The organism is Kosakonia sp. AG348 (genome assembly GCF_003337365.1).
Taxonomy (GTDB): Bacteria; Pseudomonadota; Gammaproteobacteria; order Enterobacterales; family Enterobacteriaceae; genus Kosakonia.
In genome coordinates this window covers 401367-458462 of record NZ_QPJR01000002.1, presented here as the reverse complement: position 1 = coordinate 458462, position 57096 = coordinate 401367, and the positions used below count along the sequence as shown (strand labels likewise).

The following is a 57096-nucleotide window of genomic DNA, read 5'->3' as shown; positions in this document are numbered from 1 at the left end:
TATTTTCCTGGTTTATATTTTCGTAGAACAACGGTGGGATGAGTGATGCTTAAGCGTTTCTTTGTAACGGGTACAGACACTTCTGTCGGGAAGACAGTGGCGTCCCGCGCGCTACTCCAGGCGCTGGCAGCCAGTGGTAAAACGGTGGCGGGTTACAAGCCTGTTGCCAAAGGGAGCAAAGAGACGCCGGAAGGGCTGCGCAATAAAGACGCGCTGGTGCTGCAAAGCGTTTCGTCACTGGAGCTGCCTTACCAGGCGGTCAACCCCATCGCATTAAGCGAAGAAGAGAGCAGCGTTGCGCACAGTTGCCCCATCAATTACACCCTGTTATCGAATGGCCTGGCTGATCTCTGCGATCGCGTCGATCACGTGGTTGTGGAAGGCACCGGCGGCTGGCGTAGCTTAATGAATGACTTACGCCCGCTTTCGGAGTGGGTGGTGCAGGAGCAGATGGCGGTGGTTATGGTGGTGGGTATTCAGGAAGGGTGTCTTAACCACGCCTTGCTGACCGCGCAGGCCATCGCCAGCGACGGCTTACCGCTGATTGGCTGGGTGGCGAACCGCATCAATCCGGGGCTTGCGCACTATGCCGAAATTATCAATGTGCTGAGCAAAAAACTGCCCGCGCCGCTGGTCGGTGAATTGCCGTATCTGCCACGCCCGGAACAGCGTGATCTGGCGCAATACATTAATCTGCAAATGGCGACCGGCATGTTAGTTGCCGACCGTATTCTGGCCTGACGCGGGCCGTTCGCTCATAGCCCGCTGTTCCTGTTTCTCCGCTTATACTCTTTATTGCATTTGATGCAAAAGTAGACAATTTAAGCGGGGAATCTTATGAGTACATCCCTTTTACAGTAAAACTCCGTCGGTCACGGTGCTGGATAACCGTGGTCTGGCGGTGCGTGGCATCGTTTATCACCGTCATCCGGAAACGCCGGACACCACCGACGAGCGCATCATCCGCCATCAGTTTGACGCGCGCGGTTTACCGTCACAGAGTGTCGACCCGCGTCTGTATGCCGCCGGGCGGGCGAATTTCAGTTATCTCACCGACCTGGACGGTGCGCCGCTGCGTACGCAGAGTGCCGATGCCGGAACCACGGTTGCCCTGAATGACGCCTCCGGGCGGGCGTTTTTGCAGGTCAGCAATATTGGCTCAGGGAATGATCGCAGCGCCGCGGTGACCCGCACCTTCCAGTATGAAGCGGCAAACCTATCGGGGCGACTGCTCGGCATTACCGGGCAGGGAAAAGTCACTGAACGATTTATCTGGAGTGGGAATTCAGTGGATGAACAGAGCCACAACCTTGCCGGTCAGCTTGTCAGCCACTATTTAGCGAAACAGCGGTTTTTGCGCCATCGGAATAAGCAACTGCGATTGCCACTCCGCGAGCGCAAGCCGCGCAAGTTGCCCCAGTGCGGTGAAAAACGGGTGATTTATCTGTCGGGACTGGAACTGCGCAGCAGCGCGGAAACTCTCCAGGTGATAACCGTCGGCGTTGCCGGTCGCGCACAGGTACGGGTGCTGCACTGGGAAAGCGGCCTGTACACCGGTTTCGCCAATAATCAGATTCGTTACAGCTACGACAACCTCACCGGCAGCGGCAGTCTGGAAATGGATGCAAGTGGCGAGCTTATCAGCCAGGAGGAGTATTACCCGTTCGGCGGTACTGCGTTATTTGCCGCGCGCAGCCAGCTGGAGGTGGATTACAAAACGATTCGTTATTCCGGCAAGAAGCAGGACGCAACCGGGCTGTATTACTACGGCTACCGCTATTACCAGCCGTGGACGGGCAGATGGCTTTCCGCAGATCCGACAGGCACGGTGGACGGGCTGAATCTGTTCAGGATTGTACAGAATAACCCAGTGACAATGCACGATCCCGACGGAATGGCACCAGCAAATGCCTGAGCGTTGGATACAGCGACGCGTCTTCATGAAGAGCTCGGGCACTACGAAGCTGCACGGTTATTCCTGATTACGACTGGATCATATTCGGGGTCAGGGTCATATGAAAACATTACTAACATCGCGGTGTATTAATCAATGGGGAGCAGGTCACGGGCTTTATAACGCGCCCCTGCACAACTGAATCATATCAGAATGGATGTATTATTTATGCCTCATTGTTGATATATATTCCAAAAAGGATTTAGTAATGTGAAAGATATAAGCCATATGGTAGATAGATATTTTTTACTCTGGGTGCTATAACAGAAAATGATATCACTTATAAGACAGCGCTTGATATTATTGCTGTCTCTACACATGAAGTGGCTCAGTTTATTTTTTGGGAGAACCTGTCGATGCATATCGCCATTCCATATTTTTTGAATAGTTTGAATAATTCAAAGCTATTTTTCAATACTCGGCCTTCTGAATAATTTTCCAGGATTACCAATGCCGGGAGTTATTTTTTTCAGTCAACCGCAATAAGGAATATTATATGTCTGAGTGATCATTAAAGTACCCCGTCATACATGTCCATAGCCTTTTGGGTTTCGATAAAATTGCCGAAGTATATCCTTTTTTCACGGCATCGAAAAAGTGTTCGGAAGGTCGAAGCAAATGTATATTCAGCGACGCTGTCAGCAATTAATAGTAATGAACTCCGCGGTGAGCAATTGTTGGAGTTTATACAGCAGGTGTTTACAGAAACTGGCACTGGAAAAAGTAAACCTGATTAATCACAACCAGGGCCCGTTGGCTTGCCACTATGTTGCGGCTACTCATCCGGAGCTTAATGCCTCGGTAACTTCCGTTAATGGTGTCAATGATGGTTCTGAATTTGCCAACCTTATGCGGCTGGCGCTAAATCCAGGACATCTACCTGAAACGGTTGCAGATGCGGTAATAACAGCATTTGGAAAGCTATTATCGTATATTTTTTCATAACGATTCTTTATCAAAGAAAAAATTAGAATGGGAAAGTGAATATGTTGAACTATGATTGGACCACAAACCTATCCCCATTAAATGGGGTGCCCATGTACAATTATCCAACGTCTCGGGATCTTCCTGATGAATTTCACCCCAGAAATTCATACACTGATAAGCTTTTGTCTCTTGTCAAACAATTGAAAGAGAATTTTACTCAATCACATTTGAGCATGCTCATCTCTCCTACCAAAGAGCAACTGGCAGATGTCGAGAAAATGGGGGAGTTGCATGCGAAGTACCTGATGAATTTATTCTGTAAAGATAGTCTTTTTTCAGAAGATGAATACTACCGTATGATTGAAAAGGTAAGATCATATTGTGATGTGGTCACCGATACAGACCTGGAAAAGTATGATTCTCAATATAAAACGATAGATCGCCCACTCGTTTCTGAATACTTGTATGATGATGACTTTTTTGCCTACTGGCGAGTTGCAGGTAATAACCCACTGGCAATCAAAGGTGTGGTTGAAATTCCAGGTAAATTTCCGATAACAGATGAAATTTATCAGAAGGTTATGGGCGATGATGATACGCTGACTGATGCGCTGTCGGAAAAAAGAATTTATATGATTGATTATGAGACTCTGGATGGTGCCACCGCCGAAGATGGGGTGGAAAAACCAGAAAGTGATAGCTCATCAAAATCAGTTATCGGATATTCATACATGGCGATTGCGATGTTTGCGGTACAAAAAGGTACGGGGAAACTTAAAACTGTGGCTATCCAATGTGGACAATCATCTTCAGATGATAATCCATTATTTAGTCCGAGTGATAATGATACGTACCGCTGGGGCTGGCAGATGGCGAAAATGGTCGTTCACGCGGCTGATAAGGCTGAACACCAGTTGTGCCATCATTTGGGTGTAACACACCTTGTGTCCGAAGCTTTCGCTCTTGCAACTATAAGAAACTTCACAACAGATCATCCAGTTTATCGTTTACTTATTTCTCATATTGAAGGAACAAACAGGATTAACCATAATGCCATTCTGGCTCTTCTGGGGCCCCAGAAATTCGTCGACAACTTAATCGCCGCCGAACTGGGAACGTTGGCAAATAAGACAATTGAAATGCGTTTGTCCTTCGATTTTTATGAAAATTTTCTCCCAAGAGATTTAGAAAATAGAAATGTGTCTGACACAACAGCCTTTCCTGATTATCCCTATCGTGATGATGGATTATTGCTCTGGAATGCTATTCGAAATTGGGTTGGAAAATACATTTCATTGATATATCCTGGCGACCTTCAGCTAAACAGTGATAATGAGCTTCAGTCATGGATGCAGGATATCGTAGATAATGGTAAAATAAAGGGATTCCGGGTTGTTTCAACCAGAGATGATCTTTCTGATGTGTTGACGATGATAATTTTTACAGCTTCAGTTCAACATGCAGCATTAAACTTCCCACAAAAATCTCATATGATGTATGCTCCGGCAATGGTTGGCTCTCTGACAGAGAAAAAGCCAGTCAACCTTGCCGGTAATACAAAGGCTCACTGGATTTCCATGCTACCAGGTACCGTCCGTGCAGCGGCAAAAATACAGATATACACACTACTTGCTGGTGTTTATAACGGGTACCTTGGTGAGTATGTGGATAAAAATGGCAATGAGATATTTAATCAATCTGATGATGAGTTTATCTATTCCGCATTGGTAGAATTCAGGGATGAATTGAGTGCTATTTCAGCTAAGATTAAATCCAGAAACGAAAAAAGATATCATCCTTACGAGACGTTAATTCCTGCCAATATTCCTGCAAGCGTTAATATCTAATAGGGCGTATGGCCTATGAATTTTCATAGGTCAGAACAACAGATAATGCGAGAGCGTATGGTAAAGCTATCAACAGTATGTCGTTAATATTAATGAATGGAGTGGTCTATTTTGGGGGGCTCCAAATATATAAGCGCACCCGTTTTTGTTCCAGGTGCTTTTTGAGATTTCCGGCGTTTCAATCATCAGCCGGTACTCTTCCAAGGTAAGGTTATTCAGGAATTAAGGGGTGCGCTCGCTGTTATATTCTGCCAGCGCCCTGTAATTTCCCGTGCTTCATTCAGCGTTCAGAATAAATAAAAATCCAGGCGACTGACAAGTTCCAGCGTGGACTGCAAATCAACCAGGCGGGCACTGATGTTGATCAGCGTTTCTTCAGCATCTCTGTTCCGGGCTGAAGGCCCGAACGACCTCTCTGTTTAACTGATGCATTTTCGCTCTTGCTGCCTCTCAGTCGCGCCATGCGCTTTCAACGCCGGTTTAATAGCGTCCAGATTATGATCCACCGCAGCACGCAAGTTACTCGAGTCCAGTTCGATTTGCGCTGGTGTATTACGTCGCCGTAAGTTTCACTGAGCTTCTAGTGAACCCCTTTGGGAATGACTATTGCGGAATCCTGATCAGTCAGTGCAAGGATCTCATTATCGTCCAGCAGTGGATAGTTAGCTCTCAAATAAACGTCAACAGCCGCCCTCGATGGCATATGGCCAGCTTCATATTTACCCTGACGCCGCTATACAGCTCCACCTCCAGAAATTCAACTGGCTGTTTGCTCAGGTAGATATAAATCGGCGGAATATCCGGCACCGGCAGGATTAGAATGTAATCCGCAAAATGCTTCTCATCGGGTGTCGGGCTGGTCGTAGCCGTAATACCCATATTATCCGGTAGCGGATCCACAATCACCGGGTTTGGCAGCACTGGCTGCACCTGATTACTGGTGTTCGACGGCGTATTTACCCCCGTATTATCCGGTGTCCAGATGATGGTGATGTGGGCTTCGTGCAGTAACAAACATGCAGAGAGAAGGGGAGAATGATGAAAGAACGAGCGGAATCTGTTTCCGCTCACCTGTTACTGAACGCATGAGGACAAGTTGTGAAAGATGTGCGCTTATATCCTCTTACGACGCTTTGCGGAGTACATCACCTCGTCGCTCTCTTTAAGCATCTCCCCCAGCGACTGGTAACGACGCGCGTCACTATGCAACATTCCAAAGGAATAATTAATGTTGTACGGCTTACCCGATTTTTTGTTGTACTCATCCACACTTTTTCGGAGATTGTTCAAGAAAGCATCAGCATGAGCCTGCTGCGTAACGAGAACGGCGAATTCATCTCCACCAAGACGTCCTACGATATCTCCGGCACCAAGATGCTGGTGCAACAGCGCTGAGAATACTTTTAATACTTCATCACCTTCAGCGTGCCCCCAGAGATCGTTGATAGGTTTGAATCTATCCAGATCAAAAAAGATAAGGCTAAATGCTGCATTATCTTTAGCAAGGTTGCGGAATCGTTTTTCCCCCGTCCTGTAAAAGCCACGACGATTAGCGATACCTGTCAGGCTATCTGTCATGGCCATTCCAATCACCCTGAATTCATCTTCCAGAATAAAGGCTAAATCCTTGAGTGAGGCAATATCATCGTCGTTAAAGCCACGGGGGGTGGTATTGATCAGACAAAGCGTACCTGCTACCTGACCATCAGGCAGATGAACCGGGTAGCCTGCATAGAATCTGATGTAAGGCTCACCCGTCACCAGAGGGTTATCATGGAAGCGTTCATCATTAGCTGCGTCGTTAACAATAAAGGGGCCTTCCTGCAAAATGGCATGACCACAAAAGGAGATGTTACGGGGCGTTTCCTTAATACCCAGCCCCTCACATGCAAGCAACCATTGGCGCTCGCGATCAAGCAGGCTTATTAGTACGACAGGCACCTGGAAGACCTTTTTTGCAAGGCGAGTTAAACGATCAAAACGTTCATCGGCACCTGTATCAAGCAGGTCTGCCAGATGGAGAGACTTTAATCGTTCTTCTTCATTTTCGGGGATTCCTGGAAATTTCATACGCCCTCGCAGAGATATACTTGCTTTATGTCAGCTACGTTGACTGCATCCAGACTGGCTAAGCCTTCCACGTCATTAGAACAATATAGTTCAAACGATAATGGACAGCCTGCTTGCTACGCGGCGCACGACTTGTGATCCCGCCTGCTTTTCTCCTGTCGCAGCCTTTCTGCTCACAACTCCCTCTTTTAGTAGAAAGTTAAACATCACTGAATCGCTGACAAAACGTCGGGTAGGTGGGGATGGGGTGCATGTTTAACCCGTGGCGATTCAATGAGCGGTTGTCAGGGCATTTTGACTGTTGACCCTGACCCCGAATATGATCCAGTCGTAATCAGGAATAACCGGCTTCATGTTGGCTGCATATTCTGCCAACCGGCAGACTTCTCAGCGAATTCGGATGGCGTCATCCAGCCCAGTGCAGAATGGGAACGCCTCTGAAAATACATATAAATCAAATCCGACAAACTTTGCAGAGGCCGTCAACTATACTTTCGGTGACCCTTTTGGTTGCCTAACATCTAACGGAGTATTCCATGAGTCTTTCCCTTTACAGTAAAACCCCGTCGGTTACGGTGCTGGATAACCGTGGTCTGGCGGTGCGTGACATCACGTATCACCGCCATCCGGAAACACCGGACACCACCGATGAGCGCATTACCCGCCATCAGTTTGACGCGCGCGGTTTACCATCACAAAGTGCTGACCCGCGTTTGTATGCCGCCGGACTGGCGAATTTCAGTTATGTCCCCGACCTGAACGGCGCGCCGCTGCGCACGCAAAGTGCCGATGCCGGAACCACGATTGCCCTGAATGACGCCTCCGGGCGGGCGTTTTTGCAGGTCAGCAATATTGGTTCAGGGAATGACCGCACCGCCGCGGTGACCCGCACCTTCCAGTATGAAGATGCAGGCCTGCCGGGGCGGTTGCTCAGCATTACCGAGCAGGGAAAAGTCTCTGAACGATTTATCTGGAGTGGGAATTCAGTGGATGAACAGAGCCACAATCTTGCCAGCCAGCTTGTCAGCCACTACGACCCGGCAGGTTTGCTCTCAACGACCAGTATTTCCCTGAACGGTGTACCGCTTGCCGTCACCCGCCAGTTACTGCCGGACGATGCCGAAGCCGACTGGCAGGGCGCGGATGCTTCCGCGTGGAACGACCTGCTGGCGGGCGAAACTTACACCACGCTGAGTACGGTGGATGCCGCCGGGAATGTCCTGACCACCACCGATGCGAAAGGCAATATCCAGCGCGTGGCCTATGACGTGGCGGGGCTGCTGAAAGGCAGCTGGCTGACTGTGAGTGGCGGTTCCGAGCAGGTAATTGTGAAATCCCTGACCTGGTCCGCTGCCGGGCAGAAGCTGCGCGAGGAGCACGGCAACGGCGTGGTGACCACATATTCGTACGAAGCGGAAACCCAGCGGCTGGTCGGTATTAAAACGGAACGTATGACACCGGCAAAAGTGCTGCAGGACCTGCGCTACGAATACGACCCGGTGGGTAACGTGCTGGTGATTACTAATGATGCCGAAGAGTCGCGTTTCTGGCGCAATCAGGAAGTCGTTCCCGAGAATCACTACGCCTACGACAGCCTGTACCAGCTGGTCAGCGCCACCGGACGCGAAATGGCCAGTGCGGTACAGCAGAACAGCAACCTTCCGGCGTATTCCTCTTTTGATAACGCCACGTACACAAACTACTCCCGCATCTACACCTACGATAACGCCGGTAATCTGACGAAAATTCAGCACAGCGCGCCCGCATCCGGCAATAACTACACGACATCAGTTACAGTCAGCGACCGCAGTAACCGCGCAGTACTCAGCACACTCACCGAAAACCCGGCGGATGTGGAGGCGCTGTTCACCGCCGGCGGCCAGCAGAAAGAGCTTTTACCGGGGCAGAGCCTGCTGTGGACGGCGCGTCAGGAGCTGCAGCAGGTCACACCCGTCACCCGCGACGGCGCAGCCGACGACAGCGAACGTTACCGCTACGACGCCGCCAGCCAGCGCATCGTGAAAATCACCTCGCAGCTGACCGGCAACAGCACGCAGACCAGACGGGTGGTTTACCTGCCGGGTCTGGAACTGCGCAGCAGCGCCACAGAGGAGTTACAGGTGATAACCGTCGGCGTGGCCGGACGCGCGCAGGTGCGGGTGCTGCACTGGGAGAGCGGGCAGCCCGCCGGTATCAGCAACGACCAGATTCGTTACAGCTACGACAACCTGACCGGCAGCAGCAGCCTCGAAGTGGACGCCAGCGGCGAGCTTATCAGCCAGGAGGAGTATTACCCGTTTGGCGGTACGGCGCTGTTTGCCGCGCGCAGCCAGCTGGAGGCGGATTACAAAACAATTCGTTATTCCGGCAAGGAGCAGGACGCCACCGGGCTTTATTACTACGGTTACCGCTATTATCAGCCGTGGGCGGGACGTTGGTTGAGTGCGGATCCGGCGGGTGGCATTGACGGTCTAAATCTGTTCAGGATGGTCAGGAATAATCCAGTAACATTCCACGATGCGGATGGTCTGGAAACTAATGAAGATGAAATTATTATGCAGTTAATGCAGATGAAAATCAGCAAGTCCGATCCCAAAACGATTATGGATGCAATCAAGAGAATCAACCCGAAACAAAAAGATGCGCACATACTTGTTGCTCGATATATGAAAGGTACGGGCGCTAAAAATAATGCTGTTTCAAAATCCTCGTCCACTTCAACTGAGGGTGAATACGATGAATTAACAAGGATGGGAGCGTTATATTTATACTCAACCAATGCTGGGGCTTATTTTATAAATTCCGCTATCAAAAAAGAGCTTGGTGTGGATATAAATGTTCCTGATAGCAGTACCAGTCTACAAGAAGCTAAAGCTGAATTTAAACGTACCAACAAAGACTATACGTTTGCTCCGGGAGCTGATATGAGTAAAATTGCTAGATTGATTTCTCGTGGAAAAGCTGTCGAACTCATGAATGCGGCTGCCAATGCTGAAAAAAGGAGAGGTATCGCTACTTATTACCGGGGAACAAAGAGCGGTCCGCTTTTTGACAGAATCAAACCTGGGGAATTAGTGAAAACGAATTTCCTTATGTCCGTGACTGATTCAAAAAGAACAGCGAAAAATTTTGCGAGTGGTAAATATAGTACGAATGAAGGAGAGGAAAATGGAATAGTATACAGAATCATAGGGAGCCCTCGAGTCTTCCAGTATGGGTATGGCGATGAAGAGGAAGGTATATTTCCGGTAGGGACGAAATTCAAATTTACTGGAATTAGTGAAGGTTATTACGATTTTACTGAACAATCGGCAAAAGAAATTAAATCTTACAAAGGGACAACTTACCGACTCCTCCGGTAGTGATTAAGATTGTTGTGTTAAAAATATAAAGAGAATAAATGTGAGTCTAATGAAATTTATTGGGCTCACATCTCTGAAAAATTGGTTTCCTCACATTTGTTCCTAATGATGAATATTCGACATACAGTGTATTTTACTAGGCTTAAATGTTGAACGATGTAACCCAGTGAAATCTTGCGATAATAATGGCATTTCTCATCTACAATTGACCGAATGTGAAGTCCTGTATTCATATAAAAGCAACACTTCAAATTGTTCAATTGTCAAAGTTGAAGCATAAAGAATATTTTTGACCTGATAAATGGCGTGTGGTGGATAACCATTCACCATTTCTTAAAAGCGGAACGTCCAAAGACGTTCCGCTTTGCATTTTTAGCGAAACAGCGTTTTTAGCGCCACCGGAATAAGCAACTGCTCTTGCCACTGCGCCAGCGTTAATTGCGCCAGTTGCCCGAGTGCCATGAAAAAAGGGTGCTGCGCGTTATCACAGAACTCGGCAAGAAACCGCCCGCTCCACGGCAGCAGATGCCAGGCCAGTAATTGATCGCAGGCGTTGTTTTTGCCTTGTTCCACCAGCCACGCCGCCATCAGCAGCAAGGTGCCGAAGTGATCTTCCGGCTCGTTTTGCCCGCTATTGAACGCAATATTGTTGTCGCGCATCCACTGGCGCAGCGCCAGCGTTGAGTCGCCAAACAACACGCTCTCTTTATCCAGCCAGACCGAACCCCACGGCGGCGCGGGTAGCGCCCACGGGCCGATCAACAATCGTTGCCATGCCTCATTTAGCGGCTCGTCACATGGTTGCGCAAACGCCTCTGCCAGCGGAATAAGCGCCTCTTGTGGTAAAGGCCACTGTTCCAGCCACTCGCGACTGCGTAGCGCGGCGACGAGCGGCGCGGAGGGTTCGCTCTCCGGCGGATAGTAAAAAAGGGCGCCCAGCACGCGGGCGGTAAAAATAAAAGACTCGCGGGTTGCGTCCGTCATGCTTTCTCCTGAAAAGCGCGGGTTTCCCCGCGCATTGTGATTAACCCGCGACCGCAACGCCAACGGTCATATGCAGGCCGTAAAACAGACCACGGCCAATGATTTCACCGGCTACCACCAGCACAACGCCGACCAGCAAGCTGCTGGCTTTCGGCTGTCTGCGCATTACAAGCGGACAGATCCAGCAACCGAGACCGAGGGCGACCAGCAGTAAACGCACCACCTGCAACAGGCCGTAATCGGGCACCAGCGCGACCGCTTGCTGCACTGAGCTGTGGGTTTCGCCAAGCTGCATGCTCTGCAGCATAACCACGGCAACGCTTGCGATAAGTGCCGCAACGCTGATGGCGGCAAAACGCGGGGCCGGAAAACGCATACCCGCCAGCCGCAGCAGCAACGCCGCCAGCAGCGGCCCGCCCGTCAACATGGTGAGGAAAAATGCGGCGGTGGTGTAGCCGTTATGCCAGGTCGGCACGGTATCAATCTGGTAAACCCGCGTCATCGCCCAGACAAACAGCACCCCCAATACCATGCTGATAATCAGCCAGCCGCGCCCCAGTGCGGCTGGCAGTTTGCCAAGCCAGGCCAGCAGCCACCAGAGACCGCCGACGGCGAAAAACAGCGATCCGGCGGCGATTTCATTGCTCAGTGACGAGGCGCCAATGCGGTTTAGCGAGTTAAACGCGCGCAGCGGTAAACCGAGGTGCATCATTGAGGCGATAAAACCGATGCCCATCAACACCCAGAGCAAAAACTGGCTGCGGACAATCCGCACCTGGCCGCTATTGTCTTCTCTGACGTTCATCCACACGAAGCCAGTCACAATCAATCCGCCCACCACGCACTGACCGAGCACCGTAAACAGAACCAGCGGCCATTCATGCCATCCGTTTCCCATCTCACACCTCCTGCGGGTTTGCCAGATAGCCGGTGGTATCCCCCGTCGGACGGCTGTTGGCGTTTGGTTTGATGACAATATTGGGCTTCGTGAAGTGCGATGCCGGAAGCGGGGCGATAGCGGCCAGTTCGCCATGTTGCTTACGCAATTCGTCAATCGGGCCGAAATCGAGCGCGCGCAGCGGGCAGGATTCCACGCAGATGGGCTTTTTCCCTTCTGCAACGCGGTCATAACAGCCGTCGCATTTGGTCATATGACCTTTTGCCGCATTGTATTGCGGCGCGCCGTACGGGCAGGCCATATGGCAGTAGCGACAGCCGATGCAGACATCTTCGTCCACCACCACAAACCCGTCTTCCCGCTTATGCATTGCACCGCTCGGGCAGACTTTGGTACATGCCGGATCTTCACAATGGTTGCAGGAAATCGACAGATAATACGCAAAGACGTTTTGCTGCCAGACGCCGTTATCTTCCTGCCAGTTACCGCCCGCGTATTCATACACGCGGCGGAAACTGACATCCGGGGTTAAGTCTTTGTAATCTTTACAGGCCAGTTCGCAGGTTTTACAACCGGTGCACCGGGCAGAATCGATAAAAAATCCATACTGGGTTGTCATCGGCTACTCCTTAAACCTTTTGAATATCGACCAGATTGGTGTGCTGCGGGTTGCCTTTCGCCAGCGGCGAAGGCCGGTGCGTGGTCAGCGTGTTTACGCAGCCGCCGTGGTCAATGCGATCGCCGTCCATACTGGCCTGATGCCAGGCCCCTGGCCCATGGCGCTGACGCCCGGCATGATGCGCGGCGTCACTTTCGCGGCGATACGGACTTCCCCGCGGTCGTTAAAGACGCGCACCATGTCGCCCTGTTTGATCCCGCGCCGTTCGGCGTCGATCGGGTTGATCCACACCTCCTGGAGACACGCTTCCTGCAACACATCGATGTTGCCGTAGCTGGAGTGGGTGCGTGCTTTGTAGTGAAAACCGAATAATTGCAGCGGGAATTTTTCGCGCGCCGGATCGTCCCAGCCTTCAAAGGTTGAGGCGTAAACCGGTAGCGGGCTAATCACTTCGTCTTTATCCAGTTCCCAGCTGTTGGCAATTTCCGCCAGCTTGCTGGAGTAAATTTCAATTTTGCCGGAGGGGGTTTTCAGCGGGTTGGCGATCGGGTCGTCGCGGAATTTTTTATAGGCAACAAAGTGGCCGTTCGGATCTTTGCGCTTATAAATACCCATCGCTTTCAGGTCTTCATAAGCGGGCAGTTGCGGATCTTTGGCGACCATTTTGGCGTACAGGTATTTCAGCCACTCTTCCTGCGTACGACCTTCGGTAAATTTCTGGTAGATATCCGTTCCCAGGCGGCGAGCGATTTCGCTGGTTATCCAGTAAATCGGTTTACGTTCGAACTTCGGCGCGGTGACGGGCTGGAGGAAAATCAGGTAGCCCATGTTCCCGGCATAATCATTGGGGATGATGTCTTCCTGTTCGACGGTCATCAAATCTGGCAGCAGAATGTCGGCATACATCGCCGATGAGGTCATAAAGTTCTCAATGACCACGATCATTTCGCACTTGCTGTCGTCCTGCAGAATGTCGTGAGTGCGGTTGATATCGCCGTGCTGGTTGGTAATGGTGTTTCCGGCATAGTTCCAGATAAATTTAATCGGCACATCAAGTTTATCTTTACCGCGTACACCGTCACGTTTGGCGGTCATCTCCGGGCCGCGCGCAATGGCATCGGTCCAGGTAAAGCACGAAATCGAGGTTTTCACCGGGTTTTCCGGCATCGGCATACGTTCAATGGTGATGGTGTAGGTGGATTCACGCGCGCCGCTGTTGCCGCCGTTGATGCCGACGTTACCCGTGAGGATCGGCAACATGGCAATGGCGCGTGAGGTCAGTTCGCCATTGGCCTGGCGCTGCGGCCCCCAGCCCTGGCAGATATAAGCCGGTTTGGCGCTGCCAATTTCCCGCGCCAGTTTGATGATTTTATCGGCGGGAATACCGGTGATACGCGATGCCCACTGCGGTGTTTTAGCGATGCCGTCTTCGCCCTGGCCGAGAATATAGGCTTTGTAATGGCTGTTGGCGGGCGCATCGGCAGGCAGCGTTTTTTCGTCGTAGCCGACGCAATATTTATCCAGAAACGCCTGGTCGACGAGGTTTTCGTTAATCAGCACCCACGCCATACCGGCAACCAGCGCGGCATCAGTACCTGGACGAATGGGCACCCACTCATCTTCGCGTCCGGCGGCCGTATCGGTATAACGCGGATCGATAACGATCATCCGCGCATTTGAGCGTTCACGCGCCTGCTCGAGGAAATAGGTAATGCCGCCGCCGCTCATGCGGGTTTCCGCCGGGTTGTTACCGAACATCACCACCAGTTTGGTGTTTTCGATATCCGAGGTGCTGTTACCGTCGTTGGAACCGTAGGTGTAAGGCATCGCACAGGAGATTTGCGCGGTGCTGTAAGTGCCGTACTGGTTGAGAAAACCGCCATACATCGCCATCAGGCGGGCAATAATCGACGCCGAAGGGGAAGAGCGGGTAATGTTGCCGCCGACAATGCCGGAGGAGTAATTAATGTAGACCGCTTCGTTGCCGTATTTTTGCACCACGTCTTTCAAACTGGTGGCGATAGTATCCAGTGCTTCGTCCCAGCTGATACGTTCAAACTTGCCTTCTCCGCGTTTACCGACGCGTTTCATGGGGTAGTTCAGGCGATCCGGGTGGTTAATGCGGCGGCGAATAGAACGGCCGCGCAGGCAGGCGCGTACCTGGTGATTGCCGTAGATATCCTCGCCGGTATTATCGGTTTCAACCCAGTAAACTTCATTGTCACGGACATGCAAACGCAGCGCGCAGCGGCTACCGCAGTTGACCGAGCAGGCTCCCCACACCACTTTGTCTGGCACGGGTTGCATCGCCTGTTGCACGGCAGCGGCGGCAGAACGCAGGCCAAAGGGCAGAGAAAAACTCCCGGCGGCCAGCGCAAGCGATCCTAAAGCGGTGGATTTCACCAACGTTCGTCGGCTGATCCCTCCCTGGTATTCACTATCGGACATAGCTCACTCCATTATTTTTTATAATAAAAAGAAATTGCCTGGTGTATTAAAAGCAGGCTAATGAAGTGATCATGTTAATCATTAGGGAGTAGAAGAATCTTAAGCGTGATCAAGTTGAGGGAAATCCCCCTGAAATGAAGGGGGATTTTATTTACTGCGCGCCGGCGCTTTCTTCGCTCTGCTGAGCGGCGCCGCTGTTGCGGGTGTAGAGAATTTTGTAGGTGTCATTGGCGCAATGACCGACGACCTGCGAACCTGCCTGGTCAGCCTGATCATTAGGCACGATGGTTAGCGTAAATCCCGTTTCCGGCACGCCATTATTGATAATACGTTGCTGAATATCGGTTTTAACCCGTTCGCATGAGTCCGGCGCGGCGAACGCCGGCACAGCACCCACCAGCAGTAATGCGCAAAGCCAACGTGAATAATGCATCCTCGTCTCCTTCTGTTTTACCCGCTCTAAGCTTAGCACCTGCGATGGCTGCAAAAGGTAAATATCTGAATCATCTGAATAAGCCGCTATCGCTGTTTTAATAGCTCCACCTCCGGCGGGAAATCGACCGGGACGGCGGTGAGCAGAAATTCGCCCAGACGGTCAATATTCTTTTTGCGCGGCGAATCTTTTGGCCACACCAGCCAGTAACTGTCGCCAGTGCTGATTGCTTGCGGAAAGGGCAGCGTTAGCTGATTTTGCGCCAGGGCGGGCAGGCTGAGCAGCAGATCGCCGACCGCCACGCCATGACCACCGATCGCCGCCTGGTAGGCTTGTTCCAGCGTGTCAAAAACCGCGCCGCCGCCAGGGACGAGCGTGGGAAATAAACCGCTCCCGGCTTGCCAGCGCCGCCAGTCGCGGCGATCGCGCGACGGATGGATCAAGGCGCAACTGCTCAGATCGCGTTGCGCCAGCGCTTTAAGCGCCGGGGCGCAGAGCGGGATCAACCACTCATCAAATAAGCGCAGGCTTTGCGTGTACTCACCAAAATGGCCATTGCCCAGCAGAATGGCGCAATCGAAGGGTTCGGTGCGGAAATCGACGGTATCGATATCCATCCAGACACTACTGATCTCAATCTGCGGTGTGCTGTGCTGCTGGCGAAAGGCGTTTAACACATCTAATAACCAGCGCATTGTCAGCGTCGACGGGGCTTTGAGCCGCAGCTGATGCTGGTGGCTGCGCAGTGTCTGACAGGCATTTTCCAGTTGCAAAAAACCGTCCTGTAAACGAACAGCCAGCTGGCTTCCTGCGTCGGTCAGGGTAATTTTCGGGCCATGGCGCAGAAATAAACGACACCCAAACCACTCTTCAAGGGTACGAATATGGCGGCTTACCGCACCGGGGGTGACATTGAGGAAAAGGGCTGCCTGGCTAAATGATGCCATTTGCGCGGCAACGGTAAACGCCCGTAGTGCATAGAGTGGCGGCAGGTTTTGGTTCATTTGTTCGTTATCCATTGTGAGTTTTTTGCATAGCGAACGGCAGTTTAACTCGTTTTTCAGGCCCGCGCTTTCCGGTGATACTTCGTCAATAAATAAAAGGAGGGAGAGGATGGGATCACTGAATGTGGTGCTGCTGGGAACATACATCGGTGTGGTAGTGACGTTGCTGGCAACGCCCGGGCCGGTGGTGGCGCTGGTGTGCGCGGCGGCAGCGCGAGGCAATCACGCGCGCGCGTTTTTAACGCTGGCAGGCACTAATCTGGCCTCGCTGGTATTAATCGCACTGGCGGGGTTAACGTTGGCGGGCGTTGTCACGCTCTCGGGCTGGCTACTAAATCTGGTAGCAATGGCGGGTTCGCTCTTTATTGCGATTAGCGCTGTGCAGGCATTGCGCGCCTTGCGGCGTGAAAAAGGCACGGGGATGACCCACAATAGCGGGCAGGGCGGGTTTGTTGCGGGATTTATGACGGCCATCGCTAATCCAAAGGATATTCTGTTTTTTATCGCTTTTTTCCCGCAGTTTACCGGCATTACCGGTGATTTCTCCGTCAGCATCACGTTGCTTACCGCCATCTGGGTAGTGCTGGATTTTAGTGTCTTAACGCTCTATATCCTGGCCGTTAAACGCTGGTTACCCGCGAGGCAAAGTGGGCGTTTTGCTACCTTCTCATCGTTGATTTTATTGCTAACAGGTGTGGGTGGCGCAGGCTATTCGCTGTTGTTACTCGCCAGCCACCAGGCATAGCCACAAAGAAGTCATTGCCCTAAGTTATAAAGCTTTTGCTAATATAAGCGCATTACAAAAGAAGAATGTGGTGAACCCATTGAAAAAACAGCTGTTACTTATCTCTCTGGCGGTGGCGCTTGCCGGATGCGATAAGCCGAAGGGACCCGTTTCATTCACGCCGGAAATGGCGAGCTTCTCGAATGAATTCGATTTTGATCCGTTGCGTGGCCCGGTTAAAGATTTCAGCCAGACGTTGCTTAACGATAAAGGTGAAGTCACGAAACGCGTTACCGGAACGATGTCGAAAGAGGGATGTTTCGATACGCTTGAATTGCACGATCTGGAAAATAACAGCGGCGTGTCGCTGGTGCTGGATGCCAACTACTATCTTGAGGCGGAATCGAAGGAAAAACGACTGCGTTTGCAGGGCAAGTGCCAACTGGCGGAGTTCCCGGCAGCGGGCGTGACCTGGGATACCGACGATAACGGATTTGTGGTTCGCGCAACGGGCAAGGAGATAGAGGTTAAATACCGCTATGACGATGAAGGGTATCCGCTGGGAAAAACCACGACATCGAAAGACGCGACGTTGTCTGTTGTGTCTACGCCTTCGAAAGATAAGCGCAAAAAGCTGGATTACACCTCTGTCAGCACGCTGAACGATAAGCCGTTGGGCAATGTGAAACAGGCCTGTGAATACGACAGCCATGATAACCCGGTGAGTTGCAGCCTGGAGATTGTGGACGAAAGTGTTACGCCACAGGTGTCGCACAAATACAGCATCAAAAACACCATCGAGTATTATTGATGCCGCTGACCACCGCGCTTTATTGCGCGGTGGGTTTCAGTAGCGTCGGGCCGCTTGTTTTGTGGTTTTCAAGATACTGCTGCTGGAAAATACACATGCGAATGGTGTTGCGGTACTCACCGTTAATAAAGAACTCATGGATTAATTCACCTTCGACCATAAACCCCAGCTTGCGATAAATGTGAATCGCTTTTTCGTTCTCTTTATCCACAATCAGATAGAGCTTATACAGGTTCAGTACCGTAAAACCGTAATCCATCGCCAGCTTCGCGGCTTTTGATGCCAGCCCTTTGCCCTGATATTCCGGGGAGATGATTATCTGAAACTCCGCGCGGCGGTGAACGTGGTTAATTTCAACCAGCTCCACTAATCCGGCTTTTTCGCCATTGCACTCGACCACAAAACGGCGTTCGCTTTGATCGTGAATGTGCTTGTCATACAGGTCAGAAAGTTCAACGAAGGCTTCGTAGGGTTCTTCAAACCAGTAACGCATGACGCTGGCGTTGTTATCCAGTTGATGAACGAAGCGCAAATCCTCGCGCTCGAGCGGGCGCAGGCGGACGGTGTAAGCGTCACTCATGAAAAGTCCTTTTACGTAAGCGGAAATCGGGCGCGCGAGCGCCCGGGGCTGTTAACGAATTTGCTGTCCGGTGCGGCGATCCAGACAACGCAGGGTATTGGGTTCCCAGTAGGCGTTGAGGTTGCTACTTTTCTGGCATTTGTCCTGCGCATCAAACGCGACATCGGTTTTATCCCACTCTTTTTCCACGCGCTTGTTCACTTTGTTGCGCAGGCTGCGGGTGTCATTCCATTGCTCTTTTTCCATCGCTGCGGATTGGCGGCTTTGCGCGTTATCGCCGGATTCAATCACCAGACGATTGGTTTCGGCCAGTGCGGAGGTGGTGTACACGATGGCACCCAGCGTCAGCATTGCGGTGAGGCACAGGCGTTTGCTAAGTGTTTTAGTCATTGCGATTTCCTTAATTTGAGGGAGAAACAAGATGCCCATATCACTCTATTCTATGCGATCTCAGCCACACGGGATAGCCAGCCGGGACTCACTCTCAGAGCATTATCAGGTATGATAGTTCAACCAAGTTTGAATCAACGTGCCTCTGATGCTGAAAACCACACTCCTGTTCTTTGCCACCGCGCTGTGTGAAATTGTCGGTTGTTTTTTGCCCTGGTTATGGCTAAAACGCGGCGCTACGCCACTGTTACTCATTCCCGCGGCATTCGCGCTGGCCATGTTCGTGTGGTTGTTAACGCTGCATCCGGCGGCCAGTGGGCGCGTTTACGCGGCTTACGGCGGCGTGTATGTATGCACCGCGTTGATTTGGCTACGTGTGGTCGACGGCGTCAAACTCAGTGTTCACGACTGGCTTGGGGCGCTCATCGCCATGTGTGGGATGTTGATCATCGTGGCTGGCTGGGGACGCGCGTAATGTACGCCGTTTTTGATACTCAGCGTGACAGCCCCGTTGTTCGCATGCGGTCTTTGTTTCTCTCCTTATTTCATTCTGTTAGCACAGTTTAAATAACCGCTAAGGCAATATCCGGCGCGTGAAATCGCGACAGGCGCGTAGAACTTCTGAAGAAAATGGGGCACGGCGACAGCGTTTGACCTGGCAGGAATGTCTTCAACATGCCCGGTTCAGTAAGGCTGTTTAAGATGATATCCGTCACCTGCAAAGGGATTCATTTACTCTTCGAACGCTTCAGATATTGTGCGCGGGCGCGGCTATTTTTAAAACGCTTTTTGCCGGAACGCCGGAACGCCGGAACGCCGGAACATCTGCGCTATCGCGTAATTTCATCTTCTCAACGCATTGCCTGAATCACAAAGGTAAATGTGTAGCTTTTTGACACATTTGGTTACCATTCTAGTTGGTGTAGTCCGCAAATCCTGTCGCAAATCATAGTCTGGTTTACCGCAGTCCGTAATCTATTGAACCACTGTTTCACTTAATAAGATGAGTCTCACCATGGAAAACAGGCTATTAACGGCGAAAGCCACGCTACCCACTTATGACCGTAACAAACTGGTTGCGCGCATTGTGCATCTCGGTTTTGGCGCGTTTCACCGCGCGCATCAGTCAGTTTATGCCGATATTCTTGCCGCAGAGCATGGCAGTGACTGGGGCTATTGCGAGGTCAATTTGATTGGCGGTGAGCAGCAAATTGCCGATCTCAAGCAGCAGGATAACCTCTATACCGTGGCGGAAATGTCTGCCGACGCGTGGACTGCGCGTGTGGTTGGCGTAGCAAAACGCGCGCTGCACGCACAGGTGGATGGCCTGGAAACCGTGCTCGCCGCTATGTGCGAACCGCAGGTTGCCATTGTTTCGCTGACCATCACCGAGAAAGGCTATTGCCACTCTCCGGCGACCGGCAAATTGATGCTCGATCACCCGTTAATTGTCGGCGATCTGCAAAATCCGCAGCAGCCAAAATCGGCCGCGGGCGTGATAGTGGAAGCTCTGGTGCGCCGTAAAGCCGCCGGTTTACCGGCGTTCAGCGTGATGTCCTGCGACAACATGCCGGAAAACGGCCATGTCACCCGCAATGTGGTCTGCGCTTATGCACACGCGGTGAACGCAGAATTGGGCGACTGGATTGAAGCCAATGTGACATTCCCGTCAACCATGGTAGACAGAATTGTTCCGGCGGTGACTGCCGAAACGCTGGATAAAATCGAGCAACTGACCGGTGTGCGCGACCCCGCGGGTGTAGCTTGTGAGCCGTTCCGCCAGTGGGTGATTGAAGACAATTTCGTGGCGGGTCGTCCGGCGTGGGAAAAAGCGGGGGCCGAGCTGGTGGCAGATGTTGTGCCGTTTGAAGAGATGAAACTGCGCATGCTGAACGGCAGCCACTCCTTCCTGGCGTATCTGGGCTATCTGGCGGGTTATCAACATATTAATGAGTGCATGGAAGACGAGAATTACCGTCGTGCCGCACACGCGTTGATGTTGAAAGAGCAGGCGCCAACGCTGAAAGTGCAGGGTGTGGATCTGGCGCATTACGCCGATCTGCTGATCGCCCGTTACAGCAATACCGCGCTGCGTCACCGGACCTGGCAGATCGCCATGGACGGTAGCCAGAAACTGCCGCAGCGTATGCTGGATTCTGTGCGCTGGCATTTAGTGCATCAGCGTAATTTCTCCTTGCTGGCGCTGGGAATTGCCGGCTGGATGCGCTATGTCGGCGGCGTCGACGAGCAGGGGCAAGCGATTGAAGTGTGTGATCCGTTGCTGACAGTGATCCAGAGCGCGGTTAACAGCAGCGCGCAAGGTGAAGCCCGCGTGCAGGCGTTGCTTGGCATTGAGGCGATTTTTGGCAATGAATTGCCGAAAGACGCGACCTTTGTGGCGCAGGTGAAAAAAGCCTATCTGACACTGCTGGAGAAAGGCGCGAAAGCTACGGTGGCGCAGTACGCTGCAACACTTTAACTGCGAGTCTTAACTCAACACAGAAACAGTGAATGCCGCCACGGCGGCATTCTTTTTTCACCACGCTTTTTTCAACCGATTAGTGCAAACCAAGACGAATCAGTTCAACCGGTTCGAATTTACCTTCACAGCCTTCCACTTCCACCGTTTTGCTACGGCGCACCTGCGCGGGGTTTAACCCCTCGGCGTGAATCGCGACGATTTTGCCGGTGCGGCCAGTGCCATTAATCATCACGCGCGTGCCGGTGGTGATAGCGTTACGGTTACGATCATACGTCATCATGGTGGTTTCTCCTTATTGAAATCCGCAAAACGAAACGGGGCAGAAGATGTCCCCGAAATGGACGCCTTATAAATACGCCCCTGAGCCAGTGAGTTTTTGTTTTTGATCAAAGTCACACTTTTTTGCCGGAAAAAAATGTGACCTTGCGGAGATAAGAAGGGGGAAGGATTACTCTTCGCTGAACCAGTCGCGGTTTTCCTGGCGAATGGTTTTTACTGACTCGCTGATTTCCTGCAAATGCAGCGTCATGGCGCGATCAACGGCGTCAGCATCGCGCTTTTCCAGCGCGGAGAAAATATCCATATGCTGGCGCAACAGCATCTCCGGCGGCGAAACATGATCAAGGCTCATATAGCGCACGCGGTCGATGGTCGCTTTAATATTTTCGATAGTGTCCCACGCTAACTGGCAGTCGGCGATGAGCGCCAGCTTCTGGTGGAAATTATCATCCAGCTCAAAAAAGTCATTCAGTTGTTTACGCTCAATCGCAGTGCGCTGCTGATTAAGGTTTTGCTCCAGCTGATAACAGGCGCTGTCATCAATCATCGTTGCGGCGCGGCGGGCGACGGCGCATTCAATGGCCTGGCGAACGAAGCAGCCGTTACGCACCTGCGTCATGGAGATCTTATTGACGTAGCTACCGCGTTGCGGGCGGATTTGGATCAGGCCGTTTTCAGCAAGCTTAATAAAGGCTTCGCGTACTGGCTGGCGCGACACGTCAAAGCGCACCGACACCTCTTTTTCAGACAACGGCGTGCCCGGAGGGATCAGGCAATGGACGATGTCCCGCCGTAAGATGCGGTAAATCTGTTGATTGACGGGCTGTGTAGGGTTGAGTTGCGTTTCAGCGGCCATTCGCTCTTACTTTTTAAGGGGTTAACCGGTCTACCATACCATTAATTTACCGTACATCCCATACCCGGCCCGCAGGCCGGGCGCGGAAATTACCCTTCGCGGTGGACGCTAAGACCAGCATATGTCTGGCTGACTGGCATCATTTCGAGGGTATTAATATTGACATGCTTCGGCAACGTGGCGACCCACCACACCGCTTCGGTAACGTCTTCCGGCGTCAGCGCTGTGGTGTTCTCGTAAGTTTTTCCGGCTTTCGCATCATCGCCTTTAAAGCGCACATTCGAAAACTCGGTGCCGCCTACCAGGCCCGGTTCGATATTGGTCACACGCACGGCGGTGCCGCTAAGATCGGTACGTAAGTTCAGGCTGAATTGCCGCACAAAGGCTTTGCTCGCGCCATAGACGTTACCGCCCGCATAGGGCCAGCTACCGGCGGTGGAACCGATATTGATAATGTGGCCGCGATTACGCTCAACCATGCCCGGCAGCACTGCGCGTGTCATATACACCAGACCTTTATTATTGGTGTCGATCATGGTTTCCCAGTCGTCGACATTCGCTTTATGTGCCGGTTCCAGACCCAACGCCAGGCCTGCGTTGTTAACCAGTACATCAATATCGCGCCACGCGGCAGGCAGAGCAGAAATAAACTCTTCAATCGCCGCGCGGTTACGCACGTCCAGTTGTGCGGTATAGAGGTTATCGCCCAGTTCGTCCTTCAGTTCCTGCAAACGTTCCTGACGACGACCTGTGGCAATCACTTTATGGCCGTTCTGAATAAAACGGCGTGTAATACCTTCGCCAAAACCCGCGGTTGCCCCGGTAACCAGAATAATCATCTCACTGTTCCTCAACGCATTTTGTGGTGTAGTGACATAGCATGCACCGCTTTATAGCGGTAACACAACTTATCCTGCATACAGTGAGGCAAAAAACGCCGGCTCATGTGCGAAAGCAGAGAAATGATTGCGATGCGCGCGGCGGATGCCTACTCTGAGAAGAATCACCGCATTCAGGAGCGAAATATGTCGGTCACTAATCCTTTCTTTTCTGCCAGCACACTGCCTTACCAGGCGCCGCCTTTTGACGTTATTAATCAGGAGCATTACCGCCCGGCGTTTGATGAAGGAGTACGGCAAAAACGCGCTGAAATCGCCGCTATCACGCAAAATCCAGCGCCAGCGGATTTCGATAACACCCTGCTGGCGCTGGAGCGCAGCGGCGCGCTGCTCACCTATGTCACCAGCGTCTTTTTTGCCATGACATCGGCCCATACCAATGATTTTTTACAACAGCTCGATGAGGCGTTTTCTACCGAGCTTGCTGAACTGGCGAACGATATTTACCTCGACGACGCTCTGTTTGCCCGCGTGGAAGCGGTATGGAAGCAGCGCGACGCGCTCTCTCTGGACGCCGAATCTTTACGTCTGGTGGAAACCACCTATCAGCGCTTTATGCTGGCGGGCGCAACACTGAGTGCGCAGGACAAAGCGACGCTGAAAGCGCTGAACACCGAATCAGCCACCCTGACGAGCCAGTTTAACCAGCGGCTGCTGGCGGCGGATAAAGCCGGTGGGCTGGTGGTGGATTATGCTCATCAACTTGATGGCCTGAGTGCAGAAGAGATTGCCATCGCTGCCGAGGCAGCAAAAGCCAAAGGGCTGGAAAATCGCTGGTTGTTGTCGTTGTTGAATACCACGCAGCAACCGGCGCTGGCGGCGTTGCGCGATCGCCAGACGCGTGAAAATCTGTTTAACGCGAGCTGGTTGCGTACGCAAAAAGGGGATGCCAACGACACCCGCGCTATTGTATTGCGCCTTGTGCAGTTACGCGCGCAGCAGGCGAAACTCCTCGGATTTGCCGATTTTGCCAGCTGGAAGATTGCCGATCAGATGGCGGCAACGCCGCAGGCGGCGCTGGAGTTCATGCGAAATATCGCGCCCGCCGCGCGTGCCCGTGCTGAACGTGAGCTGGCTGATATCCAGCAGGTTATCGATACGCAACAGGGCGGTTTTACCGCGCAAGCCTGGGACTGGGCGTTCTATGCCGAGCAGGTGCGTCTGGCGAAATATTCACTGGATGAATCACAAATCAAACCGTACTTTGCGCTCAATACCGTGCTCACCGAAGGCGTTTTTTGGGCCGCAAGCCAGCTGTTTGGTCTTCGCTTTACTGAACGTTTTGATATTCCTGTCTATCATCCGGATGTTCGCGTATGGGAAATTTTTGACGCGGATGGCACCGGATTAGCGCTGTTCTACGGTGATTATTTCGCCCGCGACTCAAAAAGTGGTGGCGCATGGATGGGCAATTTTGTCGAGCAGTCAACGCTCAACGGCACGCGACCGGTGATTTACAACGTCTGTAATTACCAGAAACCCGCAGCCGGGCAGACGGCATTGCTTTCGTGGGATGACGTTATCACGCTGTTCCATGAATTTGGCCACACCCTGCACGGGCTGTTCGCCAGCCAGCGCTACGCCAGCCTCTCCGGCACCAATACGCCGCGTGATTTTGTCGAGTTCCCGTCGCAAATCAATGAGCACTGGGCCAGCCAGCCGCAGGTGTTTACCCGCTATGCCCGCCACTACCAAAGCGGCGAGCCGATGCCGGAGCTCCTTCGCGAGAAGATGTTACGCGCCACGCAGTTTAATAAAGGTTACGACATGACCGAACTGTTGAGCGCAGCGCTGCTGGATATGAACTGGCATGCGCTGGCAGATGGTGAGAGCGTAAGCGATGTGGAGAGTTTTGAGGCACAAGCGCTGCGCAAAGAGCATCTCGATGTGGCAGCGGTTCCGCCGCGGTATCGCAGCAGTTATTTTGCCCATATTTTCGGCGGCGGTTATGCGGCGGGTTATTACGCTTATCTGTGGACACAAATGCTGGCAGACGATGGTTACCAGTGGTTTGTGGAGCAGGGCGGGTTAACGCGTGAAAACGGGCAGAAGTTCCGTGAAGCGATTTTATCCCGTGGTAACAGCGAAGATCTTGCCGCACTTTACCGTCAGTGGCGCGGTCACGATCCTGAGATCGAACCGATGCTGAAAAACCGGGGATTGAGTGAATAGCGCAAGAAAATTGCTTTAAAAACTTACATAACCCGCCAGAGCATTGACCTGAATATGCCCGGCAAATAACGTGAACGTGGTGATGAATCCCCCTGCGCGGAGGGGCTACCAGTCATACCTTTTTGGGGTGAAAGCGAGTTCTGCGGGCTGGAGCAGACTCACCGGGAGGCACCCGGCATCACCGAAATCTGTATCGCCAGAGGCTTTTTTTCTTAAAGGCCTCTGGCGTTTTTCTTAAATCACCATGATTCAAATCCCTGTTTTTACCCACTTCATTTATTAAATTGCGGGCTGGTTCACACTTCCTGGCATAGCGTTATCCCTCTCATTAAGCCAAATTAAAGAACCTGATTTTACGGCTTAACATTCTGTGGCATTACGCAGGCATTGAGAAAGTGGCTGTGCTAATGTCGAGTGCTATTTAAGCAACTGAGGTAACCGACATGACCAAAAATGTAGTGGTAATACGCGCCGGTGGTAAGGTTGAAAACGTGACCGTGGAAGATAATGCAAAATCGGTCACGTTTAAAAATGAGCAAAGCTCTTTTCTTGAAATCCCAATTGAACCCTGGGAGCTTGACGGAGAAACCTTCCTCGTTGCCCGATTTTCTGACCTGGTCAGCCAGCAGGAAACTGAACAAGCCATCCGGAAATTCTATTGATCAACAACCGCCCGCGGGCGGTTTTTTCATGCGGTACGCGGAGGTGTAAATGGCAAATGAACGTGAAGTTTCAGAAACTGCCGCTCCCACAGTGAGCACTCAGGATAGCGCCTTATCCCATCTGGTTTCCTGTGCCAATCTCGGCGCGGGTATGGTGGTGACGCTGGTTGTTGGCGGCCAGGTGGTGGCGGGTGAGCTCGTATCCGGTCAGGAATATGCGTTATATACCGCGAAATCAATTCGATCTATTCAGGGGGATGACGCGTCGCTGAAAAATTCCATCGCGCTTTTCTTTGATGATCTGGCTAATGATTATCGCGTTGAAGAGGGACACGATATTCCGCTTAACTATTTACATATTAAAGATCCGTCGTGGATGACGGGAAATGGCGGTTGGACGAGCGTAAAAGGAACAATATTGCGCGTACATATTGCGAAAGTGAGCGGCTTTTCTTTAGGGAAAGCGAAAAACGCCTGAATAAAGGAAATTAAAAGGGCCTCAAATGAGGCCCTTCCTATAACACTTGTTTTGGCCACCGCCTTCTTCGTAGAACAGGTATACAGGATCTGGCTGTAAGTCTTGCGCCACAAACCGAGCAAATGGCCCCATGAGGCAAACGTTGACCCGGGCAGAATGTGGTAAATAAAAACTTCTGGCTGCTGCAAACCGGGCATTTAAATTTGATATTGGGGATAACCCCTCCGGTCTGTGAAATGGTGATCCGACGTTATCACAAACTTTATACGCCGGAAGATATATCTTCTGTAATTTCAATAGCAAAAGAGCAATCCCCGCAGAAAAACGTTTCGATGAAACCCGTTTCAGCCATGACGCGAGCGCCGCACGTTCAGCACTTGTTTAGGTTTTATTGAGGAAGGCAATGCTAGATTGGTTGGCAGTCCGCTAACCCGTCGTTTAAGTTAGCGCGTAGAAAAACAGCAATCTATCCATGCAAGCATTGGCCGCCTTTTAAGGGCGGTTTTTTTTGTCTGTTTGCGCAAAGCGTACAAAAAGAAATGGCCCCTTACGTGTTTTCGCAAGGGGCCATATCGGCGGGGGATTATCAGCGATCATCAGTCATCCCATTTGTGGCTGAAATAAGCAGCAAGGAACCCGGAAAAAACAATAATGCCCAGCACTGCGATAAAAACATGCATATTTGCCATGGTGTCAACTCTCCATTTAATTAACCAACTTGCCTCTCTTACCTTAATTGGTGGCCGCGATGGAGAAAGAATAGCCTGCTTAACCTCAATAAAAGATGAATAGCGTGAATTATTTCGCCGCGGCGCTAAATTTTTTGCGGTATGCCGCCGGGGATATTCCACGCTGCTGTTGAAAATGGTGGCGCAGTGATGCCGCAGTCGCGAATCCGCTGTGCCCGGCAATCAGCTCAATACTCATCCGTGAGTGAATGAGTAAATCTTCAGCCCGGCGTAATCGCTCCTGCAAAATCCAGCGGGCGGGGGTGGTTCCTGTTGATTCTTCGAAACGGCGCAAAAACGTACGCGGGCTCATGCCCGTTTGTTTCGCCAGTGACGCTACCGTGTGGCTGCCTGCCAGATGTTGATGAAGGAAATCGAACAACTGTCCTAACTGGCGGCTCTCGCGCGTGCGGGCGACAGGGCGTTGAAGCTGCTGGGTTTGTGAGCCATCCCGGTGCGGCTGGACCACCAGCCGCCGGGCGACATTATTCGCGACCTCAATACCAAAGTCCTCGCGCACGACGTGCAGGCATAAATCGATCCCCGCCGCGCTGCCCGCCGAAGTCATCACATTTCCTTCATCGTAATAGAGAGCGTCATCCAGCACGATAATCGCCGGGTAGGCTTCCCGCAGCATGTCGGTATAGCGCCAGTGGGTGGTGGCCTTGCGACCATTAAGCAACCCGGCCGCCGCCAGCACAAACACCCCGGAACAGATAGAGATCACCCGGCAGCCGCGCTGCCAGGCTTGATACAGCGCGCTGCATAATGCAGGCGGAACAGGCACCTGGGCACCGCGCCAGCCCGGAACCACAATGGTGTCCGCTTGCGCAAGCAGTTCCAGTCCGCCTGCCGCCATCACGCGGATACCGCCTGTGGCGCGCAGTTCGCCCTCATCCACGGCGGCAACGGTAAACGTATACCAGTTATCGCCAAGCTCCGGGCGCGGCAGACCGAAAATCTCCACCGCGACGCCAAATTCAAAGGTGCAAAGCCCATCATAGGCCAGTGCGACTACGCGGTGGCGGGCAGGGGTGTGTCGTGAAGTTGTCATTATCCTGGTGTTATCTGGCATAGAAGGGGGCAGTGAGTTAGTCCTGTGTTGGTTAAATTAGTGTTAACACAAACAAGGAGAAAAAACGATGAGCTACGTAACTGAAGTTCCCGCAGCATCACCGGAAGAAACCGCCCTCCATTTTCTACGCCGTTTGAGCGTGGAAACGGATTGCGCCGATGTCCACCATGCGATTACCCACGGCGAGCAGGATTTTGTGTTACTGCATGTAGTGGGCAACCCGCAGACTTTTGCCCGCCGTCACCTGCCGAGGGCATTGCATTTGACACATAGCGAGATGACGGCGGAGCGCATGGCGCAATGGCCCGCCGATACGCTGTTCGTGGTCTATTGCGCCGGACCGCACTGCAATGGTGCCGATCGCGCGGCGCTGAAACTGGCGCGCATGGGGCTGGCGGTGAAAATCATGATTGGTGGTATCACCGGCTGGGAAGATGAAGGCTATACCTTTGCCAGCGATACGGGAGCGTTGTAAGCCATCTCTTCACCTTTCACGGCACTAAGTTGAAATTTTTTCATGTGCCGTGAAATTTTCTCGGTTGCTGCTTTTCCTGCGCTATGACATTTTCTTTGGACATTTAGACATCCAGAAGTCTAAAGATTCAAATAGTGAATTATCACGCCGGTCAATCATTCCGGCGCAGAGGAGAGCAATATGCAGCGACATCAGGCCCCATTCCGTGCAGACGTAGTCGGCAGTTTCTTGCGCCCGGACGAGATCAAGCAGGCACGCCAGCAATTTGCGCAGGGTGAAATCAGCGCTCAGCAGTTGCGCCGTGTTGAAGATGATGCGATTCGTCAGGTGGTTGAGCAGCAATGTGCCTGCGGTCTGCATGTCGTCACCGATGGCGAGTTTCGCCGTGCCTGGTGGCATTTTGACTTCTTCGATGGCCTCGAAGGTGTGGAACGTTACGACGCCGATAAAGGCATTCAGTTTAATGGTGTGCAAACCAAAGCCCACGGCGTGCGTGTCACCGGTAAATTAGGCTTTGGCAATCACCCAATGCTGGAAGATTTTCGCTTCCTGAAAAGCATCAGCGGCACCGCGCAACCGAAGATGACCATTCCCAGCCCAAGCGTGCTGCACTTTCGCGGCGGGCGTAAAGATATCGACGCCACGGTTTATCCGCAGCTTGACGCTTACTTTGACGATCTGGCGACCACCTGGCGCGATGCGATCCAGGCGTTCTATGCCGCAGGCTGCCGCTATCTGCAACTGGATGATACGGTTTGGGCATATCTCTGCTCTGATGACCAGCGTCGCCAGATCCGCGAACGTGGCGACGATCCCGATGAACTGGCGCGCATTTATGCCCGCGTGATTAACAAAGCGCTGGAAGGTAAACCGGACGATTTAACCATTGGTCTGCATGTGTGCCGCGGTAATTTCCGCTCCACGTGGATCTCCGAAGGCGGTTACGAGCCGGTGGCAGAAGTGCTGTTCGGCAGCGTGAATGTTGATGCGTTCTTCCTCGAATATGACAACGATCGTTCCGGCGACTTCGCACCGCTGCGTTTTGTCCGTCCGGGCAAACAGCAGGTGGTGCTGGGGCTTATCACCACCAAAAATGGCGAGCTGGAAAACCCGGAAGGGGTAAAAGCGCGAATTCAGGAAGCGGCGAAGTTTGTCGATATTAACCAGATTTGCCTCAGCCCGCAGTGCGGTTTTGCCTCCACTGAAGAAGGCAACACGCTCACGCCTGCCCAGCAGTGGGACAAAGTACGGCTGGTAACGAAAATCGCCGAACAGGTATGGTAAATAAAAAACGGCGCTCAGTGCGCCGCTTTTATTATTGCGCCTGCAATCCGCAGAGCGGCCGTGCCTGCATGCCTTTGAGCATCATCAGCCAGGCCACAATGATGGTCACCATCAGAATGACAAACAGTGAGGCCGCAGGCAGCGTGGTCAGGATAACCCCGGTAAGTAATGGGTTCATTGCCGCGCCGAGCCAGCCCAGCGCCTGCGCCGAGAAGTAGGTCGCTTTCATTCCCGGCGGCGCGATGTTATCGATCAACATATATTCACCGGGGGCATAGATCACTTCTCCCAGCGTAAACACCGCGGCGGAAAGCCCCCAGAGCCACAGGTTATCGCCGGATAACATAAAACCGATAAGGCCGATAACAAAACTGAAAGTGCCAATGGCCATCGCCGGACGCAGGTTGGAGGCGCTGAGTTTACGGCCAACCGCATACTGCAAGGTGACCACAATCGCGGCGTTGACCGGCAGCACTACGGCCACCACGCGTTCGGCGAACTCGCTGCTGGCGACCGTCATCACATATTGTGACAGGCAGGAAGCAAAAGAACCGGCGACAAACGAGGCGAGAAAGTTCGATAAGGTAAACCAGCCGAGCGCTTTATCTTTCAGCAACACGGAAGGATCCCACGCCACAGAGTTATCGGGGCTTTCGCCAACCGCGACGCGGCGTACAAACAGCTGAATAAACACCAGCGGAAAGGCCGCACAGATAGCCGCCAGCCAGAAGGGCAAATTAATGCTCTGCATGACCAGCAACGTGCCAAGCGGCGGGCCAACGGTCCAGCCGACATTCAGCACCGTGTAGTTGAGCGAGAAAATTTTCGCTTTCGCCGCAGGCGCGAGTGTGTCGGCGAAATAGGCCTTCAACACGGTGGAAAACACCGAGTAAGCGCAGTTAATCAGGGCAAAAAACAGCACCACTAACCCGGCATGGTGTGACAGCGGGATCGCCGCAAAACCGGCTATAAAGGCGATAATCGCCAGCAGCATATAGCGCTTTTTATCGAACTTGTCTGCCAGCATGCCGAAGCCGAGGCTGAACACCACGCCGATCGTCAGCGCAATAGACATCGCGTAACCGACCTGATCGACCGACATCCCGTACTGGCGATTCAGGTAGATGGTCATAAACGGCAGCGTGGCGCCGCGTCCGATGGTCAATAAAAGTGAAGATGCCAGTAACGCGGCGGTGGAGCGTGTTTGCTTGATGGTCATGTTCCTGCCCGACATGGTGTTGTTATATTTTTTTGTGATGGGTACAGCTTTAACATGCATAAAGTGTGATGTACAACCGCAGTTTTGTCGGGATATGCCCAAACTGCCCTACCTGAATTAATGATCTGTCGCTGTACAACTTTTTGCGTTAACGTAAATTTTTTACAAAAGTTTAAAAAACACAAGGGCGAAGAATGACGCGTAAAGATGTCCTGCTGGCGATGCTGGTAGTTGTAGCGTGGGGGCTGAATTTTGTGGTGATCAAAGTTGGCCTGCACAATATGCCGCCGTTGATGCTGGCCGGGTTACGCTTTGTGCTGGTGGCCTTTCCGGCCATTCTGTTCGTCGCGCGACCAAAGGTGCCGCTGCGGTTGTTGCTCGGCTACGGCCTGACAATCAGCTTCGGGCAGTTCGCATTTCTGTTTTGCGCTATCAAGTTTGGCATGCCCGCAGGGCTGGCGTCGCTGGTGTTACAGGCGCAGGCGTTTTTCACCATTATTCTCGGCGCCGGCGTGTTTGGCGAGCGTTTACAGATAAAACAACTGGTTGGCATCACGCTTGCGGTACTGGGCGTGCTGGTGCTGATCGAGTCCAGCCTGAACGGTCAGCATGTTCCGCTGCTGGGGTTCCTGTTGACGCTGGCGGGGGCGTTTTGCTGGGCCTGCGGCAATATCTTCAACAAAAAAATCATGCAGCACAGCTCGCGCCCGGCGATCATGTCGCTGGTGGTCTGGAGCGCGCTGATCCCCATCGTACCGTTTATGGTCGCTTCGCTGATTTTCGACGGTCCGGCGCTGATGCTGCAAAGCGTGGTCAGCATTGATTTCACCACGCTGTTGTCGCTGGTCTATCTGGCGTTTGTCGCCACGATCCTCGGGTATGGCATTTGGGGTACGCTGCTGGGGCGCTACGAAACCTGGCGTGTAGCGCCACTGTCGCTGCTGGTGCCGGTGGTCGGTATGGCGAGTGCCGCGTTATTGCTGGGCGAGACGCTATCTGCGTTACAACTGGTAGGGGCCGTGCTGGTGATGGCGGGGCTGTATATCAATGTGTTTGGTTTTCGTCTGCGCAGTCTGGCGCGAGCGTAAGCATAAAAAAAAAGCCCCGCGTGATGCGGGGCAAGACGTTTAGCTGCGCTGATGGTAATACGGCACACCTAATGCGTCGGATTTGTCGCTACCCACGCCCATATGGTTAAAATCAAAAGGCGATGTTTGCTGGGCAGTGGGTAAAATCATCGCGTCACGGTTGTTCTGCTGTGCGGGATGATTAACTTGCTCCGCATAACTCTGGCCGGATAACAGCACCATCAGGGTGACAGCGGCACAGGCGATACGTTTCATACTTTCCTCGATACGTCTTTTTACTGCAGGCGATTAAATTAACAAGCGTGATTCAGCGGGAACAGATACCGGGACTCTGCCGGGATATCCGTCACGCGGAATTTATGCGGCGGCACGTCGAAATAGTTCTTAAACGTGCGCGTTAAGGTTTGTTGCGATTCAAACCCGTAACGCTCTGCCAGATACAGGATCGGCTCATTACTTCCCTTGAGCTTTTGCGCAATTTCCGTCAGCTTGCGGCTGCGAATGTACTGGCCCAGCGAATGACCAGTCTCTTTTTTAAACATCCGTTGCAGGTGCCACTTGGAGTAACCTGAACGCTCTGACACTTTTTCCAGCGACAGCGGCGATTCCAGGTTGTCCTCGATCCAGTCCAAAATGCTATGAATAGTGATAGCGTCAGTATTGCGTCTGGACATCGTCATACCTCTTTGTTTTTTACGGCAAAATTTTCTTGAGCAAATACTCAAGGGTTGCCACTTCTTCTGTCGTTAAGTTTTTAGTTAATTCCTGGTGCAGGTTATGCCCTACTAATTGATGACATTGCTCACACAGCGCCGCGCCTTCGGCGGTTAACCGCACCAGCACGCCGCGCTTGTCATTCGGATTCGGGTTACGTTCGATCCAGCCTTTGCACACCAGTCTGTCCAGCATGCGGGTCAGGGCGCCGAGATCGACGGAAAGCACTTTTTTCAGTTCTACCGGGGTGATACACACTTCGCAGCGGATAGAGCAGAGCACCTTAAACTGGGTGGCGGTGATATCCAGCGGCGACAGGTAGTCGTTGAGTAAACGATCTTTTTTCTGGTTAACCATGTGGATCAAGCGGCCAAGAGGAATGATGTCGTTAAATAGATCATTCGTGCTTTTCACAATGGTTGCCCCGGCAAGTAGATTAGTCACGGCAGATATTATTGCTCAGGCAAATATAAGTCAACCGAATGAATCCACGATGCCACTATTTGCTAAAACGTTTCATGTCAGGAAAAAAATCCATTCGTAACGCACTGAAAGTAATCATTTAATCAAGACGCGAGCCGCGCGCGGGCATGCCATTGCCGCCGCGTTATGGCTATACTGGCGGGGTTTTGACCTTGCAAGGAGTGACCGTCAGATGCTGGAACTTTTTAAAGCCATTGGCCTTGGGCTGGTGGTATTGCTACCGCTGGCAAACCCGTTGACCACCGTGGCGCTGTTTTTAGGGCTGGCGGGCAATATGAACAGCGCGCAGCGCAACCATCAAGCGCGGATGGCCTCGGTTTATGTCTTCATTATTATGATGGTGGCGTACTACGCCGGTCAGGTGGTGATGAACACCTTCGGTATCTCCATTCCGGGGTTGCGCATCGCCGGGGGATTGATCGTGGCGTTTATCGGTTTTCGCATGCTGTTTCCGGCGCAAAAGCCGCATCAGGCGCCAGAAGTGAAAACCAAGTCAGAAGAGCTGGAAGAGGAGCCCGGCGCCAATATCGCCTTTGTGCCGCTGGCCATGCCGAGCACCGCCGGGCCAGGCACCATCGCTATGATCATCAGTTCCGCCTCGACCATTCGCCACGGCGCTGAGTTTCCCGAATGGGTCATCACCGTTGCGCCAACGCTGATTTTTGCCATTGTGGCGCTGATATTATGGGTAAGCCTGCGCAGCTCCGGGGCGATCATGCGGCTGGTGGGCAAGGGCGGTATAGAAGCTATTTCACGGCTGATGGGCTTTCTGCTGGTCTGTATGGGCGTGCAATTTATCATTAATGGCGTGCTGGAAATCATCACCACTTTTCATGCCGGAGCCTGATGCGCAAATTTCTCTCCTGGCTGGTTGTGGCGCTGGTTGCGCTAATCGGCTGTCAGCAGCGTCCCGGCGTGCAACCGCCGCTGGCGCAAAAAAGTTTCACTGAGTATCAACAGCAAACGCGCGATTTTGTTGCCGCGCACCGGGCGTTTCAGACGCTGGATAAAGCGAGCGAACTGCGGCTCAACACACCACAGGAGTGGCGTCCGGCGAAGCCCGCGCATAAAGGCATTTTGCTGATCCACGGCCTGGGTGACGGGCCAGGATCGTTTGTAGATATTGCCCCCGAACTGGCAAAACAGGGCTTTCTGGTGCGCACCGTGCTGTTGCCAGGCCACGGTACGCGACCTGCTGATCTGCTGGATGTCGATGTTGCTCAATGGCGGCAAGTGGTGCGCGAGCAGGCCGATATTCTGGGCAAAGAGGTCGATGCCCTCTGGCTTGGCGGTTTTTCCACTGGCGGGAATCTGGCACTGGAATATGCGATGGCGCATGAAAACGTGCAGGGGCTGCTGCTGTTTTCCCCGGCGTTCAAATCCAGTACTGGTTACGATTTTCTCGCTCCGACAGTAGCGTTGTTTCGCGACTGGTTGCGTCCGCCGAGCGCTATTTTCCCGCAGCAAATCGCCACCCGCTACTTACGTGTGCCGACCAACGGTTTCGCCCAGTTCTGGCGCACCAGCGCCAGCGCGCAGCGGCTGCTTGCGCGTAAGCCGTGGACAAAACCGGCGCTGCTGGTGTTAACCGGGCATGATTCGGTGCTCAACACCCGCTGGATCCTCGATCAGTTCGATCGCCGCTTTACCCACCCGGCCAGCCGTGTGATTTGGTACGGTACACCCCCGGCGGAAGCGGCAAAAATGTCTCGCTTACGGGTAAAAACGGATTATCTGCCGCAGGATCGCATCAGCCAGTTTTCCCATATGTCGGTGCTCTTTTCGCCCCGTAATCCGCTGTACGGACGCAAAGGCAGCGTGCTGCTCTGTGCGAATGGCCAGTCAGAAGAGGCGGCAAAGCGCTGTCTGGCGGGAGAAGCGGTGTGGTATTCAGACTGGGGGCTGGTCGAGGCGAACAAAATTCATGCACGCCTGACCTGGAATCCGTGGTTTGACTGGCAAACCACGGTGATGGATGAGGTTGTCGCTGCCGCGCAGTAACCGGCGCGGTTTACACGTGGCTGGCGTGGGTTTGCTCTTCCAGTTTCACCGGCCAGCGGCGGAAAATCACTACCGCCCACACCAGCGCGGCAATCGCCGGGATCGCCCCGGCGTAACCGATCACGTTCATCGACCAGTGCAGGCTTATCTGGTTGCCGACCAGCGCACCCGCGCCGATTCCAATGTTAAAAATGCCGGAAAACAGTGACATCGCCACATCGGTTGCATCCGGGGCCAGCGCCAGCACTTTGACCTGCATACCCAGGCCGATAATCATAATCGCGATGCCCCATACCACGCTCAGCACCGCCAGATGCATTTCGCTACCGGAAGCGGGCAGCATCATCACCAGCGATATTACCAGCAGACCAATCGCGCTGCAGACCAGGCCAGAGGCGTGCTGATTCCCCAGCTTGCCGAACAGTACGCTACCGATAATCCCGGCACCGCCAAGCACTAACAGCAGCAGGGTGGCGAAATTGGCGCTGAAGCCCGCCACATTTTGTACGAACGGCTCAATGTAGCTGTAAGCCGTGTAATGCGCGGTAACCACCACGGCGGTGAGCAAATAGATGCACATCAGCGCAGGGCGATGGAACAGCACCGGCAGGCTTTTCAGCGAACCCGAATGTTCGCTCGGCAGCGCGGGCAGCAGTTTCACCAGGCACACCAGCGTGACCAGTGCGCCCATACCGATAGCAAAAAAGGTGGTACGCCAGCCGAAATACTGCCCGACGATACGGCCAATCGGCAGCCCGAGCACCATCGCCAGGGCGGTGCCGGTGGCGATCAAACTCAACGCCTGCGCACCTTTCCCGGCTGGCGCCAGGCGAATGGCCAGCGAGGCAGTGATCGACCAGAAAATGGCGTGGGCGAAAGCAATGCCGATGCGGCTGATAACCAGCACCTCAAAACTCCAGGCGAGGAACGACAACACATGGCTGGCGATAAACAGTACAAAGAGCGCAATCAACAGCTTACGGCGCTCAATCTGGCTGGTGAGCAGCATAAAGGGCAGCGACATTAACGCCACAACCCAGGCATAGATGGTTAACATGATCCCCACCTGCGCGGTTTCCATGTCGAAGCTCTGCGCGATATCCGACAGCAAACCCACAGGCACGAATTCGGTGGTGTTAAAAATAAATGCGGCGACAGCAAGCGTCACTACCCGCAGCCACGCGACTTTTCGTGAAACGGTATTCGTAGTCATAAGGGTATTGGGGGGTTGGTTGGCGAAAAGAAGAGGTCACGATCTTACTGCCTTTGCTGGCGAAAATACAAACATTTTGTGATGTGGATCTCACTTTTTATTCATGGGGAAAATACCAGTTGCAACGTTTCCGAATAGCGCTCAAAAACAGAAGACGAAAAAGAGGAAATGCTATGCAAACCATCGATTTTTATATGGTCGACGCCTTTAGCGACCGCACATTTGGCGGTAATGCCGCCGCCGTCTGTCCCCTGACCGAATGGTTAGCCGATGATGTGCTGCTGCGCATGGCGCAACAGCATAATCAGTCCGAAACCGCCTTCTTCGTGCGTAACGATAGCGGTTTTGAGCTGCGCTGGTTTACCACGCAGGATGAGATCAATCTCTGCGGCCACGCGACCCTCGCCGCCGCGCACGTGATCTTTGAATATCTCGATTACCCGGATACTGAAATCCTCTTCACCACCCGCTTTGTGGGGGAACTTAAAGTGAGCCGCAATGGCGACTGGCTGACGCTGGATTTCCCGGCCTGGTCGACAGAAACGGTAAGCCAGCCACCGGCGCTGCTGCTGAAAACGCTGGGTATTGAACGCGCGAAAGAAGTGCGCGTGGCGCGGGATTATCTGGTGGTGCTGGAAAACCAGGCGCAGGTAGAAGCCTTAACGCCGGATATCGCGGCAATGAAACCGCTTGGCAAGATGGTCTGCGTGACCGCGCCCGGTGAGAATGTCGATTTTGTCAGCCGCTTTTTCTGCCCGGGTGAATCGGTGGCAGAAGATCCGGTGACCGGTTCGGCGCACAGCATGTTGATCCCGTACTGGGGCGAAAAACTGGGTAAAAACAGCCTGCAGGCGCGGCAGGTCTCCGCGCGCGGCGGCGATTTGCGCTGTGAATGGCGCGGCGATCGCGTCCTGATTGGCGGCCAGGCAACGCTCTATCTGTTGGGCAAAGTGTTCTTACGCTAAAAACCGTCCGGCAGTAACGCCGGGCGAGTTTCTTTCGGCTCATTGCGCTGTTTCCGTCGGAATTCAAACGGACAGAAGTGACGATCATCGGCGGGCGCAGCCAGTCCTGCATTGGCGAGCACCGGCGTAAACTGCCGCAAAATATCTGGCCGGATCTGGCGCTTTTCAGCCGTAACGGCTGGGATTTGCCGCGCGGTATCTCCGCGCAGACGGAGGAGAAAGCGGCGCTGAAACACGATTTGATTGTTAACGCCAAACGCCGGGGGGCGCTGGCGGACAGCAGTAAAGATGGCGCGTGGTCGCTGTTTAACGTGGCGAATCCCGATTCGCTGACCGATATCATTACCGATACGCAGCGTAGCCCCAGGATCCGCCAGCAGCTTACAACGTTACCTGGCCGGTTAACGGCGCCAGTCAGGGCAAGCGGGCAATATTCGCTTTGATAACTTCGGCGGAGTGGTTGAATTTCGCCACTTCGTCACCTTCCAGTTGCAGTTCAATAATCTGCTGAACGCCGTTTTGCGCCAGCACGGCCGGTACGCCAATCGCCACGTCGCTGACGCCATATTCCCCGTCAAGAATGCAGGAGATTGCCAGCGCGCGGTGGCTGCCGGTGAAGATATTGCGGCAGATCTCGGCGATGGTGCCGGCGATGCCGTACTCCGTACAGCCTTTACGGGAGTAAATCTCAAAGCCGTGGCGGCGTACTTTGTCGGCCAGCGCGTCAACATCCAGCCGCTGGCCGGTTTTGCGCCGGTAAACATCGGCAATCGGCGAACCGTATACCGACGAGTGCGACCACACCGGAAACTGCGTGTCGCCATGCTCGCCAAGGATAAACGCATCGATACTTTGCGCGCCAATATCCAGCGCCTGTGCAAGCGCGCGGCGTAGGCGGGTGGTATCCAGCCAGACGCCGGTGCCAATCACCTGGTTGCGCGGAAGCCCGGAAAGTTTCCACACCTGCCAGGTAATGATGTCGCACGGGTTGGTCGCCACCAGAAAAATGCCGTTAAAACCGTTTGCCATCATGGATGGCACAATATTTTTAACGATCCGTGCGGTGTTGGCCAGCTCATCAAGGCGGGTTTGCCCTGGCTTTAACGCGCCGCCGGAAACGGTGATCACCGCAATATCCACATCCGCGCAATCTTCAACCGGGCGGGTGGAAATGGTCATCATTCCGGGCATATACGCGGCGGCATCCGCCAGATCCTGGGCGTGGCCTTCCACCCGTTGCTGGTCTAAATCCACCAGAATTAACTCTTCACAAATGTTCTGGTTCAGCAGGGCATAAGCAGCAGATGCGCCGACATTGCCTGTGCCAATAATCATCACTTTCCGGGCTTTGGTGTTCATGAGTATTCCATTTTCTGCATCGTATGTTGCGTAAGGTACAACCTATATTCTCAGGAGCGCAATCTCAGGAGGCGTAGCTATAGGTTATTCATATGACGGCGGTAGCAAATTCTTGTTTATTTTTAACAGGCTAATAACAAGGAGCCTGCTATGTACCGCATTGTTGATGCCGCGGCCACGCAACCGGATCTGATTGCGCTGATCGCTGCTCTGGACGCCTACCAGAGCGCACTTTACCCGGCAGAGAGTAACCATCTGCTTGATCTCGCGGCATTACCTGCCGGAACGCTGATTTTGCGCAAAATTATGCATCACGACGAGGCCGTCGGCTGCGGCGCGGTGGTGCTCAACCACGACGGCAGCGGCGAGATGAAACGGGTGTTTATCGATCCCCGCCATCGCGGCCAGCGGCTGGGGGAAAAATTGCTCGCGGCGCTGGAGCAGGCTGCCGCCGGAAAATCGTGTCATACCTTGCGGCTGGAAACCGGCATTGAACAGCACGCGGCAGTGAAACTGTATCAGCGCTGCGGTTACCAAATCTGTGAGCCTTTCGCGCCGTACAGCGCCGATCCGCTGAGTATTTTTATGCAGAAGTCGCTGGTTGCGGAGCCGCATTCAGCAGGGCAATAAACGCCTCCAGATGGCGGGTTTTCGCGCCGCGCCGCCACACCAGCCAGGTGGTGAGCCAGCGCCAGTTCTCCGCCAGCGGCCAGGCTTCCACCTGGTGATGACCGGGCATGCTTTCCAGCATACTGCGCGGGATCAGCGCCAGGCCCGCTCCGGCAATCACGCATGCCAGCATGCCGTGGTAAGACTCCATCTCGTGAATTTTACCGGGCGTGGCGCGATCGGCGTGAAACCAGCTTTCAAAATGGCGGCGATAGGAGCAGTTGGCGCGAAACGCGTAAATGCTGGCGCCGTTCACCTGAGCCGCATGGGTAATCACCTCATGGCCGACAGGCGCGACGATCATCATCTCTTCGCGGTAAACCGGAATGCCTTCCAGGCCGGGATGCATAATCGGGCCGTCAACAAACGCCGCGCTTAGCCGCCCCTCCAGCACACCATCGATCATGGTGCCGGAAGGGCCGGTGGCGAGATCGAACTGAATGCGCGGATAGCGCTGGTTGTACTGCGCCAGTGTCGCCGGAATGCGCACCGCGGCGGTGCTTTCCAGCGCGCCGAGCGAGAACAGCCCTTGCGGTTCATCACCGGCGACCACCATCCGCGCTTCATCGACCAGCGCGAGGATCTGCTGGCTGTAGCGCAAAAAACTGTGCCCGGCGGGAGAGAGGCGCAGGCGCTGATTTTCGCGGATAAACAGATCCACGCCGAGATCGGACTCCAGCTGGCGAATGCGCGTCGTCAGGTTTGACGGCACACGGTGCACCTTCTGCGCCGCCTGGGTAATGCTGCCGGTCTGCGCCACGGCGTTAAACATCTCAAGCTGGGTTAAGTCCATGCCATTCTCTCTTCGTGAACAGGGTGGTTAATATTATTCAGTTTTCAGAAATAACAAATTGCGCCATCCTTGCGCAAGTCCTGAACATATTTAGCGGAGTATTTATGCCTGTTTCCTCAATCACGCACGCGCTTTCCATCAACCCGGCCACCGGTGAAACCCTGCGCGCAACCCCCTGGGCCAGCCGTGAAGAGGTCGATACGGCAATTGAACTGGCTACCAGCGGTTATCGCCAGTGGCGGCTGTTGCCGGTCAGCGAACGTGCGCAAACCTTACGTCGCCTCGGCGATGCGCTGCGCAAACGCGGGGAAGAGATGGCGCAGATGATCCGCCAGGAGATGGGCAAACCGATTTTGCAGGCGCGCGCGGAAGTGAATAAATCAGCCGCGCTGTGTGACTGGTACGCGGATCATGGTCCGGCGATGCTTGGCAGTGAGCCGACGCAGGTCGAACAGCAGCGGGCAACCATTGAGTACCGCCCACTGGGACCGATTCTGGCGGTGATGCCGTGGAACTTCCCACTGTGGCAGGTGCTGCGCGGTGCGGTACCGATCCTGCTGGCGGGCAACAGCTACCTGCTTAAACATGCGCCAAACGTGCTGGGTTGCGCGGCGTTAATAGGTGAGATCTTCGCTGAGGCCAGCGTTCCGCAGGGTGTTTTTGGCTGGGTGAATGCCACCAATGATGGTGTGAGCCAGGCGATTAACGATCCGCGCATCGCCGCCATTACCGTGACCGGCAGCGTGCGTGCGGGAGCGGCTATCGGCGCGCAGGCCGGGGCGGCGCTGAAAAAATGCGTCCTTGAACTGGGCGGTTCTGATCCCTTTATTGTGCTCAACGATGCGGATCTTGAACTGGCGGTGAAGGCCGCGGTAGCAGGGCGCTACCAGAACACCGGACAGGTCTGCGCCGCCGCCAAACGTTTTATCGTCGAAGAGGGCATTGCGCAGGCCTTTACGGAAAAATTTGTTGCCGCCGCCGCCGCGTTAAAACAGGGCGCACCGGACGAAGAAGAGCATTATCTCGGGCCGATGGCGCGCTTTGATCTGCGTGACGAGCTGCATGCGCAGGTCGAAGCCAGTATCAACGAGGGCGCAACGTTGCTGCTGGGCGGTGAGAAACTGGCGGGTGAGGGGAATTACTACCCGGCCACCGTACTGAGCGGTGTGACACCAGAGATGACCGCGTTTCGCCAGGAGCTGTTTGGCCCGGTCGCCGCTATCTCGACCGCACGTGATACACAGCATGCGCTGGCGTTGGCAAACAACAGTGATTTCGGCTTGTCGGCTACCGTCTTTACCGCCGATCCTGCGCAGGCGCAACGTTTTGCCGAACAGCTTGAGTGCGGTGGTGTGTTTATCAACGGCTACAGCGCCAGCGATGCCCGCGTGGCCTTTGGCGGCGTGAAAAAGAGTGGTTTTGGCCGCGAGCTTTCCCACTTCGGTCTGCATGAGTTTTGCAATATCCAGACGGTGTGGAAAGATCGTCTGTAAGCTAAACGCGCCCCGGCGGGGCGCGTCATTGCTGGCTGTCATGGACCTGTCATGATCCTTTTGTAGACTCACGGCAACTTTGTGGTTATAGAAGAATATCATGAACTTAAAGCAAATTTTCCGCCGTATTTTGCGGCGTGTTTCTCCACGACAGTTTGGTTTGCTCGCCGGGATTTTCTGCATTATTGGCTTGTTTTCGGCACTGCAAATCGCCTCCTCGTTTGTCCTTTCCGCGTCACTCCATAACGCCCAGCATAATGAACAACTCAACCAGCAAGCGCACCTGCAACAAGTACGTGTCGATGAAGCGCGCATTGCGCTCCTGACGGCAAGCGATCTGCTCAACCGGGCGGGCGTCTATTTTATGCAGGATAAAGAAACCGGCTCGGAAGGGAGCTGGCACAGCCTGATGGATGAAACCCATAAGGCCCTGGAGACCTCGCAAAAGGCCTGGCAAGCGTGGCTGGCGCTCAACCCGCCTAAAGATGAGGCGCTGATTAACAGCTATCAGCTTTTCTACGGCGCGTTAAAAGAGCAGGCCGACGGGCTGGTGAAAACCCAGTCGATTGACGCCTTCTTCGCCGTGCCGGCGCAGGCGTTCCAGGCTGATTTCAATGACAACTATGCCCGTTTCCAGCAGGCCAGCGAAGCGCGCGCCGAGCAGGGACGCCAGGCGCTGATGGCGAACCTTGCGCAGTTACAGCATGTGTTTGTTCTGGTACCTGCGCTGCTGGTGGTGATTGCGGTGCTGGTCTGGTTTGCCATGTCGCGCTGGGTAATTACCCCGCTGCGCAGCCTGATAGCCCATATCAATATCCTGGCGGCAGGCGATCTGGGTACGCCGCTTCCGCCGGTGAAACGCTTTAACCGTGAAGTTGACCAGCTTGGCCTCAGCATCGGCACCATGCAGCAAGGGTTGCAGCAACTGGTGATGCAAGTCAGCGACGCCACCTCGTCGATGGTCGATACCATTCGCCGCCTCGCTGAGGACAACCAGTCGCTGTATCAGCAGTCGGCGAAACAGGCGCAGGAATTGGCGGATGTGACCGAGCATATCGCCACGCTGGAATCCCATGTGGAAGGTAATACCGGTTTTGCTGAGCAGGCGCGCAAACAGGCCGATGAGGCGCGGGAAGTGGCCGCCGGTGGCGATCGAATGATGGATACGGTGAATCAATCGATGCGCGAGATCGTCGAGCGTTCGGCGGAGATGCGCAACATTGTGGCGATGATTGATGGTGTCGCTTTCCAGACCAATATTCTGGCGCTGAACGCGGCGATTGAAGCGGCGCATGCCGGCAACCACGGTCGCGGCTTCGCGGTGGTGGCGAAAGAAGTGGGGCTGCTGGCACGCAAGAGCAGCCACTCCACGCAAACCATTCAGCAATTGATCAATCACTCCTTACAGGGCATCAACGACGGCACCCAGGCGGTGAGCCGCCTTGAGGATAACCTGCAACAGGTTACCGGGCTGGTCGGGCATTTAAGCGGCGTACTGAGCGAAATTTCTGCCGCCACCCTCAGCCAGGGCGACAGCATTCACAAAATGACGCGCCGCCTGCACTCGCTTAACAACGTTGCCCGCCGCACCGGGGAACTGGTCTCGACGGCCACCGAAGCGTCGGAAAAATTGCACAACGATTCTCATCAGTTGATGCAAGCGGTTGCGCGTTTTCGACTTCCTGCCTGACGCAACGTATTCGCCTCTGTTATACTCGCAGGCCATTTTTGGCCTGTGGGTAGCAAGGAGTCAGAGTGGCAACGGTGATGGATAACGGCGTGCTGGAGGCGGTGCTCGCTGAGGTACGCCCGCTGTTGGGGCGCGGCAAGGTTGCGGATTATATTCCGGCGCTGGCGTCGGTGAGCGGCAACAAATTGGGCATTGCCATCAGTACCGTGCAGGGCGAACACTTCCAGGCGGGCGATGCCGACGAGCGTTTCTCAATTCAATCAATTTCCAAAGTGCTGAGTCTGGTGGTGGCGATGAACCACTACGCGGAAGAGGAGATCTGGCAGCGGGTGGGCAAAGATCCCTCCGGCCAGCCGTTTAACTCCTTGTTACAGCTTGAAATCGAGCAGGGCAAGCCGCGTAATCCCTTTATCAACGCCGGGGCGCTGGTGGTGTGCGATATGTTGCAAAGCCGCCTTAGCGCGCCGCGTCAGCGCATGCTGGAAATTGTGCGCAAACTCTGCGCCGCGCCGGATATCGCCTACGACAGCATGGTCGCACGTTCTGAATTCGAGCACTCCGCCCGCAATATGGCCATTGCCTGGCTGATGAAGTCCTTCGGTAATTTTCATAACGATGTCGCCACCGTGTTACAGAACTACTTCCACTATTGCGCGCTCAAAATGAGCTGTGCCGAATTGTCGCGAACTTTTTTATTCCTCGCCGATGGCGGACACAGCGCCCAGCAGGCGGCGCCGGTGGTGACGCCGATGCAGGCGCGGCAGATTAATGCCCTGATGGCGACCTGCGGCATGTACCAGAACGCCGGGGAGTTTGCCTGGCGCGTCGGCTTACCGGCGAAATCCGGCGTCGGCGGCGGGATCGTCGCCATTGTGCCGCATGAGATGGCAATTGCGGTCTGGAGCCCGGAGCTGGATGAAGCGGGCAACTCACTGGCTGGTGTTGCGGTGCTGGAAGCGTTAACGCGAAAACTGGGGAGATCGGTCTATTGATGAATGATTTCGCGCCGTTGTTTGCCCGGCTGGGACGGTCAACATTCCGTTCGCGTTTTCGCCTCGGGGTGAAAGAGCGCCAGTACTGTCTGGATAAAGGTGCGGAAGTGATTGCTTCCCACGCGGCGGATTTCGTTGCTAAACGCCTTGCGCCAGCGTACCCACAAAATGATGGCAAACAGACGCCGATGCGCGGCCACCCGGTATTTATCGCTCAGCATGCCACGGCTACCTGCTGTCGGGGATGTCTGGAAAAGTGGCACAACATCCCGCATGGTCTGGCGCTAACTGAATCGCAACAACACTACATTGTTGCGGTGATATACCAGTGGCTGGTAATGCAGATGAATGCGCCGCGCTGATAAGCGACGTGTAAGCCAGCGCCGCGTGTTGCGGGCCGATAGCCAACGTTAGTGATATGGATTGAGATTTGATGCGTGCACTTTTTTCATCCCCTTTCCGTCCTTTTCGGAAAGAGACGCCGTACACCAATGCGGTCATGGTGTTTATCCTGACAACGCTGTTTTATTTGCTGGGCGCGATGATGCGCCTGGTCGAAGAGCTTTCCCTCTTCTGGCCGCTTAATGCGGTGATGGCCGGTGTTTTCGCGCGTTATGCCTGGTTGCAGCGCTGGCATTACTACCTGATTAGCTATGTTGCCATGCTGGTCTATGACGCCATCACCACGTCCTGGGGTATGGCGTCGCTGATTATCAACTTTTCCAATATGGTGTTTATCATCACCATGGCGCAGCTTATCGGGCTTGAACGTAACCAGATGACCAAAGCGCCGGAGCCGGTTAACGCGCTGAAACTCTTTGGCTACTGTCTGCTTGCCGCGCTGCTGTGTGCGTTTTTTGGCGCGCTGGGCTCCGTGGGGATCAATGGTCAGGGGTTTGGCCTGCTGCTGGCCGACTGGTTTGGCGAGCAGTTCTCAACAGGCGTGCTGATCCTGCCCTGTATGCTGACCATGAGCTGGCCGCGTAAACCGCTGAACGTCGAGATGCGCAATGTAATGCCGGTGCTTGCTGTTGGCGTATCGATTGTCGCCTCGGTCGTGATTGGCGGCGCAGGCAGCCTGGCGTTTCCGCTCCCGGCGCTGATCTGGTGTGCGGTGCGTTACTCGCTGCCGCTGACATGTCTGGTGACGCTGCTGACCGGCGGGCTGGAGATAATTCTGGTCGCCAGCGGCCATATCAATATTTTCGTCAGTTCACCGCTGCAGATCCCGCATATGTTTTCCGCGCGCCTGGGGATTGCCACCATGGCCATTTGCCCGGTGATTGTCTCGGTCAGCGTTGAGGAGATAAACCGCCTGATGCGCCAGGTTTCCCTGCGCGCCGATTTCGATTTCCTGACCCGCGTTTACTCGCGCTCGGGTTTGTATGAGGTGTTAAACCGCGACGCAAAACGCTTTGCCGACAAACACATCACCGTGATGTTGCTGGATATTGATTACTTCAAAAGTGTCAATGACAGCTACGGCCACGAATGTGGCGACCGGGTGCTGACCTCCTTTGCGCGAAAAGTACAGCAGGCGCTGGGCACGCGCGGTGTGCTCGCCCGCATGGGCGGGGAGGAGTTCGCTGTCGTGGCGACAACGCAGGACGCCAGTGAAGGTAAACACCTGGCGGAAACGCTGCGCGAAAAAGTGGCGCAGTATCCGTTTAACTGGCAGCAACAGACGCTGCATTTAACCGTCAGTATTGGTATCAGCCATGGTAAAGCCGATGCCGGGCAATTAACGGCAACGTTCAATGCGCTCCTGGCGGTGGCGGATGAAAATCTCTACCGCTCGAAAAAACGCGGGCGTAACTGCACGACAGATGCTCAACATAACGCGCCGGAAATGGCGGGATGCGCTATTGGCGGATAATTTCCCGCGCGTGTCGCAGCGGGTGATGACGATAGCGGCAATTAATATCGATAACTTATTAAATTGCTTGCTACTAATTTTTATCGTCAATACTATTATTGCGTATACGTAGCGGAATCATCGCGTTATGAGCGGATCGGATAATTTGAATAAACACGAGCGGATCCCAGGCAGGCGTTTTGCCAGGCGGATGTATCTGATGCGTATGCTGGGAACGCTACTCTGCTTTTTCCCCATTCTTTCCGTCCTTCTTGAACTGCAGCGCCCCTTATGGAGCGTGGCGTTGCTGTGCGCCAATGCCTTTTTGTGGCCTACCGTCGCGTTTTTGCGCGCACGCAACGCGCAGATGCCGCTGCAAATTGAACATCAACACCTGGTCTTTGACGCTGGCGCAGGCGGGTTCTGGATTGCGCTAATGGCGGTCAACCCGCTGCCTTCGGTGGTGATTGCCACCATTTTGCTCTCAGACCGTTTATCGGCGGGCGGGTTTGTGCTGATGCGTAAAGCAGCACTGGCCATGCTTGCGGCGTTCTTACTTACCTGGCTGGCGCTCGGTTTACCGCTGGAGTTGCAGGTGACACAGCGGACGATGTTCGCTACGTTGCCGCTCATCGGCATCTATATCCTGGCGCTCAGCGCACTTACCGACAGCATTGCCGTCAGACTGCGGATAAAAAGCCGCGAGCTTGAGCGTATTGCGATGATGGATCCTTTGCTTGATATCGCCAATCGCCGCCTGCTGGAAAAACGGATCCAGTACGAGCTGGAAAAACTGCACGTGACGCCGCGCCACTCCTCGTTGATGTTTATCGATATTGATAATTTTAAAGAGGTGAATGACCGCTTTGGTCATAAAATTGGCGATGCATTACTGGTCACCGTGTCGAAAATTTTGCATATTGCCACCCGCACAACGGACACGCCCGCGCGCCTCGGTGGCGATGAATTTGTGATTTTATTGCCCGATACACCAGCCGAAGAGGCGTATGCGGTGGCAACCCGGATCATGGATGCGGCTGCGGTAATGACAGTGATGCAGGAGCATGCGTTCAAATGTACGTTGAGCATCGGTATCGCCAGCGCGCTACCGGAAATGCACAGTGTTACCGACTGGTTAAAAGCCGCAGACGACGCGCTTTACCAGGCTAAACGGCTGGGAAAAAACCAGATCTACTCGCACTGACAAACGTAGCGAATAAGCTACGCTTTATGCTGTATGCCGTGAAATTAACGACACTTTTTATAGTGTTGCGCATTAACAGCCTGAGAATGGAAACGGCCCTTTATGAAAATACCTGCTATTCCTGCAGATGAGGAACAACGGCTGGCGTCGCTGCGCGACTCCGGGCTTCTGGAAACCGGCGTAACCGAGCGTCTTGACCGGCTTACCCGGCTGGCTAAGCGCATGTTCGATGTCCGCGCGGCGCTGATCACGCTGGTTGATGAAGAGATGCTTTTCTTCAAATCCACCTCAGGTACTGTGCGCGAACCGCTTCCGCGTAAGATCACCTTTTGTGGTCACACCATTTTGCATACCGAACCGTTGATTATTCCGGATACCCACGGCGATGATCGCTTTGCCGATAATCCGCTGGTCACCGGGGAGATGAACATCCGTTTCTATGCCGGGTATCCGTTACGTTTGCCGGACGGTGCGGTGGTTGGCGCATTTTGCCTGGTGGATAGCACCGCGCGGCAGTTCACGGACGCTGAGCGGGACTACCTGAAAGATTTCGCCATGATCGTTGAAGACGAGTTTGCGGTGATGAGCGCAGCGACCACCGACGAGCTGACCGGTTTATTTAACCGCCGTGGTTTTGAAAACCTGGCGAAGTTCGCCATTGTGGGCGCGCGTCGTCGCGCGGAACCGTTAACGCTGGCGTGGATCGATCTCGACAATTTCAAAACGATTAACGACACCTGGGGTCATGCTGAGGGTGATGAAGCGCTGAAAGCGATGGCGTCGGTAATGAGCGCCAGCCTGCGTGAAGCGGATCTGCGGGTGCGCTACGGCGGCGATGAATTCGCGATCCTCTTTTCCGATACCGATGAGCAGGGCGCATGGATTGCGATGCAGCATCTGGTAGAACAGGTTGAGGCGTGGAATCAGACCTCTGGTAAACCGTGGCAACTGGCGTTTTCCTGGGGGATCAGCGAGTTTGATCACAATGGTTGCGGTGAACTGAAGCCGTGGATGAAGGCGGCAGATCAACAGATGTATGCCATGAAAGAGCGCAACCACCGCGGCCGCTGAATCATCACAAAAAACTATGTTTGCCGGGCTTGTGTTAATAAGTTGTGAAGCTGATAGTGGTTGTTTTTAAGGAATAAAAATGACCACTTATCATATCTATTCGTTGGCGGGCGAAGCGTTCGCATCACATCTTCCTTCCCTTTGTGACGTGCTGGAAAACTGCGTTTCCGGCGGGGCTTCCGTCAGTTTTATGCATCCGCTTTCGCGTGAGAAATCCCTGCAATTCTGGTCCGGCGTCGCCGCAAGTGCCGCACGCGGGGAACGCATTGTGCTGGTGGCGCAAGACGATACAGGGGAAATTGTTGGCACCGTGCAGGTGGTGCTGGAACAACCTGAAAACCAGCCGCATCGCGCCGATGTGTCAAAGTTACTGGTGCATGAAAAAGCCCGCCGTCAGGGGCTGGCGCGCCGTCTGATGGATGCGCTGGAACGTGAGGCGCTGGCGCACGGCAAAACCGTGCTGGTGCTGGATACTTCCACCGGCAGCGGGGCGGAACATTTTTACCTGCAATGCGGCTGGCAGCGGGTGGGTGAAATTCCGCGCTTTGCCCTGATGCCGGACGGAAATGTGACGGCGACGACAATTTTTTACAAGTTCTTATAATCCGCGCCAATAAGACATCCCATTTTGATCAAAACAGGGTTTCATGGTCTAAAAGTCTGGTAAGTTATTACACCAATCTTCCCAGGTTGTATGACTAATCAAAAAAGGAACCCACTGTGAACACATTAAACCGTCGCAACTTTCCCGGCGCTGAATACCCTGAACGTATTATTCAGTTCGGCGAAGGGAATTTTTTGCGCGCTTTTGTCGACTGGCAAATCGATCTGCTGAATGAGCACACCGACCTGAACGCCGGTGTGGTGGTTGTTCGCCCGATCCAAAGTGATTTCCCGCCGTCCCTGAGCACTCAGGATGGTCTGTATACCACCATTATTCGCGGTCTGAACGAGCAGGGCGAAGCGGTGAGCGACGCGCGCCTGATCCGCTCTGTGAACCGTGAAATCAGCGTCTATTCCCAGTACGACGAGTTCCTGAAACTCGCCCATAACCCGGATATCCGCTTTGTTTTTTCAAACACCACGGAAGCGGGCATCAGCTACCACGCAGGCGATAAATTTGCAGATGCTCCGGCCGTTAGCTACCCGGCGAAACTGACGCGCTTGCTGTTCGAACGTTTCACCCACTTCTCTGGCGCGGTGGATAAAGGTTGGGTGATCATTCCTTGTGAATTGATTGATTACAACGGTGACGCGCTGCGCGAGCTGGTGCTGCGTTATGCGCAGGAGTGGGCGCTGGGTGCGGAGTTTACCCGGTGGCTGGATAACGCCAACACCTTCTGTTCCACGCTGGTTGACAGGATCGTTACCGGTTACCCGCGTGATGAAGTGGCGAAACTGGAAGCGGAGCTGGGCTACCAGGATTCGTTCCTTGATACCGCTGAGCACTTCTATCTGTTTGTGATTCAGGGGCCGAAATCGCTGGCCTCTGAACTGCGTCTCGATAAATTCCCGCTCAACGTGCTGATTGTTGACGATATTAAACCGTATAAAGAGCGTAAAGTGGCGATCCTCAACGGTGCGCACACGGCCCTGGTGCCGGTGGCGTATCAGGCGGGGCTGGACACCGTGGGCGAGGCGATGAACGACAGCGAAATCTGTGCGTTTGTGGAAAAAGCGATTTACGAAGAGATTATTCCGGTGCTGGATCTGCCACGCGATGAGCTGGAATCTTTCGCCAGTGCGGTTACCGGGCGTTTCCGTAACCCGTACATCAAACACCAGTTGTTGTCGATTGCCCTGAACGGCATGACCAAATTCCGCACCCGTATTCTGCCGCAATTGCTGGCAGGGCAAAAAGCCCATGGCAAACTGCCAGCGCGCCTGACTTTTGCGCTGGCAGCGTTGATTGCGTTCTATCGCGGTGAGCGTAACGGGCAGGCGTATCCGGTGCAGGACGACGCGCACTGGATCGAGCGCTACCAGCAATTGTGGAGCCAGCATGGCGATCGCCAGATCAGCACCAGCGAACTGGTAAAAGCGGTGCTGTCCGTTAGCGATCACTGGGAACAGGATCTGAGTAAAGTTACGGGGCTGGTGGAGCAGGTTTCGCTGGATCTGGATGCTATCCTGCTGCGCGGCATGCGCGATGCGGTTAAACCACTGTGCTAATTGCACTTAATTAAATAAATGTCCAACCCGGCTCCGGCCGGGTTTTTCTTTTTTAATAACGGCTAACGGTGCAACCGCGAGCGGCAAGAGAAGTAACGGCGTCGGAATAGTGTGCTTGCCATTCATTAGTTACAACATACTATTAAATAGTTGTATAACAGGTTTCAGCAACTTCTGCGCCAGTCTTCGTCGGGAAGGGCGACTTTTCGTCACAATTTATTATCAAACTTGCAACTGTGATTGCGATCACGTTTAATAGTGCCGCTCTCCCTTATGCACACAATTCAAGATGATCGTTCGACCTCAACAACACTGGCTTCCCCGTCTTTTCGTCTGGCACGGTTCCGTACTGCCAAAAATCACGTCGCGTTTGCTGATGAATTTCCTGCTCTCCATTGCGGTGATCTGGATGCTGCCGTGGTACACCTCGCTGGGTATCAAGCTGACCGTCGCGCCGTTCAGCATTCTCGGTGTCGCTATCGCTATCTTTTTAGGTTTTCGTAACAACGCCTGTTTTGCCCGCTACAGCGAAGCAAGGGTGTTGTGGGGACAGTTGATGATCGCCTCGCGTTCGCTGCTGCGTGAAGTGAAAACCACACTGCCAGATGATGAGGGATTACGGCACTTTATTCAGTTGCAAATCGCCTTCGCGCACTCTCTGCGCATGACGTTGCGCCGCAAGCCACAAGGCGACGTGCTGGCGAAATACCTGCGCCCAAACGATCTGCATAACGTGCTGAACGCGCACTCACCGGCTAACCGTATTCTGCTGTTAATGGGCGAATGGTTAGGCGTACGCCGGGCGCAGGGCGCACTTTCGGATGTTTTATTCAGCAGCATCAATCAGCGGCTACATGATATGTCCGCCGTGCTTTCTGGCTGCGAGCGCATTTTCACCACGCCGTTGCCGTTTGCCTATTCGTTGATCCTGCATCGCACCGTGTACCTGTTTTGCATCATGCTGCCGTTCGCGCTGGTGGTGGATTTGCACTTTATGACCCCGTTTATTTCGGTGCTGATTTCCTACACCTTTATTTCGCTGGACACGCTGGCAGAAGAGCTGGAAGACCCGTTTGGCGAAGAGGATAACGACCTGCCGCTGGACGCTATCAGCAACGCCATCGAGATTGATTTACTGCAAATGGTGGATGCCGATGTACTTCCGCACAAAATGACAGCAGGCAAAAATTATCAATTAACCTAAACTTTGCTGTGGAGAGTCATCGATCTTTACGATTTTTTCAGTCTGATAGCGAAACCCACAACAGAGAGGGACGTGCGATGGAAAAGTCCGACAGAACTATCTCATTAGCGTTGACCCTGCTGGTCAGCTTCTCACTTCTCGCCACGGCGTGGGATCTCTCCTTCGTCAGTAACTTGCCTTAACATCATTGGCCGCCAGCAGCGCCCGTGTCTCCTCAGCCGGGCGCTGCAATAGCGCCAGCGCTTCCTCCGCTGAACGCACATTGGTATAACCGATAATCACGCCGTAGCGTTTGGCGGAGGTGTTATACCAGCGCGAGAGCGGACTAACCTGCAACTGGTGCCGCTGCCAGATGTCCGCCAGCGAGATATCCTGCGTGCTGGTGCGTAAAAACGCGATGACATGCATCCCGCCATCGCTCACTTCCACGGTAAAAAGCCCCGGATAAACCTGCTCCAGCGCGTCCAGCACATATTTTCTGCGTTGCGAATAGAGCGTGCGCATCTTTTTTAAATGCTTATAAAAGTGACCTTCGCCGAGAAACGCCGCGAGGATTTTCTGCGTCAGCACCGGCTGGCCGCTTTCGGTGAGTTCCGCCGTTTCACGAAACGCGGCAAGCGTCGCGCGTGGCATCACAATGTAGCTGATGCGCAGCGCAGGCATCACCGTCTTACTGAAAGTGCCCATATAGATCACCCGATCATCGATATCGAGACTTTTTAATGCCGGAAGCACTTTGCGGGTGTAGTGAAACTCGCCGTCGTAATCATCTTCAATAATCCAGCGATTATGCTGACTGGCCCAGGCCAGTAATTGCTGCTTGCGCGGGAGCGAAAGGGTTACCGCCAGTGGGCTATGATGTGACGGTGTCACAAAAACCAGTTGCGCATCGCGGTGGTATTGCTGCAAATAGTCGACATTCAGGCCCTGGCTGTCCACCGGGACAAAGTGCAGATTATTGGCGGCGCGTTTCAGCGCCTGGGTACCAAAATAGTAGCCGGGATCTTCAAACAGCACTTTATCGCGTGTCGTGGTAAGCGCATTGAGGATCAGCCGCAGGTTGTTGCTGTACCCGCTGGTGATGAAAATCTGATCGGCCGTGCAGGATAAACCGCGCGACACATTCACATAATGCGCAATCGCTTCGCGCAGCGGCGTGTAACCCAGCAGCGGCGGGTTGGTCATCTCCATTGGCGACATCGATCGCACCGCTTTGCCGCACAACAGTAGCCATTTTTTGTAGGGGAAGGCATCCAGAGACGGAATGCCGGGGCGCAAAAAACCGGGGCGATCGCGCAGTACATCCGCAATGCCTGGTGGCGCGTCTGCTGCCTGAGGCGTAATGTCCGGGGTGGGCGGTTCGCTCAGTACCAAATCCGGGTTGACCCGCGTGCCGCGCGCGCCCTGGCTTACCAGATAGCCTTCACCGATCAGAATCGCCCAGGCCGTTTCCACCGTTTTGCGCGCCACGCCTAATTCACTGGCCAGCACACGCACCGAAGGCACTTTATCACCCGGTTTCAACAACCCGCTGGCAATGCTGCGCCGATACTGCTCGTAAATGGCTTTATAACCCGGCTTCATGTCCTACCTCTATTTGCGGTTTTTGCATCTTTTTACTATGGCATAAACGCGTACTATAGCGGCTGTTGAATCCATAAACGAGGCTAAAGACGATGAGCAATCGCGTAAATCTGTTCCAGACTGTTCCGGCATTAATTAAAACCCTCGGCGATGCCAGCCAGGCGTCGCACGCCAGCAGCCTGGATATTGGTATTAAGAATCTGGTCGATATCCGCGCCTCGCAGCTCAACGGCTGCGCATTCTGCCTGGATATGCATGTGAAACAGGCAAAACTGCACGGTGAGCGCGAACTGCGCATTTACCACGTGGCTATCTGGCGTGAATCGCCGCTGTTTACCGCCAAAGAGAAAGCCGCGCTGGCGCTGTGTGAAGCGCTGACCAAACTTGATGCGCATGGCGTGCCTGATGAGTTGTACCGTGAGGCGCGGGAGCATTTCAGCGAGGTGGAACTTTCCGAGCTGGCGTTTTCCATTGCCATTATTAATAGCTGGAACCGTCTGATGGTGCTGTCGCAAACCTTACCGGGCGCGCTGGATAAAGCCTACGGGCTTGATCGCGCGCACCTCGAGTAGTTAACGCTCCGCCCGGATAAAGGCAATAAACGCCTGCAACCCCACAGGGATGTGGCGGTGTCCGGGATAGTACAAACACAGCCCTTTAAAGGGCTGCGTCCACTCATCCAGCACGCTGACCAGCGTCCCGTTACGCAAATCCTCTTCAATGTAAAACCCCGGCAGAAAGCCCACGCCCAGCCCCGCGCGCACGGCGGCAATCGAGGTAAACAGATCGGTGGTCGACAGCCGTGGCGGAACGGCAACCGCTATGCGCTCGCCGTGGTGCGCCAGCTCCCAGCGGTAATTTCCGCCGCTGGACATGCGCATGCAAATCCCCTGGTGCTGGCGTAAATCATCCGGCGTCTGCGGCGTACCGTGCGCGGCAAACCACGCTGGTGTTGCCACCACGCGCATGCGGATATCCGGCGTGAGCGGCACGGCAATCATATCCTGTGGGATGGACTCCGCCAGGCGGATCCCGGCATCGTAACCGTCGGCCACAATGTCGATCATCTTCGCTTCAGTGGCGACCTCCATGCGCATCTGCGGGTAGCGCGCCAGAAAACGCACCAGCAGATCATCCAGGAACAGTTGCCCGACGGCTAGCGGGATATTCAGGCGCAACGTGCCGGAAGGTTCATCCGCCACGCTGTGGATCTCCTCGTGCGCGTGCTGGATTTCACGCAGCGCCGGGCCAATACGCGCAACAAACCGCTGCCCGGCTTCGGTCAGCGCCACGCTGCGGGTGGTGCGGTGAAACAGCCGAATCGCCAGGCGACTCTCCAGCCCGGCAATGGCGTTACTCACCGCCGTTGGTGACATTCCCAGCTCCTGCGCGGCGGCGCGAAAACTGCCCCGACGCATCACCGCCATCACCACTTCCAGCTCAACCAAACCTGAACGATGCATAGATTATCCCGAATTTCGCAACAACCTTTGCAGCATAGCGTGGATTATCAGCGCGATAAAGGCGTGTCACACTGGCTTCATTGTGAACAGGAGGTGGTTATGCATGCGATTGAACAGATCTCAATTAATGGCGAATGGGTCACGCCACAAGGTACAGAACGTTTCGACCTGTTTAACCCGGCAACCGGCGAAGTCACCGGCCAGGTGCGGCTCGGCAATGAGGCCGACGCGCTGAACGCCATTGTGGCGGCAAAAGCGGCGTTTCCTGGCTGGTCGCAAACCAGCCGCGATGAGCGAATCGCCGCCCTGATGCGTATGCGCGATGCGATGGAGGCCTGCCAGCCCGCGTTGTTGCAGGCAATTGTCGAGGAGTATGGCGCGCCGGCGTCGCGCGCCAGCTGGATGGCGCATTATCCGGTGTCGGTTATCGAGGCGGCGATCGACGCGCTGAAAGCGTTTGAGTTTGAATCCGTAGTGGGCCAGGCGCGCGTAGTGATGACCCCGCTCGGCGTCGCCGGGTTAATTACGCCGTGGAACAGCGATGCCGGATTTATCTGCGGCAAGCTGGCGGCAGCGCTCGCCGCCGGCTGCACGGCGGTCATCAAGCCGAGTGAGATGAGCGCGCTGCAAACCCACATCGTCACCCAGGCGTTACATGAGGCGCAACTGCCACCGGGCGTGTTCAATATTGTTACCGGGCGTGGCGAGGTGGTGGGCGAGGTATTCAGCCGTCATCCGGACGTGGCGAAAATCTCCTTTACCGGCTCGACGGCGACGGGCAAAGCCATTTTGCGTAACGCGGCAGAGACGTTTAAACGTGTCACGCTGGAACTGGGCGGCAAGTCACCGACCATTATTCTGGAGGATGCCGATTTAGCCGACGCCGTGCCGCTGGCGATCCAGGCCGGATTTATGAATAGCGGTCAGGCGTGTGTCGCGGGAACACGCATTCTGGTGCCCGCATCGCGCAAAGCCGAGTGTGAGGCGGCGCTGGCGCAGGCGGTCGCGGCGGTTAAATCGGGCGATCCGCGCGATCCCGCCACGGAAGTTGGCCCGATGGTCAGCGAAAAACAGTGGCAACGCGTACAGTCCTATATCCGCCTTGGCCAGCAGGAAGGCGCGCACCTGTTAGTGGGTGGAGAAGGGCGCGCAGCCGGGTGTGAGCGCGGCTGGTCGGTGCGACCAACGCTCTTTAGCGAGGTCAAAAACAGCATGCGTATTGCGCGCGAAGAGATTTTTGGCCCGGTGTTATCGGTGATCGCCTATCGGGATGACGCCGAAGCGATCGCTATCGCCAACGACACCGATTATGGCCTGAGCGCGCTGGTGCTGGGTCGCGATCCCGAACGCGCACGCCGTGTTGCCGGGCAAATCGCCGCCGGGCGGGTGTTGGTCAATACGCTGGCGCACGAGGCTGCCGCGC

The 57096-nt window shown here is 54.1% G+C and carries 53 protein-coding genes and 5 pseudogenes (1 of these 58 cut by a window edge); 32 read left to right on the top strand and 26 right to left on the bottom strand.

What is annotated here, in order from left to right; genetic code table 11:
* The first annotated feature begins 45 nt into the window (after nucleotides 1-45).
* Entirely contained in the window at nucleotides 46-741 is a 696-nt protein-coding gene (bioD, locus tag DFO56_RS05935) for a dethiobiotin synthase (protein ID WP_045513380.1), read from the top strand.
* Nucleotides 742-1336: 595 nt separating this feature from the next.
* Here the strand turns inward: bioD and DFO56_RS24900 are convergent.
* Nucleotides 1337-1438: pseudogene (locus DFO56_RS24900) on the bottom strand (Tat proofreading chaperone DmsD); the annotation flags it as partial.
* On the opposite strand from DFO56_RS24900, the pseudogene DFO56_RS25125 reads away from it, so the two are divergent.
* From DFO56_RS25125 to DFO56_RS05925, 3 genes and pseudogenes are all read left to right on the top strand, one after another.
* Nucleotides 1433-1903 (top strand): annotated as a pseudogene (locus tag DFO56_RS25125) (RHS repeat-associated core domain-containing protein); the annotation flags it as partial. The pseudogenes DFO56_RS24900 and DFO56_RS25125 overlap by 6 nt on opposite strands.
* A 669-nt stretch (nucleotides 1904-2572) precedes the next feature.
* On the top strand, nucleotides 2573-2899 hold the full coding sequence (locus tag DFO56_RS24585) for an alpha/beta hydrolase (RefSeq protein ID WP_147271665.1): 327 nt from the start codon (nucleotides 2573-2575) through the stop codon (nucleotides 2897-2899).
* Between the two features lie 92 nt (nucleotides 2900-2991).
* On the top strand, nucleotides 2992-4728 hold the full coding sequence (locus tag DFO56_RS05925) for a lipoxygenase family protein (RefSeq protein ID WP_052679826.1): 1737 nt from the start codon (nucleotides 2992-2994) through the stop codon (nucleotides 4726-4728).
* Between the two features lie 147 nt (nucleotides 4729-4875).
* Here DFO56_RS05925 and DFO56_RS05920 read toward each other — a convergent pair.
* The 3 genes and pseudogenes from DFO56_RS05920 to DFO56_RS05910 all read right to left on the bottom strand — a co-directional run.
* Nucleotides 4876-5036, bottom strand: a pseudogene (locus DFO56_RS05920) (IS3 family transposase); the annotation flags it as partial.
* Between the two features lie 361 nt (nucleotides 5037-5397).
* Nucleotides 5398-5799, bottom strand: a complete 402-nt coding sequence (locus DFO56_RS24895; protein ID WP_233500378.1) for an S-type pyocin domain-containing protein — start codon at nucleotides 5797-5799, stop codon at nucleotides 5398-5400.
* Between the two features lie 42 nt (nucleotides 5800-5841).
* Nucleotides 5842-6798 (bottom strand): sensor domain-containing diguanylate cyclase, encoded by a 957-nt coding sequence (locus tag DFO56_RS05910; protein WP_045513375.1) that lies wholly within the window; start codon nucleotides 6796-6798, stop codon nucleotides 5842-5844.
* 536 nt (nucleotides 6799-7334) lie between these two features.
* On the opposite strand from DFO56_RS05910, the gene DFO56_RS05905 reads away from it, so the two are divergent.
* Nucleotides 7335-10160: an RHS repeat protein gene (locus DFO56_RS05905; protein WP_233500377.1), complete on the top strand. Its 2826-nt coding sequence runs from the start codon at nucleotides 7335-7337 to the stop codon at nucleotides 10158-10160.
* Between the two features lie 372 nt (nucleotides 10161-10532).
* Here the strand turns inward: DFO56_RS05905 and dmsD are convergent, their stop codons facing one another.
* From dmsD to DFO56_RS05875, 6 genes and pseudogenes are all read right to left on the bottom strand, one after another.
* Nucleotides 10533-11144: a Tat proofreading chaperone DmsD gene (gene dmsD / locus DFO56_RS05900; protein WP_045508607.1), complete on the bottom strand. Its 612-nt coding sequence runs from the start codon at nucleotides 11142-11144 to the stop codon at nucleotides 10533-10535.
* Between the two features lie 40 nt (nucleotides 11145-11184).
* Nucleotides 11185-12042, bottom strand: a complete 858-nt coding sequence (locus tag DFO56_RS05895; protein ID WP_045508604.1) for a DmsC/YnfH family molybdoenzyme membrane anchor subunit — start codon at nucleotides 12040-12042, stop codon at nucleotides 11185-11187.
* A 1-nt stretch (nucleotide 12043) separates the two neighbouring features.
* On the bottom strand, nucleotides 12044-12661 hold the full coding sequence (locus DFO56_RS05890) for a DMSO/selenate family reductase complex B subunit (protein WP_045508601.1): 618 nt from the start codon (nucleotides 12659-12661) through the stop codon (nucleotides 12044-12046).
* Between the two features lie 10 nt (nucleotides 12662-12671).
* Nucleotides 12672-15109: pseudogene (ynfE, locus tag DFO56_RS05885) on the bottom strand (selenate/tellurate reductase subunit YnfE).
* Between the two features lie 151 nt (nucleotides 15110-15260).
* The gene (locus DFO56_RS05880; RefSeq protein WP_016496196.1) at nucleotides 15261-15542 is read right to left on the bottom strand and encodes a DUF1161 domain-containing protein; all 282 of its coding nucleotides are present in this window, start codon (nucleotides 15540-15542) and stop codon (nucleotides 15261-15263) included.
* Between the two features lie 86 nt (nucleotides 15543-15628).
* Nucleotides 15629-16546 carry a LysR substrate-binding domain-containing protein gene (locus DFO56_RS05875; RefSeq protein WP_045508598.1) on the bottom strand — a complete coding sequence of 306 codons (918 nt, stop codon included), beginning with the start codon at nucleotides 16544-16546 and terminating at the stop codon, nucleotides 15629-15631.
* A 109-nt stretch (nucleotides 16547-16655) separates the two neighbouring features.
* Between DFO56_RS05875 and DFO56_RS05870 the strand changes: the two genes are divergently transcribed.
* Both DFO56_RS05870 and DFO56_RS05865 read left to right on the top strand, forming a co-directional pair.
* Nucleotides 16656-17291 (top strand): LysE family translocator, encoded by a 636-nt coding sequence (locus DFO56_RS05870; RefSeq protein WP_082071766.1) that lies wholly within the window; start codon nucleotides 16656-16658, stop codon nucleotides 17289-17291.
* A 79-nt stretch (nucleotides 17292-17370) separates the two neighbouring features.
* The gene (locus tag DFO56_RS05865; protein WP_170956352.1) at nucleotides 17371-18081 is read left to right on the top strand and encodes a YnfC family lipoprotein; all 711 of its coding nucleotides are present in this window, start codon (nucleotides 17371-17373) and stop codon (nucleotides 18079-18081) included.
* Nucleotides 18082-18100: 19 nt separating this feature from the next.
* Here DFO56_RS05865 and speG read toward each other — a convergent pair whose 3' ends face one another.
* Together speG and DFO56_RS05855 are read right to left on the bottom strand one after the other, a co-directional pair.
* Nucleotides 18101-18661, bottom strand: coding sequence for a spermidine N1-acetyltransferase (speG, locus tag DFO56_RS05860; RefSeq protein ID WP_016496192.1), 561 nt, complete (start codon nucleotides 18659-18661; stop codon nucleotides 18101-18103).
* A 51-nt stretch (nucleotides 18662-18712) separates the two neighbouring features.
* Entirely contained in the window at nucleotides 18713-19051 is a 339-nt protein-coding gene (locus DFO56_RS05855; protein WP_016496191.1) for a DUF1283 family protein, read from the bottom strand.
* 148 nt (nucleotides 19052-19199) lie between these two features.
* Between DFO56_RS05855 and DFO56_RS05850 the strand changes: the two genes are divergently transcribed.
* Together DFO56_RS05850 and DFO56_RS05845 are read left to right on the top strand one after the other, a co-directional pair.
* A complete protein-coding gene (locus tag DFO56_RS05850; protein ID WP_016496190.1) occupies nucleotides 19200-19526 on the top strand; it encodes a YnfA family protein in 327 nt (108 codons plus the stop codon).
* A 540-nt stretch (nucleotides 19527-20066) separates the two neighbouring features.
* Entirely contained in the window at nucleotides 20067-21530 is a 1464-nt protein-coding gene (locus DFO56_RS05845; protein ID WP_045508596.1) for a mannitol dehydrogenase family protein, read from the top strand.
* Between the two features lie 79 nt (nucleotides 21531-21609).
* On the opposite strand, the gene ydfZ is transcribed toward DFO56_RS05845, so the two are convergent.
* The 3 genes from ydfZ to ydfG all read right to left on the bottom strand — a co-directional run bounded on the left by ydfZ (nucleotide 21610) and on the right by ydfG (nucleotide 23507).
* Nucleotides 21610-21813 (bottom strand): putative selenium delivery protein YdfZ, encoded by a 204-nt coding sequence (gene ydfZ, locus DFO56_RS05840; RefSeq protein ID WP_016496186.1) that lies wholly within the window; start codon nucleotides 21811-21813, stop codon nucleotides 21610-21612.
* Between the two features lie 168 nt (nucleotides 21814-21981).
* Nucleotides 21982-22668, bottom strand: a complete 687-nt coding sequence (locus DFO56_RS05835; protein ID WP_016496185.1) for a GntR family transcriptional regulator — start codon at nucleotides 22666-22668, stop codon at nucleotides 21982-21984.
* Nucleotides 22669-22757: 89 nt separating this feature from the next.
* Complete coding sequence (gene ydfG, locus DFO56_RS05830) at nucleotides 22758-23507, bottom strand: bifunctional NADP-dependent 3-hydroxy acid dehydrogenase/3-hydroxypropionate dehydrogenase YdfG (RefSeq protein WP_016496184.1); 750 nt, start codon at nucleotides 23505-23507, stop codon at nucleotides 22758-22760.
* Between the two features lie 186 nt (nucleotides 23508-23693).
* Between ydfG and dcp the strand changes: the two genes are divergently transcribed.
* From dcp to DFO56_RS05815, 3 genes are all read left to right on the top strand, one after another.
* Complete coding sequence (dcp, locus tag DFO56_RS05825; protein WP_045508593.1) at nucleotides 23694-25739, top strand: peptidyl-dipeptidase Dcp; 2046 nt, start codon at nucleotides 23694-23696, stop codon at nucleotides 25737-25739.
* Nucleotides 25740-26182: 443 nt separating this feature from the next.
* The gene (locus DFO56_RS05820) at nucleotides 26183-26401 is read left to right on the top strand and encodes a hypothetical protein (RefSeq protein ID WP_007374905.1); all 219 of its coding nucleotides are present in this window, start codon (nucleotides 26183-26185) and stop codon (nucleotides 26399-26401) included.
* A 49-nt stretch (nucleotides 26402-26450) separates the two neighbouring features.
* Entirely contained in the window at nucleotides 26451-26879 is a 429-nt protein-coding gene (locus DFO56_RS05815; RefSeq protein WP_016496182.1) for a hypothetical protein, read from the top strand.
* 596 nt (nucleotides 26880-27475) lie between these two features.
* Here the strand turns inward: DFO56_RS05815 and mgtS are convergent.
* Both mgtS and ftrA read right to left on the bottom strand, forming a co-directional pair.
* Entirely contained in the window at nucleotides 27476-27568 is a 93-nt protein-coding gene (gene mgtS, locus DFO56_RS05810; protein WP_016496180.1) for a protein MgtS, read from the bottom strand.
* 109 nt (nucleotides 27569-27677) lie between these two features.
* A complete protein-coding gene (gene ftrA, locus DFO56_RS05805) occupies nucleotides 27678-28682 on the bottom strand; it encodes a transcriptional regulator FtrA (protein WP_044489365.1) in 1005 nt (334 codons plus the stop codon).
* 67 nt (nucleotides 28683-28749) lie between these two features.
* Between ftrA and DFO56_RS05800 the strand changes: the two genes are divergently transcribed.
* Together DFO56_RS05800 and DFO56_RS05795 are read left to right on the top strand one after the other, a co-directional pair.
* Nucleotides 28750-29157: a rhodanese-like domain-containing protein gene (locus tag DFO56_RS05800; protein WP_045508589.1), complete on the top strand. Its 408-nt coding sequence runs from the start codon at nucleotides 28750-28752 to the stop codon at nucleotides 29155-29157.
* 180 nt (nucleotides 29158-29337) lie between these two features.
* Nucleotides 29338-30441 carry a cobalamin-independent methionine synthase II family protein gene (locus tag DFO56_RS05795; protein ID WP_045508586.1) on the top strand — a complete coding sequence of 368 codons (1104 nt, stop codon included), beginning with the start codon at nucleotides 29338-29340 and terminating at the stop codon, nucleotides 30439-30441.
* A 31-nt stretch (nucleotides 30442-30472) separates the two neighbouring features.
* Here the strand turns inward: DFO56_RS05795 and ydeE are convergent, their stop codons facing one another.
* Nucleotides 30473-31660 (bottom strand): efflux MFS transporter YdeE, encoded by a 1188-nt coding sequence (gene ydeE / locus DFO56_RS05790; protein WP_045508583.1) that lies wholly within the window; start codon nucleotides 31658-31660, stop codon nucleotides 30473-30475.
* 194 nt (nucleotides 31661-31854) lie between these two features.
* On the opposite strand from ydeE, the gene eamA reads away from it, so the two are divergent.
* Nucleotides 31855-32748: an O-acetylserine/cysteine exporter gene (gene eamA, locus DFO56_RS05785; RefSeq protein ID WP_045508581.1), complete on the top strand. Its 894-nt coding sequence runs from the start codon at nucleotides 31855-31857 to the stop codon at nucleotides 32746-32748.
* Nucleotides 32749-32787: 39 nt separating this feature from the next.
* Here eamA and marB read toward each other — a convergent pair whose 3' ends face one another.
* From marB to marR, 3 genes are read right to left on the bottom strand one after another with little or no spacing between them, the layout of a single operon-like run.
* Nucleotides 32788-33003: a multiple antibiotic resistance protein MarB gene (gene marB / locus DFO56_RS05780; RefSeq protein WP_016496174.1), complete on the bottom strand. Its 216-nt coding sequence runs from the start codon at nucleotides 33001-33003 to the stop codon at nucleotides 32788-32790.
* A 38-nt stretch (nucleotides 33004-33041) separates the two neighbouring features.
* Nucleotides 33042-33422 (bottom strand): MDR efflux pump AcrAB transcriptional activator MarA, encoded by a 381-nt coding sequence (marA, locus tag DFO56_RS05775; RefSeq protein WP_016496173.1) that lies wholly within the window; start codon nucleotides 33420-33422, stop codon nucleotides 33042-33044.
* Nucleotides 33423-33441: 19 nt separating this feature from the next.
* The gene (gene marR, locus DFO56_RS05770; protein WP_016496172.1) at nucleotides 33442-33876 is read right to left on the bottom strand and encodes a multiple antibiotic resistance transcriptional regulator MarR; all 435 of its coding nucleotides are present in this window, start codon (nucleotides 33874-33876) and stop codon (nucleotides 33442-33444) included.
* Nucleotides 33877-34117: 241 nt separating this feature from the next.
* Between marR and DFO56_RS05765 the strand changes: the two genes are divergently transcribed.
* Nucleotides 34118-34792, top strand: a complete 675-nt coding sequence (locus DFO56_RS05765; protein ID WP_045508578.1) for a MarC family NAAT transporter — start codon at nucleotides 34118-34120, stop codon at nucleotides 34790-34792.
* On the top strand, nucleotides 34792-35946 hold the full coding sequence (locus tag DFO56_RS05760; protein ID WP_045508575.1) for an alpha/beta fold hydrolase: 1155 nt from the start codon (nucleotides 34792-34794) through the stop codon (nucleotides 35944-35946). The genes DFO56_RS05765 and DFO56_RS05760 overlap by 1 nt, the downstream gene beginning before the upstream one ends.
* Nucleotides 35947-35956: 10 nt before the next feature.
* On the opposite strand, the gene DFO56_RS05755 is transcribed toward DFO56_RS05760, so the two are convergent.
* Nucleotides 35957-37159, bottom strand: coding sequence for a sugar transporter (locus DFO56_RS05755; protein ID WP_045508572.1), 1203 nt, complete (start codon nucleotides 37157-37159; stop codon nucleotides 35957-35959).
* Nucleotides 37160-37332: 173 nt separating this feature from the next.
* On the opposite strand from DFO56_RS05755, the gene DFO56_RS05750 reads away from it, so the two are divergent.
* Complete coding sequence (locus DFO56_RS05750; RefSeq protein WP_045508569.1) at nucleotides 37333-38124, top strand: PhzF family phenazine biosynthesis protein; 792 nt, start codon at nucleotides 37333-37335, stop codon at nucleotides 38122-38124.
* Between the two features lie 41 nt (nucleotides 38125-38165).
* A pseudogene (locus DFO56_RS05745) lies at nucleotides 38166-38567 on the top strand (DeoR/GlpR transcriptional regulator); the annotation flags it as partial.
* On the opposite strand, the gene DFO56_RS05740 reads toward DFO56_RS05745, so the two are convergent.
* Nucleotides 38539-39483, bottom strand: coding sequence for an L-lactate dehydrogenase (locus tag DFO56_RS05740; protein ID WP_016496166.1), 945 nt, complete (start codon nucleotides 39481-39483; stop codon nucleotides 38539-38541). The pseudogene DFO56_RS05745 and the gene DFO56_RS05740 sit on opposite strands and share 29 nt — an antisense overlap.
* A 150-nt stretch (nucleotides 39484-39633) precedes the next feature.
* On the opposite strand from DFO56_RS05740, the gene DFO56_RS05735 reads away from it, so the two are divergent.
* Nucleotides 39634-40113 (top strand): GNAT family N-acetyltransferase, encoded by a 480-nt coding sequence (locus tag DFO56_RS05735; RefSeq protein WP_045508566.1) that lies wholly within the window; start codon nucleotides 39634-39636, stop codon nucleotides 40111-40113.
* On the opposite strand, the gene DFO56_RS05730 is transcribed toward DFO56_RS05735, so the two are convergent.
* On the bottom strand, nucleotides 40067-40945 hold the full coding sequence (locus tag DFO56_RS05730) for a LysR family transcriptional regulator (RefSeq protein WP_016496164.1): 879 nt from the start codon (nucleotides 40943-40945) through the stop codon (nucleotides 40067-40069). The genes DFO56_RS05735 and DFO56_RS05730 overlap by 47 nt on opposite strands.
* A gap of 104 nt (nucleotides 40946-41049) precedes the next feature.
* Between DFO56_RS05730 and sad the strand changes: the two genes are divergently transcribed.
* The 10 genes from sad (at nucleotide 41050) to DFO56_RS05680 (ending at nucleotide 52626) form a co-directional block, all read left to right on the top strand.
* Nucleotides 41050-42438, top strand: coding sequence for a succinate-semialdehyde dehydrogenase (gene sad / locus DFO56_RS05725; protein ID WP_045508563.1), 1389 nt, complete (start codon nucleotides 41050-41052; stop codon nucleotides 42436-42438).
* Between the two features lie 100 nt (nucleotides 42439-42538).
* Entirely contained in the window at nucleotides 42539-44128 is a 1590-nt protein-coding gene (locus DFO56_RS05720; RefSeq protein WP_114413837.1) for a methyl-accepting chemotaxis protein, read from the top strand.
* Nucleotides 44129-44193: 65 nt separating this feature from the next.
* A complete protein-coding gene (gene glsB / locus DFO56_RS05715) occupies nucleotides 44194-45120 on the top strand; it encodes a glutaminase B (RefSeq protein WP_045508560.1) in 927 nt (308 codons plus the stop codon).
* On the top strand, nucleotides 45120-45482 hold the full coding sequence (locus DFO56_RS05710) for a DUF4186 domain-containing protein (protein ID WP_045508556.1): 363 nt from the start codon (nucleotides 45120-45122) through the stop codon (nucleotides 45480-45482). The genes glsB and DFO56_RS05710 overlap by 1 nt, the downstream gene beginning before the upstream one ends.
* A 71-nt stretch (nucleotides 45483-45553) precedes the next feature.
* A complete protein-coding gene (locus DFO56_RS05705; protein WP_045508554.1) occupies nucleotides 45554-46996 on the top strand; it encodes a diguanylate cyclase domain-containing protein in 1443 nt (480 codons plus the stop codon).
* Between the two features lie 190 nt (nucleotides 46997-47186).
* On the top strand, nucleotides 47187-48179 hold the full coding sequence (locus tag DFO56_RS05700) for a sensor domain-containing diguanylate cyclase (protein ID WP_045508551.1): 993 nt from the start codon (nucleotides 47187-47189) through the stop codon (nucleotides 48177-48179).
* 102 nt (nucleotides 48180-48281) lie between these two features.
* Nucleotides 48282-49250 (top strand): sensor domain-containing diguanylate cyclase, encoded by a 969-nt coding sequence (locus DFO56_RS05695; RefSeq protein ID WP_045508548.1) that lies wholly within the window; start codon nucleotides 48282-48284, stop codon nucleotides 49248-49250.
* 79 nt (nucleotides 49251-49329) lie between these two features.
* Complete coding sequence (locus tag DFO56_RS05690; RefSeq protein WP_045508545.1) at nucleotides 49330-49854, top strand: GNAT family N-acetyltransferase; 525 nt, start codon at nucleotides 49330-49332, stop codon at nucleotides 49852-49854.
* A 116-nt stretch (nucleotides 49855-49970) separates the two neighbouring features.
* Nucleotides 49971-51422, top strand: coding sequence for a tagaturonate reductase (locus DFO56_RS05685; RefSeq protein WP_045508543.1), 1452 nt, complete (start codon nucleotides 49971-49973; stop codon nucleotides 51420-51422).
* A 289-nt stretch (nucleotides 51423-51711) separates the two neighbouring features.
* Complete coding sequence (locus DFO56_RS05680; RefSeq protein ID WP_045508540.1) at nucleotides 51712-52626, top strand: bestrophin family protein; 915 nt, start codon at nucleotides 51712-51714, stop codon at nucleotides 52624-52626.
* Between the two features lie 165 nt (nucleotides 52627-52791).
* On the opposite strand, the gene DFO56_RS05675 is transcribed toward DFO56_RS05680, so the two are convergent.
* The gene (locus tag DFO56_RS05675) at nucleotides 52792-54210 is read right to left on the bottom strand and encodes a PLP-dependent aminotransferase family protein (protein WP_045508537.1); all 1419 of its coding nucleotides are present in this window, start codon (nucleotides 54208-54210) and stop codon (nucleotides 52792-52794) included.
* A 92-nt stretch (nucleotides 54211-54302) separates the two neighbouring features.
* On the opposite strand from DFO56_RS05675, the gene DFO56_RS05670 reads away from it, so the two are divergent.
* Nucleotides 54303-54782, top strand: coding sequence for a carboxymuconolactone decarboxylase family protein (locus DFO56_RS05670; RefSeq protein WP_017456727.1), 480 nt, complete (start codon nucleotides 54303-54305; stop codon nucleotides 54780-54782).
* Here DFO56_RS05670 and DFO56_RS05665 read toward each other — a convergent pair whose 3' ends face one another.
* The gene (locus DFO56_RS05665; RefSeq protein ID WP_045508534.1) at nucleotides 54783-55673 is read right to left on the bottom strand and encodes a LysR family transcriptional regulator; all 891 of its coding nucleotides are present in this window, start codon (nucleotides 55671-55673) and stop codon (nucleotides 54783-54785) included.
* A gap of 99 nt (nucleotides 55674-55772) precedes the next feature.
* Here DFO56_RS05665 and DFO56_RS05660 point away from each other — a divergent pair, with 99 nt between their 5' ends.
* On the top strand, nucleotides 55773-57096 hold the 5' portion of the coding sequence (locus DFO56_RS05660; RefSeq protein WP_045508532.1) for an aldehyde dehydrogenase family protein. It continues 92 nt past the right edge of the window; the window shows 1324 of its 1416 coding nt (coding positions 1-1324); the start codon lies at nucleotides 55773-55775; its stop codon lies beyond the right edge, outside the window.

Coding starts and splice junctions, on each gene's coding strand:
- bioD (WP_045513380.1), top strand. CDS start 46: ATGCTTAAGCGTTTCTTTGTAACGGGTACAGACACTTCTGTCGGGAAG.
- DFO56_RS24585 (WP_147271665.1), top strand. CDS start 2,573: ATGTATATTCAGCGACGCTGTCAGCAATTAATAGTAATGAACTCCGCG.
- DFO56_RS05925 (WP_052679826.1), top strand. CDS start 2,992: ATGTACAATTATCCAACGTCTCGGGATCTTCCTGATGAATTTCACCCC.
- DFO56_RS05910 (WP_045513375.1), bottom strand. CDS start 6,798: ATGAAATTTCCAGGAATCCCCGAAAATGAAGAAGAACGATTAAAGTCT.
- DFO56_RS05905 (WP_233500377.1), top strand. CDS start 7,335: ATGAGTCTTTCCCTTTACAGTAAAACCCCGTCGGTTACGGTGCTGGAT.
- dmsD (WP_045508607.1), bottom strand. CDS start 11,144: ATGACGGACGCAACCCGCGAGTCTTTTATTTTTACCGCCCGCGTGCTG.
- DFO56_RS05895 (WP_045508604.1), bottom strand. CDS start 12,042: ATGGGAAACGGATGGCATGAATGGCCGCTGGTTCTGTTTACGGTGCTC.
- DFO56_RS05890 (WP_045508601.1), bottom strand. CDS start 12,661: ATGACAACCCAGTATGGATTTTTTATCGATTCTGCCCGGTGCACCGGT.
- DFO56_RS05880 (WP_016496196.1), bottom strand. CDS start 15,542: ATGCATTATTCACGTTGGCTTTGCGCATTACTGCTGGTGGGTGCTGTG.
- DFO56_RS05875 (WP_045508598.1), bottom strand. CDS start 16,546: ATGAACCAAAACCTGCCGCCACTCTATGCACTACGGGCGTTTACCGTT.
- DFO56_RS05870 (WP_082071766.1), top strand. CDS start 16,656: ATGGGATCACTGAATGTGGTGCTGCTGGGAACATACATCGGTGTGGTA.
- speG (WP_016496192.1), bottom strand. CDS start 18,661: ATGAGTGACGCTTACACCGTCCGCCTGCGCCCGCTCGAGCGCGAGGAT.
- DFO56_RS05855 (WP_016496191.1), bottom strand. CDS start 19,051: ATGACTAAAACACTTAGCAAACGCCTGTGCCTCACCGCAATGCTGACG.
- DFO56_RS05850 (WP_016496190.1), top strand. CDS start 19,200: ATGCTGAAAACCACACTCCTGTTCTTTGCCACCGCGCTGTGTGAAATT.
- DFO56_RS05845 (WP_045508596.1), top strand. CDS start 20,067: ATGGAAAACAGGCTATTAACGGCGAAAGCCACGCTACCCACTTATGAC.
- ydfZ (WP_016496186.1), bottom strand. CDS start 21,813: ATGATGACGTATGATCGTAACCGTAACGCTATCACCACCGGCACGCGC.
- DFO56_RS05835 (WP_016496185.1), bottom strand. CDS start 22,668: ATGGCCGCTGAAACGCAACTCAACCCTACACAGCCCGTCAATCAACAG.
- ydfG (WP_016496184.1), bottom strand. CDS start 23,507: ATGATTATTCTGGTTACCGGGGCAACCGCGGGTTTTGGCGAAGGTATT.
- dcp (WP_045508593.1), top strand. CDS start 23,694: ATGTCGGTCACTAATCCTTTCTTTTCTGCCAGCACACTGCCTTACCAG.
- DFO56_RS05820 (WP_007374905.1), top strand. CDS start 26,183: ATGACCAAAAATGTAGTGGTAATACGCGCCGGTGGTAAGGTTGAAAAC.
- DFO56_RS05815 (WP_016496182.1), top strand. CDS start 26,451: ATGGCAAATGAACGTGAAGTTTCAGAAACTGCCGCTCCCACAGTGAGC.
- mgtS (WP_016496180.1), bottom strand. CDS start 27,568: ATGGCAAATATGCATGTTTTTATCGCAGTGCTGGGCATTATTGTTTTT.
- ftrA (WP_044489365.1), bottom strand. CDS start 28,682: ATGCCAGATAACACCAGGATAATGACAACTTCACGACACACCCCTGCC.
- DFO56_RS05800 (WP_045508589.1), top strand. CDS start 28,750: ATGAGCTACGTAACTGAAGTTCCCGCAGCATCACCGGAAGAAACCGCC.
- DFO56_RS05795 (WP_045508586.1), top strand. CDS start 29,338: ATGCAGCGACATCAGGCCCCATTCCGTGCAGACGTAGTCGGCAGTTTC.
- ydeE (WP_045508583.1), bottom strand. CDS start 31,660: ATGACCATCAAGCAAACACGCTCCACCGCCGCGTTACTGGCATCTTCA.
- eamA (WP_045508581.1), top strand. CDS start 31,855: ATGACGCGTAAAGATGTCCTGCTGGCGATGCTGGTAGTTGTAGCGTGG.
- marB (WP_016496174.1), bottom strand. CDS start 33,003: ATGAAACGTATCGCCTGTGCCGCTGTCACCCTGATGGTGCTGTTATCC.
- marA (WP_016496173.1), bottom strand. CDS start 33,422: ATGTCCAGACGCAATACTGACGCTATCACTATTCATAGCATTTTGGAC.
- DFO56_RS05765 (WP_045508578.1), top strand. CDS start 34,118: ATGCTGGAACTTTTTAAAGCCATTGGCCTTGGGCTGGTGGTATTGCTA.
- DFO56_RS05760 (WP_045508575.1), top strand. CDS start 34,792: ATGCGCAAATTTCTCTCCTGGCTGGTTGTGGCGCTGGTTGCGCTAATC.
- DFO56_RS05755 (WP_045508572.1), bottom strand. CDS start 37,159: ATGACTACGAATACCGTTTCACGAAAAGTCGCGTGGCTGCGGGTAGTG.
- DFO56_RS05750 (WP_045508569.1), top strand. CDS start 37,333: ATGCAAACCATCGATTTTTATATGGTCGACGCCTTTAGCGACCGCACA.
- DFO56_RS05740 (WP_016496166.1), bottom strand. CDS start 39,483: ATGAACACCAAAGCCCGGAAAGTGATGATTATTGGCACAGGCAATGTC.
- DFO56_RS05735 (WP_045508566.1), top strand. CDS start 39,634: ATGTACCGCATTGTTGATGCCGCGGCCACGCAACCGGATCTGATTGCG.
- DFO56_RS05730 (WP_016496164.1), bottom strand. CDS start 40,945: ATGGACTTAACCCAGCTTGAGATGTTTAACGCCGTGGCGCAGACCGGC.
- sad (WP_045508563.1), top strand. CDS start 41,050: ATGCCTGTTTCCTCAATCACGCACGCGCTTTCCATCAACCCGGCCACC.
- DFO56_RS05720 (WP_114413837.1), top strand. CDS start 42,539: ATGAACTTAAAGCAAATTTTCCGCCGTATTTTGCGGCGTGTTTCTCCA.
- DFO56_RS05710 (WP_045508556.1), top strand. CDS start 45,120: ATGAATGATTTCGCGCCGTTGTTTGCCCGGCTGGGACGGTCAACATTC.
- DFO56_RS05705 (WP_045508554.1), top strand. CDS start 45,554: ATGCGTGCACTTTTTTCATCCCCTTTCCGTCCTTTTCGGAAAGAGACG.
- DFO56_RS05700 (WP_045508551.1), top strand. CDS start 47,187: ATGTATCTGATGCGTATGCTGGGAACGCTACTCTGCTTTTTCCCCATT.
- DFO56_RS05695 (WP_045508548.1), top strand. CDS start 48,282: ATGAAAATACCTGCTATTCCTGCAGATGAGGAACAACGGCTGGCGTCG.
- DFO56_RS05690 (WP_045508545.1), top strand. CDS start 49,330: ATGACCACTTATCATATCTATTCGTTGGCGGGCGAAGCGTTCGCATCA.
- DFO56_RS05680 (WP_045508540.1), top strand. CDS start 51,712: ATGATCGTTCGACCTCAACAACACTGGCTTCCCCGTCTTTTCGTCTGG.
- DFO56_RS05675 (WP_045508537.1), bottom strand. CDS start 54,210: ATGAAGCCGGGTTATAAAGCCATTTACGAGCAGTATCGGCGCAGCATT.
- DFO56_RS05670 (WP_017456727.1), top strand. CDS start 54,303: ATGAGCAATCGCGTAAATCTGTTCCAGACTGTTCCGGCATTAATTAAA.
- DFO56_RS05665 (WP_045508534.1), bottom strand. CDS start 55,673: ATGCATCGTTCAGGTTTGGTTGAGCTGGAAGTGGTGATGGCGGTGATG.